Source organism: Alkalimonas sp., assembly GCF_020831925.1.
In the GTDB taxonomy this organism is placed as follows: domain Bacteria; phylum Pseudomonadota; class Gammaproteobacteria; order Enterobacterales; family Alteromonadaceae; genus Alkalimonas.
This window is the reverse complement of the sequence record NZ_JAFIFQ010000015.1, coordinates 1-57,671: the sequence shown is the minus strand read 5'-3', so window position 1 is coordinate 57,671 and position 57,671 is coordinate 1. Positions and strand designations below refer to the sequence as shown.

Annotated in this window: 55 protein-coding genes and 1 pseudogene (1 of these 56 running past the window's edge); 22 read left to right on the top strand and 34 right to left on the bottom strand. The window is 51.3% G+C overall.

The genetic code is table 11. The features are described from left to right. The 4 genes in view from JJU14_RS06805 to wecB are tightly spaced (at most 29 nt apart) and all read right to left on the bottom strand, a layout consistent with a single transcriptional unit that may run on beyond the window. On the bottom strand, positions 1-635 hold the 5' portion of the coding sequence (locus JJU14_RS06805; protein ID WP_228611893.1) for a GNAT family N-acetyltransferase. The gene continues 541 nt to the left of window position 1, outside the view; only the first 635 of its 1,176 coding nucleotides appear in the window; the start codon lies at positions 633-635; the stop codon falls past the left edge of the window. Between the two features lie 24 nt (positions 636-659). Further along, the gene (locus tag JJU14_RS06800) at positions 660-1,667 is read right to left on the bottom strand and encodes an NAD-dependent epimerase (RefSeq protein WP_228611891.1); all 1,008 of its coding nucleotides are present in this window, start codon (positions 1,665-1,667) and stop codon (positions 660-662) included. 29 nt (positions 1,668-1,696) lie between these two features. Further along, complete coding sequence (locus tag JJU14_RS06795; RefSeq protein ID WP_228611889.1) at positions 1,697-2,998, bottom strand: hypothetical protein; 1,302 nt, start codon at positions 2,996-2,998, stop codon at positions 1,697-1,699. A gap of 5 nt (positions 2,999-3,003) precedes the next feature. After that, a complete protein-coding gene (wecB, locus tag JJU14_RS06790) occupies positions 3,004-4,140 on the bottom strand; it encodes a UDP-N-acetylglucosamine 2-epimerase (non-hydrolyzing) (protein ID WP_228611886.1) in 1,137 nt (378 codons plus the stop codon). Positions 4,141-4,525: 385 nt separating this feature from the next. On the opposite strand from wecB, the gene wecC reads away from it, so the two are divergent. Beyond that, the gene (wecC, locus tag JJU14_RS06785) at positions 4,526-5,770 is read left to right on the top strand and encodes a UDP-N-acetyl-D-mannosamine dehydrogenase (protein WP_228611884.1); all 1,245 of its coding nucleotides are present in this window, start codon (positions 4,526-4,528) and stop codon (positions 5,768-5,770) included. 32 nt (positions 5,771-5,802) lie between these two features. Next, complete coding sequence (prsT, locus tag JJU14_RS06780) at positions 5,803-8,562, top strand: XrtA/PEP-CTERM system TPR-repeat protein PrsT (protein WP_228611882.1); 2,760 nt, start codon at positions 5,803-5,805, stop codon at positions 8,560-8,562. A 91-nt stretch (positions 8,563-8,653) separates the two neighbouring features. Here prsT and JJU14_RS06775 read toward each other — a convergent pair whose 3' ends face one another. From JJU14_RS06775 to JJU14_RS06755, 5 genes are all read right to left on the bottom strand, one after another. Then, entirely contained in the window at positions 8,654-9,415 is a 762-nt protein-coding gene (locus tag JJU14_RS06775; protein ID WP_228611880.1) for a PEP-CTERM/exosortase system-associated acyltransferase, read from the bottom strand. A 310-nt stretch (positions 9,416-9,725) separates the two neighbouring features. After that, on the bottom strand, positions 9,726-10,631 hold the full coding sequence (locus tag JJU14_RS06770; RefSeq protein WP_228611878.1) for a PEP-CTERM sorting domain-containing protein: 906 nt from the start codon (positions 10,629-10,631) through the stop codon (positions 9,726-9,728). A gap of 142 nt (positions 10,632-10,773) precedes the next feature. Further along, positions 10,774-11,643, bottom strand: coding sequence for a ThiF family adenylyltransferase (locus JJU14_RS06765; RefSeq protein WP_228611876.1), 870 nt, complete (start codon positions 11,641-11,643; stop codon positions 10,774-10,776). A 49-nt stretch (positions 11,644-11,692) separates the two neighbouring features. Further along, the gene (locus JJU14_RS06760) at positions 11,693-12,568 is read right to left on the bottom strand and encodes a PEP-CTERM/exosortase system-associated acyltransferase (protein WP_228611874.1); all 876 of its coding nucleotides are present in this window, start codon (positions 12,566-12,568) and stop codon (positions 11,693-11,695) included. A gap of 55 nt (positions 12,569-12,623) precedes the next feature. Further along, a complete protein-coding gene (locus tag JJU14_RS06755; protein WP_091342252.1) occupies positions 12,624-13,466 on the bottom strand; it encodes a patatin-like phospholipase family protein in 843 nt (280 codons plus the stop codon). 112 nt (positions 13,467-13,578) lie between these two features. Here JJU14_RS06755 and JJU14_RS06750 point away from each other — a divergent pair, with 112 nt between their 5' ends. The 3 genes from JJU14_RS06750 to prsR are packed head-to-tail and all read left to right on the top strand — an operon-like array spanning position 13,579 to position 17,746. After that, positions 13,579-14,319 (top strand): serine protease, encoded by a 741-nt coding sequence (locus JJU14_RS06750; protein ID WP_228611872.1) that lies wholly within the window; start codon positions 13,579-13,581, stop codon positions 14,317-14,319. Positions 14,320-14,333: 14 nt separating this feature from the next. Further along, the gene (prsK, locus tag JJU14_RS06745; protein ID WP_228611870.1) at positions 14,334-16,358 is read left to right on the top strand and encodes an XrtA/PEP-CTERM system histidine kinase PrsK; all 2,025 of its coding nucleotides are present in this window, start codon (positions 14,334-14,336) and stop codon (positions 16,356-16,358) included. 26 nt (positions 16,359-16,384) lie between these two features. Then, positions 16,385-17,746: a PEP-CTERM-box response regulator transcription factor gene (gene prsR, locus JJU14_RS06740; protein ID WP_228611868.1), complete on the top strand. Its 1,362-nt coding sequence runs from the start codon at positions 16,385-16,387 to the stop codon at positions 17,744-17,746. Positions 17,747-17,769: 23 nt separating this feature from the next. On the opposite strand, the gene JJU14_RS06735 is transcribed toward prsR, so the two are convergent. The 15 genes from JJU14_RS06735 to JJU14_RS06665 all read right to left on the bottom strand — a co-directional run bounded on the left by JJU14_RS06735 (position 17,770) and on the right by JJU14_RS06665 (position 31,855). Continuing rightward, on the bottom strand, positions 17,770-18,876 hold the full coding sequence (locus JJU14_RS06735) for a nucleotidyltransferase family protein (RefSeq protein WP_228611866.1): 1,107 nt from the start codon (positions 18,874-18,876) through the stop codon (positions 17,770-17,772). Beyond that, positions 18,863-19,732 carry an HprK-related kinase A gene (locus JJU14_RS06730; protein ID WP_228611864.1) on the bottom strand — a complete coding sequence of 290 codons (870 nt, stop codon included), beginning with the start codon at positions 19,730-19,732 and terminating at the stop codon, positions 18,863-18,865. Before JJU14_RS06730 ends, JJU14_RS06735 begins: the two co-directional genes overlap by 14 nt. Then, positions 19,725-19,961: a hypothetical protein gene (locus JJU14_RS06725; protein WP_228611862.1), complete on the bottom strand. Its 237-nt coding sequence runs from the start codon at positions 19,959-19,961 to the stop codon at positions 19,725-19,727. Before JJU14_RS06725 ends, JJU14_RS06730 begins: the two co-directional genes overlap by 8 nt. A gap of 30 nt (positions 19,962-19,991) precedes the next feature. Then, complete coding sequence (locus JJU14_RS06720; protein WP_228611860.1) at positions 19,992-20,597, bottom strand: hypothetical protein; 606 nt, start codon at positions 20,595-20,597, stop codon at positions 19,992-19,994. 275 nt (positions 20,598-20,872) lie between these two features. Then, positions 20,873-22,144, bottom strand: coding sequence for a tetratricopeptide repeat protein (locus tag JJU14_RS06715; RefSeq protein ID WP_228611858.1), 1,272 nt, complete (start codon positions 22,142-22,144; stop codon positions 20,873-20,875). 2 nt (positions 22,145-22,146) lie between these two features. Then, positions 22,147-22,767: an energy transducer TonB gene (locus JJU14_RS06710; protein WP_228611856.1), complete on the bottom strand. Its 621-nt coding sequence runs from the start codon at positions 22,765-22,767 to the stop codon at positions 22,147-22,149. 4 nt (positions 22,768-22,771) lie between these two features. Then, positions 22,772-23,170 carry a biopolymer transporter ExbD gene (locus tag JJU14_RS06705; protein ID WP_228611854.1) on the bottom strand — a complete coding sequence of 133 codons (399 nt, stop codon included), beginning with the start codon at positions 23,168-23,170 and terminating at the stop codon, positions 22,772-22,774. Between the two features lie 12 nt (positions 23,171-23,182). Beyond that, positions 23,183-23,707, bottom strand: coding sequence for a MotA/TolQ/ExbB proton channel family protein (locus JJU14_RS06700; protein ID WP_091342575.1), 525 nt, complete (start codon positions 23,705-23,707; stop codon positions 23,183-23,185). 2 nt (positions 23,708-23,709) lie between these two features. Continuing rightward, the gene (locus tag JJU14_RS06695; protein WP_228611852.1) at positions 23,710-25,077 is read right to left on the bottom strand and encodes a MotA/TolQ/ExbB proton channel family protein; all 1,368 of its coding nucleotides are present in this window, start codon (positions 25,075-25,077) and stop codon (positions 23,710-23,712) included. A gap of 7 nt (positions 25,078-25,084) precedes the next feature. Then, entirely contained in the window at positions 25,085-25,843 is a 759-nt protein-coding gene (locus JJU14_RS06690) for a DUF3450 domain-containing protein (RefSeq protein WP_228611850.1), read from the bottom strand. A 327-nt stretch (positions 25,844-26,170) separates the two neighbouring features. Further along, entirely contained in the window at positions 26,171-27,208 is a 1,038-nt protein-coding gene (fba, locus tag JJU14_RS06685) for a class II fructose-bisphosphate aldolase (protein ID WP_228611849.1), read from the bottom strand. 64 nt (positions 27,209-27,272) lie between these two features. Then, positions 27,273-28,457, bottom strand: a complete 1,185-nt coding sequence (locus JJU14_RS06680) for a phosphoglycerate kinase (RefSeq protein WP_228611847.1) — start codon at positions 28,455-28,457, stop codon at positions 27,273-27,275. Positions 28,458-28,481: 24 nt separating this feature from the next. Continuing rightward, on the bottom strand, positions 28,482-29,492 hold the full coding sequence (gene epd / locus JJU14_RS06675) for an erythrose-4-phosphate dehydrogenase (protein ID WP_228611903.1): 1,011 nt from the start codon (positions 29,490-29,492) through the stop codon (positions 28,482-28,484). 68 nt (positions 29,493-29,560) lie between these two features. Further along, positions 29,561-31,558: a transketolase gene (gene tkt, locus JJU14_RS06670; protein ID WP_228611845.1), complete on the bottom strand. Its 1,998-nt coding sequence runs from the start codon at positions 31,556-31,558 to the stop codon at positions 29,561-29,563. Between the two features lie 36 nt (positions 31,559-31,594). Further along, complete coding sequence (locus JJU14_RS06665) at positions 31,595-31,855, bottom strand: hypothetical protein (RefSeq protein ID WP_228611843.1); 261 nt, start codon at positions 31,853-31,855, stop codon at positions 31,595-31,597. A gap of 58 nt (positions 31,856-31,913) precedes the next feature. Between JJU14_RS06665 and metK the strand changes: the two genes are divergently transcribed. The 8 genes from metK (at position 31,914) to JJU14_RS06625 (ending at position 39,300) form a co-directional block, all read left to right on the top strand. Continuing rightward, positions 31,914-33,062 carry a methionine adenosyltransferase gene (gene metK / locus JJU14_RS06660; RefSeq protein ID WP_228611841.1) on the top strand — a complete coding sequence of 383 codons (1,149 nt, stop codon included), beginning with the start codon at positions 31,914-31,916 and terminating at the stop codon, positions 33,060-33,062. A 213-nt stretch (positions 33,063-33,275) separates the two neighbouring features. Then, positions 33,276-34,847, top strand: a complete 1,572-nt coding sequence (locus JJU14_RS06655) for an AbgT family transporter (RefSeq protein ID WP_228611839.1) — start codon at positions 33,276-33,278, stop codon at positions 34,845-34,847. A gap of 99 nt (positions 34,848-34,946) precedes the next feature. Beyond that, positions 34,947-35,672: a 16S rRNA (uracil(1498)-N(3))-methyltransferase gene (gene rsmE / locus JJU14_RS06650; RefSeq protein WP_228611837.1), complete on the top strand. Its 726-nt coding sequence runs from the start codon at positions 34,947-34,949 to the stop codon at positions 35,670-35,672. A 7-nt stretch (positions 35,673-35,679) separates the two neighbouring features. After that, a complete protein-coding gene (gene gshB / locus JJU14_RS06645) occupies positions 35,680-36,633 on the top strand; it encodes a glutathione synthase (protein ID WP_228611835.1) in 954 nt (317 codons plus the stop codon). Positions 36,634-36,694: 61 nt separating this feature from the next. Continuing rightward, positions 36,695-37,252, top strand: a complete 558-nt coding sequence (locus tag JJU14_RS06640; RefSeq protein WP_228611833.1) for a YqgE/AlgH family protein — start codon at positions 36,695-36,697, stop codon at positions 37,250-37,252. Next, the gene (gene ruvX / locus JJU14_RS06635) at positions 37,252-37,680 is read left to right on the top strand and encodes a Holliday junction resolvase RuvX (protein WP_228611831.1); all 429 of its coding nucleotides are present in this window, start codon (positions 37,252-37,254) and stop codon (positions 37,678-37,680) included. The genes JJU14_RS06640 and ruvX overlap by 1 nt, the downstream gene beginning before the upstream one ends. Continuing rightward, positions 37,664-37,909, top strand: a complete 246-nt coding sequence (locus tag JJU14_RS06630; RefSeq protein ID WP_228611829.1) for a DUF1653 domain-containing protein — start codon at positions 37,664-37,666, stop codon at positions 37,907-37,909. The genes ruvX and JJU14_RS06630 overlap by 17 nt, the downstream gene beginning before the upstream one ends. A gap of 164 nt (positions 37,910-38,073) precedes the next feature. After that, the gene (locus tag JJU14_RS06625) at positions 38,074-39,300 is read left to right on the top strand and encodes a sugar phosphate nucleotidyltransferase (RefSeq protein WP_228611827.1); all 1,227 of its coding nucleotides are present in this window, start codon (positions 38,074-38,076) and stop codon (positions 39,298-39,300) included. Positions 39,301-39,320: 20 nt separating this feature from the next. On the opposite strand, the gene JJU14_RS06620 is transcribed toward JJU14_RS06625, so the two are convergent. Beyond that, on the bottom strand, positions 39,321-40,214 hold the full coding sequence (locus JJU14_RS06620; protein ID WP_228611825.1) for a tRNA/rRNA methyltransferase: 894 nt from the start codon (positions 40,212-40,214) through the stop codon (positions 39,321-39,323). A gap of 103 nt (positions 40,215-40,317) precedes the next feature. On the opposite strand from JJU14_RS06620, the gene rlmJ reads away from it, so the two are divergent. Further along, positions 40,318-41,169 carry a 23S rRNA (adenine(2030)-N(6))-methyltransferase RlmJ gene (gene rlmJ / locus JJU14_RS06615; protein ID WP_228611901.1) on the top strand — a complete coding sequence of 284 codons (852 nt, stop codon included), beginning with the start codon at positions 40,318-40,320 and terminating at the stop codon, positions 41,167-41,169. A 4-nt stretch (positions 41,170-41,173) separates the two neighbouring features. Continuing rightward, positions 41,174-41,968, top strand: coding sequence for a S1/P1 nuclease (locus JJU14_RS06610; RefSeq protein WP_228611823.1), 795 nt, complete (start codon positions 41,174-41,176; stop codon positions 41,966-41,968). Here JJU14_RS06610 and JJU14_RS06605 read toward each other — a convergent pair. The 5 genes from JJU14_RS06605 to JJU14_RS06585 form a co-directional block, all read right to left on the bottom strand. Next, positions 41,965-42,624: a hypothetical protein gene (locus tag JJU14_RS06605; RefSeq protein ID WP_228611821.1), complete on the bottom strand. Its 660-nt coding sequence runs from the start codon at positions 42,622-42,624 to the stop codon at positions 41,965-41,967. The two genes, JJU14_RS06610 and JJU14_RS06605, sit on opposite strands and share 4 nt — an antisense overlap. Next, complete coding sequence (locus JJU14_RS06600) at positions 42,617-43,177, bottom strand: sigma-70 family RNA polymerase sigma factor (RefSeq protein ID WP_228611819.1); 561 nt, start codon at positions 43,175-43,177, stop codon at positions 42,617-42,619. The genes JJU14_RS06605 and JJU14_RS06600 overlap by 8 nt, the downstream gene beginning before the upstream one ends. A gap of 34 nt (positions 43,178-43,211) precedes the next feature. Beyond that, the gene (locus JJU14_RS06595) at positions 43,212-43,856 is read right to left on the bottom strand and encodes an energy transducer TonB (protein ID WP_228611817.1); all 645 of its coding nucleotides are present in this window, start codon (positions 43,854-43,856) and stop codon (positions 43,212-43,214) included. Positions 43,857-43,926: 70 nt separating this feature from the next. Then, on the bottom strand, positions 43,927-44,472 hold the full coding sequence (locus JJU14_RS06590) for a hydrolase (RefSeq protein ID WP_228611815.1): 546 nt from the start codon (positions 44,470-44,472) through the stop codon (positions 43,927-43,929). Between the two features lie 80 nt (positions 44,473-44,552). Then, positions 44,553-44,879, bottom strand: coding sequence for a DUF440 family protein (locus JJU14_RS06585; protein WP_228611813.1), 327 nt, complete (start codon positions 44,877-44,879; stop codon positions 44,553-44,555). Between the two features lie 100 nt (positions 44,880-44,979). On the opposite strand from JJU14_RS06585, the gene JJU14_RS06580 reads away from it, so the two are divergent. After that, positions 44,980-45,852, top strand: a complete 873-nt coding sequence (locus tag JJU14_RS06580; protein ID WP_228611811.1) for a putative RNA methyltransferase — start codon at positions 44,980-44,982, stop codon at positions 45,850-45,852. 50 nt (positions 45,853-45,902) lie between these two features. Further along, complete coding sequence (locus JJU14_RS06575; RefSeq protein ID WP_228611809.1) at positions 45,903-46,319, top strand: DUF3429 family protein; 417 nt, start codon at positions 45,903-45,905, stop codon at positions 46,317-46,319. Positions 46,320-46,339: 20 nt separating this feature from the next. On the opposite strand, the gene JJU14_RS06570 is transcribed toward JJU14_RS06575, so the two are convergent. From JJU14_RS06570 to JJU14_RS06555, 4 genes are read right to left on the bottom strand one after another with little or no spacing between them, the layout of a single operon-like run. After that, positions 46,340-47,518 (bottom strand): serine hydrolase domain-containing protein, encoded by a 1,179-nt coding sequence (locus JJU14_RS06570; RefSeq protein WP_228611807.1) that lies wholly within the window; start codon positions 47,516-47,518, stop codon positions 46,340-46,342. A gap of 6 nt (positions 47,519-47,524) precedes the next feature. Continuing rightward, positions 47,525-48,013 carry a hypothetical protein gene (locus JJU14_RS06565; RefSeq protein ID WP_228611805.1) on the bottom strand — a complete coding sequence of 163 codons (489 nt, stop codon included), beginning with the start codon at positions 48,011-48,013 and terminating at the stop codon, positions 47,525-47,527. Between the two features lie 31 nt (positions 48,014-48,044). Next, entirely contained in the window at positions 48,045-49,736 is a 1,692-nt protein-coding gene (locus tag JJU14_RS06560; protein WP_228611803.1) for an NAD-dependent malic enzyme, read from the bottom strand. Positions 49,737-49,765: 29 nt separating this feature from the next. Next, on the bottom strand, positions 49,766-52,381 hold the full coding sequence (locus JJU14_RS06555; RefSeq protein WP_228611801.1) for a S8 family serine peptidase: 2,616 nt from the start codon (positions 52,379-52,381) through the stop codon (positions 49,766-49,768). Between the two features lie 178 nt (positions 52,382-52,559). On the opposite strand from JJU14_RS06555, the gene JJU14_RS06550 reads away from it, so the two are divergent. The 5 genes and pseudogenes from JJU14_RS06550 to JJU14_RS06530 form a co-directional block, all read left to right on the top strand. Beyond that, positions 52,560-53,999 (top strand): efflux RND transporter periplasmic adaptor subunit, encoded by a 1,440-nt coding sequence (locus JJU14_RS06550; RefSeq protein WP_228611799.1) that lies wholly within the window; start codon positions 52,560-52,562, stop codon positions 53,997-53,999. After that, complete coding sequence (locus JJU14_RS06545) at positions 53,996-54,745, top strand: ABC transporter ATP-binding protein (protein WP_228611797.1); 750 nt, start codon at positions 53,996-53,998, stop codon at positions 54,743-54,745. The genes JJU14_RS06550 and JJU14_RS06545 overlap by 4 nt, the downstream gene beginning before the upstream one ends. Next, positions 54,742-55,971: an ABC transporter permease gene (locus JJU14_RS06540; protein WP_228611795.1), complete on the top strand. Its 1,230-nt coding sequence runs from the start codon at positions 54,742-54,744 to the stop codon at positions 55,969-55,971. The genes JJU14_RS06545 and JJU14_RS06540 overlap by 4 nt, the downstream gene beginning before the upstream one ends. Before the next feature lie 84 nt (positions 55,972-56,055). Next, the gene (locus tag JJU14_RS06535; RefSeq protein WP_228611793.1) at positions 56,056-56,934 is read left to right on the top strand and encodes a sugar phosphate isomerase/epimerase; all 879 of its coding nucleotides are present in this window, start codon (positions 56,056-56,058) and stop codon (positions 56,932-56,934) included. Positions 56,935-57,139: 205 nt separating this feature from the next. Then, positions 57,140-57,671: pseudogene (locus JJU14_RS06530) on the top strand (amidohydrolase); the annotation flags it as partial.

Here is a 57,671-nt window from a genome sequence, read left to right as displayed (position 1 = left end):
GCTTGTTCCAAGCGCAGCTCGCCAACCTGTTGATAGCGCCGCTTACTGCGATTAATTTGATAACGGCAATTCGCCGATAAGCTGGCCAGATAACTTTGACCAGAGTCACGTATCGCTTGTAAATCCACGCCAAAGCATGGTTGCTGCCAATCGATTTGTCGATGCAGTGGAGCTTGCTGCCATTGTTTGGCCTGGTGCGCATCCACACCTGCCAGCACCAATTCATCCCATTGCTGCCACTGCAGCAGGCCGTTTAACACAGCTTGATCAACCTGCCTGGTCATTCCTCGTCTGGCCAGCACTGTATTGTATTCAATCCAGATTTGGTCCTGGCTGGCTACACCCGTTTGATGCAACCGCAGCACGCGGGAGCCGATCAACCGATGGCGACGCTCGAAGCTGCAGCTGAATAAAGCCAGGCCAACCAATTCATTGGCTGCGTATACCCGCATCACCATCAGATCGGGTTGGTAGCTTTGCAACCAGACGCGAACCCATAGCCAGGACACAAAAAAGCTGCCGTCGGCGTCTGCTTCCAGTTGCTGCCAATCCGTCGCAATCTCAGCGAGATCCTGCAGCGGCTGCCAGCTGGTACGTAACGCTTGTCCGCTTATCACCGTGCACACCAACGCCATGCAAGATTCAACCACTCCATCCGCTTAGCTCCGGATCCGGTAGTAATCCTGGTACCAGTCGACAAAACGCTGCACTCCGATAGCAACAGGAGTCGCCGGTTTAAAGCCAACTGCCTTGCTTAAATCATCGATATCGGCGTAGGTGGCTGGCACATCACCCGCTTGCATCGGTAAAAACTCTTTGATGGCCTCTTTGCCCATGGCGGTTTCAATGTGCTGAATAAACTGCATCAGTTCAACCGGCTGATTGTTGCCGATATTAAATACTTTGTAGGGAGCTCTGCTTTCTGACGCTATGGTTGGGTCCCAGTTCGGGTTTGCTTTGGGTATGCAGTCCTGCACCCGCACCACACCTTCCACAATGTCATCGATGTAGGTAAAGTCGCGCTGCATCTTGCCCTGATTAAACACCTTGATAGGTTTATGGTTGGCAATGGCATCGGCAAACAGAAACATCGCCATATCCGGCCGGCCCCAGGGGCCATAGACGGTGAAAAAGCGCAACCCTGTGGTTGGGATCTGATACAAATGGCTGTAGCTGTGCGCCATCAGTTCATTGGCTTTTTTGGTTGCCGCGTACAGGGAGACCGGGTGATCGACTCTGTCTTGCACGGAAAAAGGCATCACCGGGTTCATGCCATAGACCGAGCTAGACGAGGCATAGACCAGGTGCTCTACCTGCTGGCTTCGGCAGCCTTCCAGCACATGCAGCATGCCCATCAGATTGCTCTCACCATACACCAGCGGGTTTTCGATCGAGTAGCGCACCCCGGCCTGAGCAGCCAGATGGATGACCCGCTGAAATTGATGGGTGCTAAATAGCTCTGCCATGCCAGCGCGGTTGGCGATATCCAACGGTAGAAAGGTAAAGTCGGCATGAGGCAGCAGTTGAGCGAGGCGATCTTGCTTTAACTGGACGGCATAGTAATCGTTCAGATTGTCGATGCCAACCACAGCGTGGCCAAGCTCCAGCAGACGCTGACAGACATAAAATCCGATAAAACCTGCAGCGCCCGTGACTAAAAACTTCATGCTTCATCCTTGGTTTGAATGGTTAGTGGCTAATCCTTGCCACTATAGAGCGGCATTGCCAGTAATTTTTGTTGGATCAACGCCAGTTGCTGTTGGTAAGCAACAGAATCCAGGTCGACATAATAGCTTAGAAACTGCTCGTATTGAATACCTTCGTGCAAGGATTCAAACACTGGCAACAGGTCACCGTCATCGCGTGGCTGCAAAAAAAATGCCTGCAAATTTCTGGCTGATGCTTCAGATTGCAGAGCGAGCTCCGCAAAACGCAAGCCAGCTTTATCCGCCAGTAAGTCGACAAAGCTAAAGCCACTGCGTCCGGGGTTGGTATCCAGCAGTTCTTTCATCTCCCCGGCCAGCAACCCAAGCTCGCGGTTGGTGAGCGCTTTGATCACGGCCGAATAAACAAAGTGTTGCTGTAAGTCGAAGCGCCCGGCCAGCTGCACTTCTCCGGGAGCTGGCCGGCTGAGCGGATAGCTACGGCCATCGCCCAGCAACCAATCAAAGTGTGCCGGACCAAAAAATGCCCCCAAGGCCAACAAAGCGGCTTGGTTTTCCAGCACAGCACTGACATCTGCTTGCTCGCTTTGAACATAGGCGGACTGAAACACCACATCCAGATAGCTGCTTAGCTGCTGCGGCTTATGCTGTTGGTAGTGTGATTGCAGCTGCTGCAAATAGACCTCAAACCGCTCCGGCTCACTGAGTAATAAGCGCTGCAGCGGCAAACCAGAGCGCAACCCGCCTTTAAAGTTATCGGGAATCGCAAAACGAAAGCGCACGATATCGGACTCTAGCTGCACTTGTTCCACCGCGTAGATCAAGTGGGCTACTTCATCTGAACCCAGCATGCGGCTGGCTTGCCAACTGAGCACCCGCAGCACCCAGGAGCCAGGTATTGATAAAGAGCCAAGCTGCACCCGCTCCAGCCAATCGCCCTGCTCATCCGGCACTAGGCTTGCTTGCACATTCAAATGAAGCGCTCCAGCCAGCACCGGATAGGACAATGCCAGCGTAGCTCTGTCGGCTGTGATGCTTACTTCGGCCTGCACTTTGGGAAAAGCACGTTGGCCGATGGCAATGAGCGCCTGGCTCTCTTGCAATGTGATGTACAGATGTTGCTGCTGCAAGGCCCTGCCTTTAAGGCGGCTGCCAAAGGTTTCTGCCAACAAAGCCGTATCCGGTGTCACCGGGTAGTTGTTATGTACCGAGGGCTTAAAATCAAACAGCAAAAAAATCAGTACAGCAAGCAGCAACAAGCACCCAAGCAGAATGCGGGCCAGCAGTTTAGTGAGCGAAAAGCCCACCATTGAGAATGTATGCATTGTAGCCAAGCAGACTAACCCTTACTGACAGCCGGATAGTGCAATAAGCGCTCGGCAATCTGCTGGCAAGCGCTACCATCGCCATAAGGATTATGCGCTACACTCATTTGCTGATACCAGGCAGCATCATCCATCAGCCGCGAGACCTCCCGCACAATGCTGTCCTTGTTTGTGCCTACCAGCAAGACAGTGCCAGCAGCAACAGCCTCTGGCCGCTCAGTGGTATCACGCATCACCAGGACTGGCTTGCCCAGCGAAGGCGCTTCTTCCTGAATGCCGCCAGAGTCAGTCAGCACCAAATAGGACTGGCGCATCAAAAAGACAAAGGGTAAATAGTCCTGCGGTTCAATCAGGTGAATATTGGACTGCTCACCCAGCAAGCGGAACACGGGCTCGCGTACATTCGGGTTCAGATGCACCGGGTAGACAAAGTCGCATTCGGGGTAGGTATCGGCCAACTGTTTTAACGCCGCGCAAATGTTGTCAAAACCTGCACCAAAGCTTTCCCGACGATGTCCGGTAATCAGTACCATGCGCCGCTGTTGGCCCCAGGGCAGTTGCTCAGATAGCTCTTGCAGCAAGGCCGGTGTTTGTTCGATTTTAGCAACTACAGCAAGCAAGGCATCAATGACGGTATTGCCCGTAACGGTTATCAGCTCTGACGCCACCCCTTCGCTCAGCAAATTCTGCCGCGCTGTCTCGGTGGGAGCAAAATGCAGCTGCGTTAACACCCCGGTTAATTTGCGATTGGCCTCTTCCGGCCAGGGACTAAACAGGTTGCCGGTGCGCAACCCTGCCTCGACATGGCCAATGGCTATTTTTTCATAGTAGCAGGCTAAGGCGGTAGCAAAGGTGGTGCTGGTATCGCCATGCACCAGCACCAGATCCGGTTGGTAGCTGCGAAGCACGGCTTTTAACCGCTCCAAAATGGTGATGGTGACATCAAATAAATCCTGCCCTGGCTTCATGATGTCTAAATCGAAATCCGGTGTGATGTCAAACAAGCCGAGTACCTGATCGAGCATTTGCCGATGCTGAGCCGTCACGCAGACTTTGTTTTCTATGCCTGGCGTTTGTTGCAATGTATTCACCAAAGGCGCCATTTTGATGGCTTCCGGGCGGGTTCCAAACACGATCAGTGTTTTTAGCATAACGATAACCTTATCTGTTGCTGAAGTGTCCATACACGAACGGTAAGAATAAGATGACGATGGTAGCAAAATTTCCACCTCTGATGGTAAGAATTTCAGCAGTAAGGCCTGAGAAATCCTCGCTTTGCATAGGGCGAGCTATTGCGCTTTATAGGGCTATCGTTTAGTCTTTGTTCTAGTTAAATGACAGGCATGTCGAACAGCAGCAATGGAGTGCGAGAGTCTGCTAAAGTGGAAAGACCATGCGGATGGAACATCCACTTTTCACCACGCAACTTGCTGGCTCCATTCGACACGCCACCACAATTCCGACCGTCTTTCATCACGGCCTGTATCATACAGTGATAGCCGCGGTGAATGCAGTTAGGTGAGCAAGGGTACGAGCATGCACGATTTTAGCAAAATTTCAGTCATCGGTCTGGGTTACATTGGCCTGCCAACCGCAGCGGTGATTGCTTCCCGGGGAGTTCAAGTCCATGGAGTGGACATCTCAGAGCATGCCGTCGACACGATAAACCAGGGTAAGATCCATATTGTCGAACCAGACTTGGATATGTTGGTTCAGGCAGCCGTTTCAACCGGTAAGCTCAAAGCCTCGACCGAAGCAGAAGCTGCCGATGTTTTTATGATCGCAGTGCCTACTCCGTTTCAGGGCGATAAAAAGCCCGATCTTAGCTTCATTGAGGCAGCCATCAACACCATTGCCCCGCACGTGAGCAAAGGCAATTTAATTATTCTGGAATCGACCTCGCCGGTTGGCACCACCGAGAAAATAGCACAGTGGCTGGCAGAGCTACGACCGGACTTGCGGATGCCTCATGCCAATACCGATCAATCCGATGTTTTTATAGCGCACTGCCCTGAGCGTGTGCTGCCTGGCCGCGTGTTGCAGGAGTTGGTGAGTAACGATCGCATTATTGGTGGCATTAGTCCCCGCTGTGCCCAGAAAGCCATGGAGCTGTATCAACTCTTTGTTCGGGGTGAGTGTCTGTTAACCGATGCCCGGACTGCAGAGATGGCAAAGCTGACCGAAAACTCCTTCCGTGATGTGAATATTGCCTTTGCCAATGAGCTATCGATGGTATGTGACCATTTGAAGATTAATGTCTGGGAACTGATTCAACTGGCAAACCGCCACCCCAGGGTCAATATTTTAAGCCCCGGGCCTGGTGTTGGCGGCCACTGCATTGCGGTCGACCCCTGGTTCATTGTGGACTCAGCCCCAGAGCAAGCCAAAATGATACGGTTGGCCCGTGAAGTCAATGATGCGAAGCCTCATTACGTGATGGATCGGGTGAAAAAAGCAGCCGATGAATTCAAAAAGCCGGTGATTGCCTGCCTTGGCCTGGCATTTAAAGCCGATATTGATGATCTTCGCGAAAGCCCGGCACTGGATATAGCCAAAGCCCTGACCGAGCAACGCATTGGTGAAGTGCTGTGGGTAGAGCCGAATATTCGTTCGCTGCCGAAAGCATACCAAGCCTTCACCCCTCAGTTAGTTACCTTACATGAGGCACTGGAACGCGCGCATATTTTAGTGGTGCTGGTAGACCACAAACAATTTAAATCGTTAAAGCCTGGCGATGTGGCTGCCAAAGTTGTGATTGACACCCGCGGTCTGTTTGGTTAATTGCCTGCTCAACCTGCTCAAGGAGAGGAAAGATGAAAAAAACAACAAGGTTACTATCTGGTATAGCCCTCTTGGCTGCCCTGACCGCTTGCAGTAAAAAAGACAGCGAAGCACATTATCTAGCAGCACAAGACTATCTTGCGACTCAACAGTACAATGCAGCCGTGATCGAACTGCGTTCGGCTGTGCAACAATCGCCGGATGATTATCGTTTTCGGCTGGCGTTAGGGAAAGCCTTGCTGGGTATTGGCGATACTGGCAGCGCAGAGCGAGAATTTGAGCGGGCTATGCGTTACGGTGCCCCAGAAGAAGACATCGCTTTGCCCTTGATGCAAGCCTATTACCTCGGCAACAATTACCAGGCCGCGATTTCTGCCTTTGAGAACAGCGAAAGCCTGACGGAGCGCGATCAGGCGCTGGTGGACACCTATCGTGCGTTATCGGAGATTGAGCTGGGTGACACGCCCTCTGCCATTGTGCATTTTGAACGACTGAGCCAATCGGACTATGCGGATGTTGCTGCCATGGCCCAGGCGCATTTGCATTTGAGTGCACGTGAGGCTGAAGCTGCCATCGAGCGTTTAGACTCCGTTGCAGCAGACAGTGAACTCTTTGCAGAGACACGCTATTTAAAAGGTAAGATCTGGCTGGCACAGGAAGAGATGCCAGAGGCCATTGAGAACCTGAAAGAATACGTTGCTTTGGCACCAAGCAAACTGTTAGCCAGGCTGTTATTGGCACAAGCCTATGTCCGAAATGGTGAGTTTGATAACAGTGAGCCCCATTTAAACCTGTTGCTGCGTTTATTCCCAGAGCAGCCAATGGCCAATTATTTACAAAGCCTGGTGAGCTTCCAGCGCGATGATTTTGAAGCAGCTAAAGCACACAGTGAGCGCGCAATCCGTCATGGTCTGGTGGGCACAAGAGCACGCGTAATCGCAGCAATCTCTTCAACGCGTCTAGGGCTGGAAGAGCAAGCATTGCGTCATCTGGAACCGATTCGTGATCAACTGCATCAAATACCCGATGCTCAGCGCTTGTTCGCATTATTGCAGCTAAGAGCCGGTGAAACAGAAGATGCCGGCAAGATACTTGCGAGTATGCCGGAGCATGAACAGAACCTGCAATTGATCGCCAGTACCGCTTTCGAGCTGGTGCGCAAAGGCTCGCCAGATTCTGCGCAAAGCCTTCTAAGCCAATATCAGAGCCGTGATGACTTGGATGCGGCAGGACTAACCACTATTGGTACCGTCAAACTGGGTATCGAAGGACAGCGGGATGCTGGTATCCGTGATCTGGAGCAGGCGCTGCAGCTGGATCCTTCCATTACCCAAACACGTTTAGTTTTGGCGATGACCTACCTGCAACAGGGTGACTTTGATAAAGCTTCCGCGCTGGCTGAAGAGTGGATTAAAGATCCTGAACTGCAGGTCGCTGGCTACAACCTGCAAGCCTATGCAAATTTTTTACAACAACGTTTTGATCAAGCAATGCAACTGAGTAACCAAGCATTGCAAATCAAGCCTTTGAATCCCTTTTCTTCATTGTTGCAAGCGATGATCAAGGTACAACAGCAAGATCTGACGGCAGCCAATCAGCAACTGAAAACCATGCTGGACCAACATCCTCAGTACCTTGCCGGCCTAGAGCAATACTATGCTGTCGGCAAGGCGCGACAGGACACAGCGGATGCTACCAAGCGGATCGATCAATTGTTCCGTCAGAATGAGCAGATTTATCCGGCACGCTTGCTGCGGGCCCGGGTTGCGCATGACCAGCAGGATTTTCAAAAAGTTATTGATCTGCTCAACGATATCAATCCTCAGGAACAGCCTCTCCCAGTTAGCCACCACTTGCTGTTGGTCGAGTCGCATCAGCAGTTAGGACGTCATGCCCCTGCGGTTCGGCTGGCGGAGCGCTGGTACCGGCAGAGCCCGGCCAATATTCAGGCCGGTTACACCTATGCTAATGCTCTGGCGCTGAATAATGAACGTGAAAAAGCACTAGATACTATCAATGGGTTGCTGAAAAATAATCCTGGCCACGAGCGCTTGCTGGTAGCACAAATTACCTTGTTAGCACAACTGCAGCGGCTTGATCAGGCGATTGCCGTTATTAGTAATTTGCCATCCGGTATGGCCACTAGTTCACAGATGCAGTTTATCAAGGGGCGGCTTGAATTGATGCGTGGGGACAATGCAGCTGCTAAGCGCGCCTTCCAGGCAAGTTATCAAGAGCTACCAACGCATGAGACCGCCTTGTTTATTGGTGTTAGTCTGGCCGCCCTTGAGTCTGAAGCAAGCGCAAAAACTTTTATTGAGCGGCATATCGCGCAGCATGGCTCCAATCAAGGCTTGGATACTTATCATGCCACCCTGTTGTTGAAGACCGATTCGGCTCAGTCTAAAAAAATGTACCAAAGCCTGCTGGAGAGAGAGCCGAATAATGTGATTGCGCTGAACAACTACGCTTGGTTACTGACAGACAATGATCAAGCAGCCCAAGCCAAACCCTATGCCGAGCGAGCTATGGAGTTGGTACCTAATCACCCTGATATCATTGATACCTATGGCAAGATATTGCTGCGATTGAATCAGCCCGCGGAAGCTTTAAAGCACTTTGAGCAATCGCTGAGCTTACGGCCCGATCATGCCGAGGTAATGCTGAATTACGCTGAGGCGCTCGGCAAAACGAATCAGCAGGAAAAAGCACGTGAAGTGTTGTCCCAGGTTCGTAGTGATGATCCAAGCATTTTAGAGCGTTTGGCAAGGCTACAAAGCCAGCTGCGCTAAAGCACAGATACAGCGCTTCTTTGGAGCAACAAAAAAGGGCTTTGATGAAAGCCCTTTTTTATGCGCGGTAACCTGGTTTCCAAGACAAGAGTCAGGCAATATCAAGTGCCAACTGATTTTCCTCGATCAATTCGTCTGTAACCAATTGACACACCGAATCAAAAAATGGTCGGAACAACGGTTTAATATCGCTCACCAGACTATCTTTGTACAGAATAAAGGGCTGGCGAACGCCGTGATAATCTATCAGCTGCCCTGCGGGTTGGAAGTGAATGCCAGGTCGATTCAGATGCTTCATCAATCTGGGTTCCATTATAGCAATCATGGCGTGAATATTCTGATTCTGCTGATAGTAAGCTGCCAGGGCAAAATACAAACAGATTGCAATGTGTGAAAAGCTCTGCAGCTCGTCCGAAGTAAACTGGTACCCCTGGTGGTCAAGATACACCTGGTGATCCAGTGTAATACGACGCCGGAACTCAGCTCGAATCGCAACACGGGACACTTCTGCATAGTCGCCACGTCTTAGCCCCAGGTTGGTGATGATGCTGCTATCGAGTGCTGGCTGGCAAAAGTGTTCTGAAGGCAAGGATTGCTTATGGCCAAACTCATCAAAAGGCAAAACACAACGAGCGGTGCCCGCTGCCAGCCCCGTGCGCCTATGACGGATCAGAAAGTGAAGTGAATGCCCATCGAAGCGGTCACGCTCCAGAGGCTGCTTAAACTGGCTTTTATCTTCATAGCCAAGTTCATCGCAATACACTTGATAGCGGATGTGATACACATCGCGTTTTTGAGCAGGTGTTGTAGCTAACACCAACTCAAAATAATCAAAGAAATTATTAATAACCATTCCCTCAAAGAATAAACCGCTTGCAGCTCTTATTTAACATTTATTGCTGCAGCTATGTCGCCCTTACACCCTGGTAAGTTCATTCGAACACATGCGAAGTCATCCGTGAGGTTGGTGCACTATGTCACCCTTCCCTAAAGCTTTATACCACTATATCCCAAGCTTGGTAAAAGAAGAATCACTGATTTGGGAAAACACCATTGCTTTTTAGATTAATTAGAATTGCATGAACGAAGACTGAACCTAAATTTAAATCATAAAAAAGCCAGTCAATGACTGGCTTTTTTTAAATCGCTTGAAATTGTGTTGATTAGGCTGCTTTGTTGCTGCGACGGCGACGAGCGGCGAAGCCCATGCCAAGCAAGCCAGCACCTAAGATGGCGATTGAAGTTGGCTCAGGTACTGAAAATACACCACTGATATTCAGGTCAGTAGTACGTACCAGTTCAAGACAGGCCGCATCCGCACAAACAGGGATGTAGTTAGGGTCTACGTTGAAATCAGCACGGAAATTAATAGTGGTGCCATTGCCTTGAGTGTACAAATCAAAGAATGAGTTACCAGAGTTTACATCCATGAAGAAGTTCTCAACAAAGGCGTTGCCACCGGCATACCAGCTGTAATCAACGGCAGCGTTAAACACTACGTTTGGATTAAAAGCTGAAGCACTTGCTGATAACAAATTCAGACCTAATACCTGAGTACTGGTATTTGTATTCAAATCTTCATAGAAGAAGCTAAACACGCCAGAGGTGAAGGTAGGAGCAATACCATCAAAGGCACCGAAAACTTCCTGACCATTGAAAGTACCACCGACTAAGTTACCATCCGCACAAGCACCTGCTGGGGCTGGAGGGCAGAAACCTGGAGGTAGGATACCATCGATGAACTCGGCAGTACCTGACACCTGATAAGAGAAGCTAAGCTTCCAATCATTGCCGTAACCAGCTGTTGCAGAAGCACCCAGCAGAGGGAACAACTGGCCAATGTCACCAGAGCCAACATCACTGAAACCCAACAGCTGGCCAATCAAATCATTAGCATGGGTTACAGCACCAGCTCCCAAACCATGAGTGTAGGTAGAAGTTACAGGCAAATTAGTGGCACCTAAACCACTGAATTGGGCTGTAGTACCATATCCACTGTTGATTTGGATGGGTGACGCAACTGCTGCAGAACCGAAGAGGGCCAGAGCAACTAATCCTAAATTTTTCATAGCTATTTCCTTAAGCGAACATCAAAGTCTGTTGCCTAAGTAAATGCACATCTTGTGCCAACTCTATGTTATTTTTTTTAACCTTAAAAAACAGGCGCTTACCGTGGCATGCATTGACATCAAAAGCAGAGGTGTAAAAAATTCAGACAGTTCCAGCATCAGCTCGGGTAACCGTTCGTTTGGCAATGGCAAACATCAGACGTGGCAACAAACCTTTATTACCAAAGGGGCGCCAGGTTCTTTTTAATTTGTTGCGGTAGGCATCAAAGTGCAGGCCGTAAGGAGCTGCGACTATATTCCCCCGTTGCAGCAGGATTTTTAACGCATAGGTAGCCGCCATGCCTGCGCAGAGTTGCACCCCCATAATGGTGGAAGGACCTTTACGGGCTTTAAAATCAACCCGGCTTTTATCGACCAGATACGGGAGCTGTAGCATGGAGGGTGACAAACCAATCAAAAATTGGATGTATTGATCCAATTCAGAGCGCCCCTCAAAACAAAAATACTGCTCGAAGGTCATCTTTCCGGGCATAAAGCACAACAAAGCACTGCCCATGCCCAGAGGGGCTGCCGTGACAATGGGTATACCTTTGGCAGTACAAGCTGCAAACACCAGCTTGCGAGCTTCCAGCGCAAAGAAGTCCAGGCTATCAACGTACAAATCCACGCCATCAAGAAAAGCATCCACATTGCTGGCGTCTATGCCCTGCGGGTAGCTGTCGATAACCAACTCTGGATTAATATCACGCGCCAGGCGTTCCATCACTTCAACCTTGTCCTGGTCGATGGTCGATAACATGGCACCCGCCTGGCGATTGAAGTTATGAATTTCAAACTGATCAAAGTCTGAAATACTGAAGTGGCTGATTCCAAGCCGGGTTAAAGTCAGTAGATGAGCACTTCCAACACCACCAGCACCGGCAATGGCAACTTTGCACTGCCGGAGCCTGCTTTGTTCCTGTTCAGTAACCCAGCCTATATTACGGGAAAATGCCTGGTGATAATCAAACATGAATGCCTCATCGAATCAGCTGAAAGCCTTGCGAAACCTTTGTATCCAGTTAAGAAGGAGAAGAGAGAGGGTTCAACGAAAACCCCTGCCCCCGGGCGTGCTCTGCAGCCGGCTTTAGGCCACCGGATTGAATCAGATCACGCTCGACTGACTCCAACAACCGCAGATAACCTGGGCTTAAATTGCTGCGCAAGTCACGTGCATCAATGTAAAAAGGGGCTCGTTTGCCATGGAACTCGATCAGCTTGCCAATTTGTTGAAACTGAATACCAACAAAAGTTAAGCTTCGCGCCAGCCGGGGCTCCATCATCACAAATCCATGATACCGCTTAGTCTGCATCGCCATGGCGGTCGCTGCCAGATACAAACAGATGGCTATATAGGGAAAGCAGCGGAGTTCAGTTTCAGAGAAAACCTGCTCGTTAATCGCACCAGTGGCAGCCCCTTTGAATTTATCAATCGCCCGCTTGCGAAAGTTTTCCGGCACAGCTAACCGGGATATCTCGCAAATGGACTCACGTGGAAAATTCATCGGCGACAACTCAGGGTGCTCAATGGCATGCCCACAAAACTGCTCTATAGGCAATAATTCGTCCGCGGCATTGGAACCGATAAGCCGCACCGTTCCTGCCAGCGCTTTCGAGCCAAGGTGACGCACAAAGCAGTGAATTGCACGCGCATCAAACTCATCACACTCTTCGTAACTTTCTTTAATATCTTCAAAATGCAATTCTTCGCAGTAGACCTGATGCCGCAAATGATACACTTCATGCTTAAGCTCTTCGGTCGTGGCTATTTGCGGCCGCAGATACTGGGAGAAGTGACGTGAAATCACTTTGGCATCATTGCTAGCCAAGGAGGTCATAGCTTTTTTAACCACCCCACCAATGATGGGCTTCTCAGCAAGGGTTCTAAGTTTTTTCATCGTCCGTCATTGCTGCTTAGCATTCAGTTGTAGTTCATCTTAGTATGGCTTTAGTTTATTGCCGAAGCCAGTTTAATTTTAACGGAATCACATCGATGGTCGTCTGATAACCAAGCCTAAGCAAATGCAGTTTGGTTTCAAGGGATAAACTAAAATCCACCGATGACACATCCCCGGTATTAATCAGTACCGTGTTATGCCAATACTCAGCATGCACGTACTCTCGCGATACCGCATTCATAAAGGTTTGGATCAACATATTAATGTATGAAATCAGCGGAAAGAAACGATTTTTCAGCACCGGCTTTTCTTCTGCATCGCTTTTCAAGCGAAAACAAACTGCGGGCACATGGCGACCAGACCAGTCTTTATGTAGCGCATCTTCGGATAAGATCACCCCATCGGCCATGACATGATTTTGAAAGTCTTTGAAAGAAAACAGCAGTGGAATCGACATGGAATAGCGAATGGACTGTGACACCTTCAGCCTAGGCGTCAATGCTTTATTAAACACTACCGGGCCGCCGCCATTGATATCCGTTGCCAGCACGTGCAAATCCAGCTCTAAATCAGCGAAAGTGCGCCCGCCCAGCTTTTCATCCAGCCACTCTTCAAAACGGTTACCATCCGATAAACCGCCCGTGCGAAGCAAAGACCAAAATGAAATCTCTCTAAATTGCTTAAAATCGGTATCCATAGCCAGTACTTTGATGTCATCCAGCTTCCAGCCAGCTGCATACAAGGCCGCTACGATGCTCCCCCCTGAAACACCGACCAAATGATTAAAGTGCAATCGCATTTCTTTTAAAGCCATCAGAATGCCAATGTAACAACACAAGCGGGTACCCCCTCCAGAGAAGATAGGCACAATTTCACGCTCTAACGGCTTTACCAGCATGGCAATATCCTTGAGATGGTCGATCATTTTTGCAAAAGCGACACAATACGATACACTCAGATGTGATGAACTGCACAGGTTCAGATCAGAGTTTAGACCAAGGATGATAAAAATGCGTTTGCTACTCGGTTGGATTTTTTTGTTTTGCTGTTCAGTTCAGGCTTCGACTCTGGTCGAGCTGATTCCCCAAATTAAACCTTCGGTGGTTGGCATTGCTATCCACAACCCATCCGCCTCGCCCAGAATCAACTTTGTTGGTACAGGCTTTGTCGTAGGCGATGGCAAGCAGGTGGTGACCAATTACCATGTAATCGGCCGAATTCTGGATGAGTCCCGACGCGAGGAGTATGTGGTGATTTCTGGCTCAGCCCGCGACATCACTATGCATCGCATTGTGAAGCGGCGCAATGCACCAGAGTACGACCTGGCCATTGTTGAGATCGAACAAGCATTGCCGGCCTTAACACTCGCCAAGGATGCGTTGCAACCGGAGGGAAGCCGGATTGCTTTCACCGGATTTCCCATTTCGAATGTTTTGGGTCTATACCCGGCAACACACCAAGGCATTATCTCTGCTGTGACGCCCATCGCAATCCCGGCAGACAACTCCCGTGACTTACATATTCAGGCACTGCGCCGATTGCGTGAACCTTACTTAATCTATCAGCTGGATGCTACCGCCTACCCGGGCAACAGTGGAAGCCCACTCGTGCATCAAGACAGCGGAGAGGTGATTGGTGTCATCAATATGGTGCATGTAAAGACAACCCGCGAAGCGGTTTTAAGTGACCCAAGCGGCATCAGTTACGCCATTCCGGTACGTTACGTCCGGCAGCTGCTGCAACAGCCTTAAAACGCGGGGGCTTTATGCAGGAGTTCTGGGGCCAGCTTGCGCTGGATAAAATTGGTTTTGCGCTGGCCGCGACCGGCTATCTGTTCTTCTTCGCATTGCTACTAACCGTCAAAGCACGAAACGTACCACGAACTTTGCTGCTTGGTTATGCCCTGTCTACTGTCTGTTGGGCACTGGTGTACGCACTAACCACGCAGCCACCTTACCAATCCACTGGCTCCATCTGGTTGGAGAACAGCCGCATACTGCTGCTGATACTTTTCCTCTATGCGGCGCTGCATGATTATCAGACGCAGATTTCTGCGTTTTTGCAACGGAAGATTGTCTGGTTAAGCTGTGTACTGCTGCTCAGTTGGACGATCCTGGCTCAGCTCGAGCTGGTCCCCCTATCCCTACTGCTAACCGGCCAATTGCTGCTGTGCATCTTTGTGCTAGCCTTACTCGAAGCCTTATATCGCCGTGCTGGCGATGCTCGCTGGCAATTTAAACCCCTTATTTTCGCGCTCAGTGTCTCAGTATTGTTTGATTTTGTGCTGCTGGCTGAGGGCAGCTTGTTCCAACGGGTGGATGCTCAATTATGGTCGGCGCGAAGTTATGTGCAGTTGCTTATGCTGCCGATGTTGGTCATTGCGGTGCGACGCATCAAAGCATGGAATATTCGGGTCTATATTTCACGTGATATTGTGATGCAAAGCTCACTGGTCCTGGCTGCCGGCGTTTACCTCTGCTTATTGGCATTGGCAGGCTTTTATATTCGCTACAGCGGCGGTGCCTGGTCAGAGCTGCTGCAAGCCACCTTTGTAGTGCTTGGCTTTGCGCTTCTTGCTGCTTTGGTATTGTCTGATAACATTCGGCGCAAACTAAAAGTTTTTATTGAAAAGCATTTTTTTGAGAATACCTTTGATTACCGGGCTAAATGGCTGGAACTGACCCACCGCTTGCGCCAGATTGATGTCAATAAAGACAATGTGCATCAGGAAACCTTGGCGAGTTGGTTGCAAGCTATTGGCTATACCCGGGGAGCCTTACTTCGCTACCAACAGCAGCCTAAAGTATTAGCCCGGATTAACCGGCCGGAACTGACTACTGAAGAGCATGAAATCCTGGAGCGATACATACAGGATTACCAACACAACAGCTGGATCATTGATTTAAAGCTAAGCAAAGATCCTTTTGTCGCTAGCCTGCCATCCAGGACAACGACCATCTACACTCAACTTATCATACCCATTCATGCCAAGGATGGATTGTGGGGGCTGTGTTTGCTGGATGCTGAGCCCCATCTGCAATTAAAGTTGAACTGGGAGCTGAAAGACTATTTGATCGCAGTTACCGAACAGATAGCCAGTTATTTATTTTTACTGGAAGCCAATAACAAACTAATGGAAAACGCTCAGTTTGCGGCTTTTAGTCGGATGTCTGCTTTTGTGGTGCATGATGTAAAAAACATCACAGCCCAGCTTGGCTTGCTGCTGAAGAACGCCGAGCGGCACAAAGATAACCCAGAGTTTATCGAAGATGCCTTTGACACCATAGCTTCCAGTAAGCGACGCATGGACAAAATGCTGGCGCAACTGATGAATAAAGAACGCAGCGAGGATAATCAATCGCGCTTTGAAGTATCGGAACTGATCGAGCAGCTGATTGAAAGCCGTTGCCAGGGCCAATTGCCATTGCCTGTTCTGCGACGCCATGAGCCGGTGATGCTGTCACTGGATAAAGAACGCTTTAGCAACGTGCTGTTTCATCTTATTGATAACGCACAATATGCGACGCCTGATGATGGCGAAGTCTGGCTGGAGCTAACCAAAGACGCAGGAATGATGCTGCTGCAAATTACCGACACGGGCAGCGGAATGAGTGCTGATTTCATTCAACAACGCTTATTTAAACCCTTTGACTCTACCAAGGGCAACGCTGGCATGGGGATTGGGGCTTACGATGCTCTGGTATTTGTCGAGCAATTAGGTGGTACCCTGACGGTAAATAGTAAACCAAATTTTGGGACTACCTTTACCATGCGACTTCCTTTAAACTAATAAAGAAGAATGACAAGGATTGTGCCATGAAGACACTGTTAATCGTCGAAGATGATTTAGGTATTCAAAAACAACTGAAATGGAGTTTGCCGGATTACGAACTGGTGTTCGCTGAAGACCGAAGCTCTGCGTTAACTCAGGTTCGTCGCTATGAACCCGCCGTAGTCACTCTGGATCTTGGCCTGCCGCCTGATCCCAGCAATGCCTCCGAAGGCTTGGCCTGCTTGACAGACATTCTGGCCATTCACCCTGAATGCAAGGTTATCATCATCACCGGCAATACCGACAAAGAGCATGCGTTAAAAGCCATCAATCTGGGGGCTTATGACTATTATCAGAAACCCATCGATCCGGATGTCCTCAGCGTAATTTTGGCCAGAGCCTTCAAGCTAAGTGCACTGGAACAGGAAAACCGCTATCTGCGTCACTCCGGTTTGCATCAGCAGGATATTATCGGCAACAGCGACTCTATTTTAAAAGCCTGCCGCATGGTAGAAAAAATAGCGCCGACAGAAATTACCACCTTGCTGCAAGGGGAAAGTGGTACCGGTAAAGAAGTCTTTGCCCGCAGCATCCACAAACAAAGCCCCCGAGCCGATAAACCCTTTGTCGCTATCAACTGTGCATCCATTCCGGAAAACCTGTTGGAAAGCGAGTTATTTGGCTACGAGAAAGGGGCTTTTACCGGGGCCAATAAAACCACCCTTGGCAAAATTGAATGCGCCAATGGAGGCACCCTGTTGCTGGATGAAATCGGCGATATGCCATTAAGTCTGCAAGCCAAGATGCTCCGATTCTTACAGGAAAGAGTCATTGAGCGCTTGGGTGGCCGACAGGTAATCGAAGTGGATGTGCGCGTGATTTGCGCCACGCACCGCAATTTAGCGGATATGGTGGCTGAGCAGACGTTTCGGGAAGACTTGTACTATCGTGTCAGCGAGATGACGCTATTTATACCACCACTGCGTGATCGTGGCCAGGATGTGGTGATTATTGCTAAAGCCTTGCTGCACAAGTTTAATCAAGAGTTCAAGACCCAGGTACACACCTTTTCTGAAGATGCCATGCAGGCCTTGCTTAGTCATCGCTGGCCTGGGAATATTCGTGAACTGCAAAATAAACTGAAGTCAGCCGTGATTCTGGCAGATAGTAAGCAGATCACAGCCGATGATCTTGGTTTGGCAGCGAGCAGTGAGCACAGTGCACCACGGACATTGCGAAAAGTACGTGAGGATGCTGAAAGCCAGGCTATTCGTGAAGCCTATGCACTGAGTAACGGCAATTTATCCAAAACAGCCGATCTGCTCGGTGTTACCCGGCCAACGCTCTATTCTTTAATTGATAAGTACCGTCTGCTTGAACTCAGAAACAATGAGCTAACGAGCTGAACGCAACTGATATAACCTGGCGCCTAGCGGCGCTCAGGTTCGAAGTAGCTTTTTCCAAGCACAGCGACCAATAACCCCCGGCTACTTTTAACGATAAGGTGCCAGAGCAAAATAGGCACTGGCATCTTTAACCAGTGACCACGTAACCAGCAAAGGGTATCGGCCAGTTTATCTTGCCAGTTATCGGTAACAGGATGGCGCGGCGCTAAAACCCGCTTAAATGCAAAATCAAGTATTGCCTGATTCTTTGTAGCCCCATGCTGTCTTTCCAACCTCTGATAAAAATCATCAGGCAATCCAGTGGCTAAAATACTACGGCAGTAACGACACGCCAGAAAAAGCTCAGTAGAAAAACCAGTTGCTGTTGCCAGCTCAAATAAAGCATCCCATTGCGCGGGCTGTTTGAATTGCAGAAACAGTAAATGCAAGTCCGTCAGATCGCGAAAGCCATTTTTAAATTCTTCATTAAACAGCAAGTGAATGATGCTGTGTAGAGTCATCGCCGGCAGGGCCAATACCTGGTACCCCTGCTCCGTCGTTACCAGATGCGTTAGAAAATGACTTATATCCGGAGCCCGGCCTGAGACCGGAGGTACCAAATTGTGGTGAATATCAATGATGGTACCTCTGCTGTGATGACGGACAGGTGGTATTTCATGGGTCCACTGCCGGTAGTAATGCTGATCGTAAGGTGTCATTGGTTCGCCAAAGTAACCATGGAGCGCCAAACGCTGCTCAACGGAGGTAATCGCTTCCTTTGGCACCAGAATATCAATATCGCTGTAGGTTCGCCCTTGTCCGATGGATGCACCAAGCGCCAAAGAGTAAGCAGCCCCTTTCAAAAATAACGGGGTTACCTTGAGCGGTGCCAGTAAAGTAACCAGTTCACTCGCTTCAAATTCAACCTGGTGAAACTGCTTGCGAGCCAGGATCTCTGCATTTTGTAAATGATGTCTGGCGTAAGCAGGCAATGCATCAAAAACTGCGACCTGCCGAAACAAATAGCTATAGCGTGCCAACAACTGCTGCTTTCGAAGCAACCGAATAATCAGCACCCAGTCTTGTTCAGGGACTGTTGCGGCGAGCTGTGGGTCCTTCATTAACGCAATTAGCCAACTAGCCCCCTGCATCAATCAACTCCTGTTGCAAAAACTCCGCCACCAAAGCCAGATCATTGTAAAAGATTTCAAATCCTGCAACCCGATCGATTAACTGGCATAAGGTGGCGAAACCATCATGACCAATCACACCGTAATTAAAGGCATTCTGAGCCAGTTGCATAAAGCTTTGAGTTTTATCAAGCTGATAAATATCCATCTCGGTATCAGACCGGTAATTTGGGAACACCACACCGACTATCTCTGCCGGCTCTTTATTGTGCTGCCAGCTACTTTCGGGCGGTGAAAGATGGATCACATCCCCTTTATGCGTATCACTTGCTACTGTCGAATAAGTAGCGTCAGGAAACCACTGCTTCGCTAAGGTGATGGAGTTATTCTTAAGGCAGATAGGACGGACAAAGGGAATAACAGTTCGGCTATGCGGTTGAATCAACGCCATTTCATCCGAAAGTAAGCGCCAACCATGGAATGCCAGCCAGGTTGTCAAGGTGCTTTTGCCCGACCCGGGCGGTGCTGGAAACAAAATGGCTTTGTTGTCTTTGGCCAGTACCGCAGCATGAATAATGACGTATTGCATTTCATGGGTTGCAATGCACCAGTTCATGCCCCATTCCAGCATGGCGTAAGCTTGCTGTTGCTGCAAAGGCTGAAAGGGCTCCTGCTGATCAGCAAAAAAACGTGCCTGCGGACGGTAAAATCGTCGTATCCCTTCGGCTTTTTGCACCGATACAAAATAATCAGGATAGGAGACCATGTCTACCAGGCGGTTGCCGTATAGTCGCTTTAAATTATCAGCAACAAGTGGAATATCGGTTCGGACTTCGAAGGTAAAAGGCGGAAGAAGTAGAAACTGCTGACTAGACATTGGCTTTCTCAAGACTCTGTGAGGGGAGCTTAAGCATGCGGGATAAAGCGTGCAGATCTTGAGCCTGCACGCTGATGTCAGTTTCACCGTTTAAAACCAGCCTTTCTAATTGCTGTGCGGTTAAAGAGACACCGAGCGTTTCACCAGTTACCTGATTGAAAAAGACAGTACCTGAGCCATCGGAAAAACTGTGAACAACAACATGCTCCAGTAAAACATCATGCAGCATCAATGGGTATTTACCCTAGGGAAGTACAACTTAGCTGCACTGAAATGAGCCGGGATGTCTATTGTTGACTAAATCCTCAAACTCTTTCGACAACACCGCCGTATTATTGTGGCTAGCCAGATTCCACAAATAATTGGCCATGTCACTCGCAGTTTGCAGCGAAGGACTGCTGCCAATCACAGGGAAATAAATACCAAATTGGCCATGGTAAACTGCGTTCATATAAACAGCGGCCATAAAACGGTTGATTTTGGTTGAGCCGATAAACTCGCCGTTTACCTGCAACACATCAGCCATTAAAATTTCATCGATTGGCTTGGACGGATTCGGTGGCAAGTCTAAAGGATGCCCAGGGAAAATATCGGTGAAGCGAGCCGCTGTCTCCGCAAACGAATTGGCTTGTGAGCCATTGCCATTATTACCAAAAAAGCCGGAAGATTTCAGATGCAGGCATTGACCGTTGGCAAAGTCTGAGCCATGGCCGGAAGCAACGATGGATTGCGCAATACCACCACTACCAGCCCAAACAGAACGGGCAGGCAAGGATGCAACCACTAGACCAACACCGGTACGCATCAGGAACTTGCGTCGGCTCTGGCTGGTTGACTTGGTTACGTTTTGATCCTTCATTTCCATCAAAAACTACTCCTTTAAACAACGTGCCTTGCTTAAACTTGCTATATCGCTAAACGATGCAAAAATCACACCACAAAATAAACTATTTATAATTCAGCAAGCTATCTATTGAACCTTGCAAAAGGTCAGTGCCTTTGTAAAATTTTCAGACAACTTGAAAGGACACTACACATCATAACTCAAAATGAAGAATCTGAACAGTTCTTCATCCATGCCCATAAAAACAAAAGGCTCAATACAGTATTGAGCCTTTTACAGTTAAAAGCAGCGAGAGCTTACAAGTTTACGCCCTTCATCTTGGCTTTATCCCGAATATAGTCTTCCCAGCTACGTGCCTGGCGCGCTAGCGCCGTGTCACGTCGTGCCTGCTGAGCTGCAGCTAAAGCCTGCGGATACTGCTCTAAATAAAAATGAGCAGCAACCATACTCATATGCACCCGGCCAGGATTCTCTACATTTAATTCCAGTGCACGATTGAAAGCGGTAATCGCATTGCGATAGCGCTGGATAGAAATTAACGCTTCACCCTGACGACGGAATGCCTCGGCATCATTGTCCAACTGACCAGCCCGACCGTAAAACTCTGCCGCTTTGGCATATTCACGAGCTGCCTGGTAGTTGCTGGCAATGGCCATAAGGATTTGCCGGTTTTCCGGAATAACCCCATCTTTCATTTTTTGCTCAAACACCGCAGCTGCTTTGAATGACATCTCATTGTTAGCAAAGGCTTGACCAAACATCTGAAAGTGAGTACGTGATTCCAGGTAGCCCAGTATATTGGCGACTCGAAGCGCCGAAAGCGATTTCTGTAACTCTTCCTGCATCTGATACGTATTGCCTAGATAGAACCACCATTGAGCACTGTCTGGAAACAAGGTAACCATTTGCTCAAGGACTTGGGTCGCTTCAGGTATACGCTGAGCACCATACAAAGCACTTAACTTGGCCTGATAGTAATTTTCACGTGGCTCATCAGACAACGCCAAAGCACGGTCAATCGGCTGCACAGCGTTATCATACTGCTCCATCTGAAGATAAGCACCGGCAATACGGAAGTAGATGTCATGCTTTTGCTCACCAGTGAAGTGCATCCAAGCACGATAGGCTTCGATAGCTTGCTGATAGCGCTCTTCCTGCATCAGCAAGTGGCCGATATTCTCAAGCGTTGCGGCTTGGTCATTGAAGCCAAGAATATCTGGCCGTACTGCGCGTTGCAGATAATCAATCGCTTTGGTGTTGTCAATGCCAACGTACAACTGACCAATCAGTCGATCCACAAAAGCACGATCAAAGTCTGAGCTGGTTCGGGTATCCAGCAAAACTTTTAATGCTTCCTGGATTTGATCTTCATTGTACAAATCAATCGCACGTGACAATGAGCGACCGGTTCGCTCAGAAACCACCTGGCTACGGCGATCTTTACGCTCCTGGATCCGTTGCTGCTGTTGAGCAGCCGTTTCAGCCAGGCTGGCCGGTACATAGAAAGAACCTGCTGTTAACGCAAAAGCGATTGCCAGTGCTGAACTGAGTTTTGTTAACTTAGTCATCATCAACCTCCGGCCATATCAAGCGTGAAGTCCAGCTGAACTTGCAGGCCATGCTGCTGTTGCGGACGACCATCAACAATTTTTGGCTGATAACGCCAGCGGCGTAACGCACGGATTGCTTCACGGTCGAACACACGACGTGGTTCTGCTTCGATGACTTCAACATTATCAACACTGCCGTCTTCCATAATGCTAAAGCTTAAACGAACCCAGCCTTGCAACCCGTCACGTGCTGCCTGAACCGGGTAACGCGGCTCAATTCGCACGATAGGTTGCGCATCACCATCACGCATTAAAGCACCTGATGGATCGCCAATACCACTTGACGCGCCGCCTAAATCCAGACCAGGCATATTAAAGCCTACCGCACCTGACACATCGGTTTGATCCGGAGGTGTCTGTGGCTGCTGTGGCGGCTGCGCTGGTGGTGGTGGTGGTGGTGGTGGCGGTGGCCGACGCACCTGCGTATCCATATCTGGCGGTGTGGTATTAATTTCTACAACAATCCGCTCTTGCTCGTTATCGCGGCGTTCCCCGGTCCCTTTGACCAGGGTCGCCATTAACAAGAACAATAGAAACGTTACCACAGCACCAAGAAATAGCGATGTAAGTAAACGTGCCATAGTATCACTGCTCCCCGGCGATAGTGATGATGTAATCACCTGCCGCTTTGATTTGATCCATGACTTCCATTACCCGACCATGCATAGCTTCTTTGTCAGCCTGAATGATAATGGTATCAGTTGGCGACTCAGCAACCAGACGTTCAATGTTAGCGGCAACCCGCTCGACATCAACCATCCGACGGTCCATCCAGATCTCACCATTTGGACGAATGGCGATAAAAATGGTGGCGCTTGGTTTTTGCTGTGCCTGAGTGGACTCAGGTTTGTTCACATCGATACCGGCTTCTTTCACGAATGAAGTTGTCACGATAAAGAAGATCAACATAATGAAAACGATATCCATCATCGGCGTAATGTCGATTTGGGCCTCGTCGTCTTCACGAATACGTTTACGTGCCATAAAAATCTCTCTTTAATGATGCGGTAAGCTATCAACCAAGCTCGCTTTTTCCCGCTTTGCTCTGATTTCTAACCGCGAGCTGAAAAAGACCCCGGAAAGTGCAGCTACCATTCCAGACATGGTCGGAATAGTGGCCATCGAGATACCAGACGCCATGGTTCTAGGGTTACCAGTACCCTGGGTAGCCATGACGTCAAAGACGGCAATCATCCCGGTTACAGTGCCCAGTAGTCCGATCAGCGGACACATAGCGACCAGTGTCTTTATCAGCAGCATATTCTGGTCAATTTTTGTTGTTGCTTCAGAAATCCAGGTATCGCGGATTTTATGAGCATACCAAGAGGTGGTGTCCTCCCGGGCATCCCAGCGGGCGATAATCGCTTTCTTTTCCTTCGGAAAAACCGCTTTCAGATACCAGTAGCGCTCTAACATGAGAAACCACATGATGAAGAGCACCAGGGCGACAATGTACAAGACATTGCCCCCGGTATGAATAAAATCCTGTACCGATTCCCACAGCTCAATCAGCTGGAGCATCATTAGGCTTTCTCCTTCTCCGCATGAGCAGCAATGATACCAGCGCTTTGCTCATCCAGTACGTGAAGCACAGATTTGGCTTTGGTCGCAACAATGCTGTGAGCGAAGATCAGTGGCAGTGCCGCGATCAGACCCAGAGCCGTAGTTACCAATGCCAGAGAAATATCACCCGCCATCAGTTTCGGGTCACCAGTACCGTACAATGTGATGGTCTGGAAGGTCATAATCATACCGATAACGGTACCCAATAGACCCATTAGAGGTGCAACAGCAGCAAAAAGTTTAATCATGCTAATGCCACGCTCCACTTTTGGCGTTTCACGCAAGATGGCTTCGTCCAGTTTCAGTTCCAGGTTTTCCACATCAGCAGATTTGTTGTTGTGGTAGACCTTCAGAATACGACCCAGCGGGTTGCCATCGGAAGGATTGGACAGATTTTTCAGCTGAGCACGGATCTTGCCACCAACCAGTGACAGCACCACGAAACGCTCAATGGCAATCAGTAAACCAATGACCAGCAACACTGTGATCAGGTAACCGACAAATTTACCCTGGTGGTAGTATTCCATCAAAGTAGCACGCTGCTGGTTCAAACGCAGAATACTGTTGCCTTTGGTTGGGTCAACAAACAGATTGGTCAAAGTACCAGGACGAGCATTGTGGAAATCCGACACTGAGTTGTGTACACGGGAAATCGGTGCACGGCCTAGTGGTTGTAATTGGTTGGTATCAGCATTGTAGTACAGATAATCACGGTCAGTGGTTACGTGGAAAGAACCAAAACGCGTGACGCGCTGGGATGAGGTACCACCATCCAGATTGACAACTTCAGCGTCAAACTTGGAGATCTTGGCAGACTCAACCATTTCTGTCAGCAAAGCAACCCACAGGTCTTCCATTTCTGGAATAGTTGGCAGTTCAGTCGCAGCCGCCAAACCACGCAGTGGCTCGTGACGACCTGGGTACTGAGCACTAACAATCGAGCTAGAAACCAAGCCGATGGCATCGCTGGCACTACCACGCACCATACCGAATAACTCACCCAGAGTACCCTGGGCAGCAATCAGCTCTTGTTCTTTTTGTGCAATCAGAATGTCGTTATCAGCAAATTCTTTTTGCAAACGCTCACCACGTGCTTCCTGGTTGGCCAGAGCGCGACGAGCTTCATTTAATAAACGTTGTTGATCCTGGCGTGCATTGATAAAAGCTTGCTCACGCTCTTGGTTGACACGTCCTTCCAGCTGACGCTCACGCTTTACTTGTTCCAGGATTTGATCCAGCCGGTTGGTGTTGGCTGAAGCATCAAATGCCATGCTGGCAGTAGCAGTCACCGCAACAGCAACGATTAAGGATTTAAATAGGGTTCTCATTTTCGTCTTACTCCGCTGCGATTAGTGGTACGCGTGCCATATCAAAGTTAATTTCACGACGGGCCATTTTGATGAAATCGCTGACGCCTGTTAAATAACTGTCCGGCAGTTGTTCCCAGCTGTTGGTTTGACGGTTCCAGTGCCAGGCATTGCTGCCATCCAGCGACATGGCCATCAGCGCCAGGCGGCCCAGATGCACGTAATCGACGGTCAGCTCGTTACCACCCAAGTTTAAAGTACCCTGGAACGCAGCCAGCTCAGAGCCATAACCAGCTTCGATGCTGTAGGCTTCCATGATTTGACGATACTGTTCAGAAAGTTGCACGTCAGAACGCGCCATGACTTCACGCAGGCGCTCAACACGCTCGATACGACGATCGGTACGCAGTGGAATATCGTTCTTCACGAACTCTTCCAATGCATCAATCATTTTAAACATCAGTGGCACAGTACCACGGCGGGTATCTTCCAGGGTGTCGATTTGACGCTGAATGGAGTTGATTTGACGCTGCTGGTCAGTCACCAGCGTTTGCAGAAAATCATTGTAAACTGTCAGGCTATCGGTTTGGTCGACTACTTGACGATATTGATTCAACAGATCCTGAGTTTGCTCGTAAATCGTGTTAATGCGCTCTTGTGAGCGGACGGCTTCACGAATGATTTGGCTATTTTCCTGATGGATTTGTTCTAAGCCGGAATTCGCCATCGCTCCGCCGGAAAAGGCGAAGACACCGGCAAAAGCCGATGCGATAAGACTTTTACTCATTTTATTGTTAAGCATAGTTCCCAACCAATAATTGCTGATTAACGTAACCTGGAGTTTAGGGCTTTTCTCAAACTACTCTCAGGTCAATGACAGTGGCACTTCAACCCAGTGCAATGACCACGAATAGAGAGCCCTGGTTAGAGGGTAAACCACCAGCATCATTACAGCTAAAAAGCCCATTGTCAATACGACAACGGGCTTTGCCACTAATTCAAATGTTGCTTATTTATGCGGTTTTAAGTCGTGTTTATGCGCTATTAAAGCGCTGCTTTTTTTCTACTTATACTTTGTTAAACTAACCGCACAAAAAACAAGCAATACAGTACTTTAGCTGTAGAAGCCTACCATAGCTTCCAAGCTTACAGGTTTTATCTTGCTAGCGTTGCCAGCACAGCCAAAGGCTTCATAGCGCGCCACACAAATTTCGGTCATGGCTTTGGTTGAAGCCTGCAGGAATTTGCGTGGATCAAACTCGGCCGGATGCTGTGCTAAAAAGCGGCGAACGGCCCCGGTGGAAGCCAAACGCAGATCAGTATCAATATTCACTTTACGCACGCCGTGCTTAATGCCTTCGAGAATTTGCTCGACCGGTACACCATAGGTTTCTGGGATCTCACCGCCAAACTCATTGATCACTTTCAACCACTCTTGCGGCACCGATGAGGAACCGTGCATCACCAGGTGCGTATTCGGGATTTTGGCATGAATGGCTTTAATCCGATCAATCGCCAGGATATCGCCTGTCGGCGGCCGGCTGAACTTGTAAGCACCATGCGAGGTACCGCAGGCAATCGCCAGCGCATCCACTCCGGTTGCTTTGACAAACTCAAAGGCTTCGTCCGGATCGGTCAGCATTTGCTCGTGGGTTAACACGCCTTCGGCACCAATGCCATCTTCCTCGCCAGCAGTACCGGTTTCCAGTGAGCCCAGGCAACCGAGCTCCCCTTCTACCGACACCCCACAGGCATGGGCAATATCGACCACACTTTTGGTGACAGCGACGTTGTAATCGTAGTCCATTGGTGTTTTGCCATCTTCACCGAGGGAGCCGTCCATCATCACCGACGAAAAACCCAGTTGGATGGAGCGCTGACAAACCGCCATCGAGGTACCATGATCCTGATGCATCACCACCGGGATATTTGGAAACTCCTCAATTGCCGCCAGAATAAGATGACGCAAAAAAGGCGCGCCCGCGTATTTGCGGGCACCAGCGGATGCCTGCACGATAACCGGGCTATCGGTTTGCTCTGCGGCCAACATGATGGCGCGCATTTGCTCCAGGTTATTGACATTAAATGCCGGTACACCGTAGCCATGCTCAGCAGCATGATCCAGCATCTGACGTAATGAAATAAGTGCCATGAGATCCTCTCTCTGTTAGGGTACAAAGTTATCAATGCTCTTTGAGCTTATGTTTTTAATTTTTTTACAGCGCCTGACGCGCCCGTTCTTCCAGTATAGCGACTGCGGGCAAAGTTTTACCTTCCAGGAATTCCAGGAAAGCACCACCGCCGGTCGAAATGTATGAAATTCTGTCCGCTATGCCGTATTTATCAATCGCTGCTAAGGTATCACCGCCACCGGCAATGGAAAACGCCGGGCTTTCTGCAATCGCCCTGGCAATTGCTTCAGTACCGGCCGCAAACTGATCAAACTCAAACACACCGACCGGACCATTCCAGACAATAGTGCCGGCACTTTTCAGCAGTTTCACCAGGGCTGCTGTGGTGACGGGGCCAATATCAAACACCATATCATCGCTGGCAATATCGTTAACCGCTTTCAGCATAGCGGGCGTATTGGCACTAAAAGCTTTGCCGGTCATTACATCGGATGGCACCGGGATGCTGGCTCCACGGGCTTCGGCCGCTGCCATCAGTCGCTTGGCCTCCGGAATCAGATCGTCTTCACACAAGGATTTTCCAACGCCATGGCCGTTAGCGGCAATAAAAGTGTTGGCAATGCCGCCACCAACAATTAACTGGTCCACCACGCCGGATAAGGACTCCAATACCGTGAGCTTGGTCGATACCTTAGAACCACCAACAATAGCAACCAGTGGACGCTTTGGATTTTTGAGTGCTTTGCCAAGTGCATCCAGTTCGTTCGCCAACAAAGGGCCAGCACACGCAATAGGGGCAAACTTGGCGACGCCATGGGTAGAAGCCTGGGCCCGATGTGCAGTCCCAAAAGCGTCCATCACAAAGATATCGCACAAAGCGGCCAGCTTTTGCGCCAGTGCATCGTCGTTTTTCTTCTCACCTGAGTTAAAACGTACGTTTTCAAACACCACCAGCTCCCCCGGCTTTACATCCACACCAGCCAGGTAATCGCGCTCTAACCGAACCGGTACCGTCAATGCCTGCTGTAACCAGGCAACCACCGGCTGCATGGAAGCCTCTTCGTTGTAGACCCCTTCTTCCGGCCGGCCAAGATGGGACATCACCATCACAGCCGCCCCTTGAGCTAATGCAAGCTCAATGGTTGGTAACGCTGCTCGTAAACGAGCATCGGAGGTCACTGCACCATCTTTCACCGGTACATTCAAATCTTCCCGAATCAGCACCCGCTTACCGGCAAGTTCCAGTTTGGTCATCTGTAAAACCGTCATGCGTTTCTCCCTATGAAATAAGTTCTATGAACAGGCCATCATGGCCCTGGCTGTATCCAGCATCCGATTGGCAAAGCCCCACTCGTTGTCACACCAGAGCAAGCATTTTACCAACCGTTTGTGACTGACCCGGGTCAGGGAACCATCGACAATGCAGGAGTGTGAATTGTGATTAAAATCCACCGACACCAAGGGCTCTTCGGTATAATCCAAAATGCCCGCCAGCTGCGCCTTGCCTGCGCGTTGCAGCACCTGATTAATCGCCGCCGGAGTTACATCCTGATGCAGCGTTAAACTCACATCCATCGCTGTGACATTGACGGTTGGCACCCGCACCGCAATGGCCTCAAAGCGCCCGGCCAACTGCGGCAAAATGCGCTCTATCCCGAGTGCCAGCTTGGTATCCACCGGAATAATGGACTGACTGGCCGCCCGGGTACGACGTAGATCGGTATGGTAAGCATCGATCACCTGTTGATCATGCATCGACGCATGGATGGTAGTAATGGTACCGCTTTCAATACCATAAGCATCATCCAGCAGTTGCAACACCGGCACCACGCAGTTGGTGGTGCAGGAGCCATTGGAGACTATCTGCATCGCAGGTGTCAGCCGCTGCTGGTTAATACCAAAAATAACGGTGGCATCGACATCGGCATCGGCCGGATGTGAGAACAACACTTTCTTGGCACCGGCTTCCAGATGCCACTTGGCATGCTGGCGTGAATGGAACACACCGGTACACTCCAGCACCACATCAATGCCAAGCTCTTGCCAGGGCAATTCAATGGGATCGGCTTCGGCATACAGCTGGATCAGCTCCCCATTTACACTTATACCCTGCTCCACTCGTTCTACCTCGGCGGCAAAACGGCCGTGCGAAGTATCGTACTTCAGTAAATGCGCCACCCCTTTGGCATCGGCCAACTCATTGATGGCAACCACCCGGATATCTTGCCGACCCGATTCGTACAACGCCCGAACAATGTTTCGGCCAATACGACCGAAGCCATTGATAGCAACACGAATAGGCACTTGCGAACTGGGCATCTGTTTCATGCTCCTAAGAAAAAAGGACAGCGCAGGCTGTCCTTGTTTTGTCACTATGCCAGCAGCTTACGAGCAGCGGCCAGCACCTTGTCGCTGGTGATGCCAAAGTGAGCAAACAATTGCTCGGCAGGCGCCGACTCACCAAAGCCGGTCATGCCAATGACGTCGCCGTTCAGGCCGACGTACTTGTACCAACCGTCCATAATACCCGCTTCCACCGCGATACGTCGACTGACTGCAGCAGGCAGTACTTGCTCCCGGTAGCTGGCATCCTGCGCATCAAACACATCGGTCGATGGCATCGAAACCACCCGCACCTTACGACCTTCTTGCTGCAGTTGCTGCGCAGCACTCATCGCCAACTGCACTTCAGAGCCGGTTGCAATCAGGATCAGCTCTGGTGTTCCTTCGCAATCCAACAGCACATAACCACCGCGGCGAATGGCTGCCAGTTGATCAGCGCTACGCTCCTGTTGTGGCAAGCCCTGACGGGTAAAGATCAAGCTGGTAGGGCCTTCCGTCCGTTCAATGGCGACTTGCCAGGCAACAGCAGACTCGACCTGATCGCATGGGCGCCAGTTCATCAGGTTGGGCGTGGCACGCAAGGCTGCCAGCTGTTCAACCGGCTGGTGGGTTGGGCCATCTTCCCCCAGACCAATGGAGTCATGCGTATAGACAAAGATTACCCGCTGCTTCATTAGCGCTGCCATCCGCACCGCATTACGCGCATATTCCATAAACATCAGGAAGGTGGCACCGTACGGCACAAAACCACCATGCAAAGCAATGCCATTCATAATGGCCGACATGCCGAACTCGCGCACACCGTAATAAATGTAGTTGCCGCTGGCATCGTTGTGCGTCAATGGTTTCGATCCAGACCAGATGGTCAGGTTAGAACCAGCCAAATCGGCCGACCCCCCCATAAACTCAGGCAACAAAGGACCATAGGCATTCAGCGCATTTTGCGATGCTTTGCGCGTAGCAACGTTCGCTGGGTTGGCTTGCAGTTTTTCAATATAGGCCGCGCTTTGCTCGGCCCAATTAGCTGGCAAGTCGCCGAGACTGCGTCGCTCAAACTCAGCGGCCAGTTCCGGGTAAGCAACACGGTAGGCAGCCAGCTTTTGCTGCCAGCTTTGCTCTGCCACTTGCCCTTTGGCTTTTGCATCCCATTCGGCGTAGATATCCGCCGGGATCTCAAAAGGTGCATGCGGCCATTGTAAAAATTCACGGCTGGCGGCAATTTCTGCATCACCAAGCGGTGCGCCATGGCAATCATGGCTGCCGCCTTTATTAGGCGCACCATAACCAATCACGGTTTTACAGCAAATCAGGGTTGGCTTGGTGCTGTCTGCCTGTGCCTGTTCAATGGCGGCTTTCACCGCCGCTGCATCATGACCATCCACCGACTCAATCACCTGCCAGCCATAGGCTTTAAAACGTGCTGGGGTATCGTCGGTAAACCAGCCTTCCACTTCGCCATCAATGGAAATACCGTTGTCGTCCCAGAAGGCAATCAGCTTACCCAGGCCTAAAGTGCCGGCCAGTGAACAGGCTTCGTGCGAGATACCTTCCATCAGGCAACCATCGCCAAGGAAAACATAAGTAAAGTGATCGACCAGTTCATGACCCGGCCGGTTAAACTGCGCCGCCAGTGACTTCTCTGCAATGGCCATGCCTACTGCATTGGTGATGCCCTGCCCAAGTGGGCCAGTGGTGGTTTCTACGCCGGGTGCATAACCATACTCAGGGTGGCCGGGCGTTTTGGAGTGCAGTTGACGAAACTGTTTCAGATCGTCAATACCAAGCTCATAGCCGGATAAATGCAACAACGAGTACAGCAACATGGAGCCATGGCCGTTCGACAGCACAAAGCGATCGCGATCTGCCCAATTCGGGTTTTGCGGATTGTGCTTTAAAAAATCACGCCATAGCACTTCAGCAATATCCGCCATGCCCATAGGGGCACCCGGATGACCTGAGTTGGCTTTTTGAACCGCATCCATGCTTAGAGCACGAATTGCGTTGGCGAGTTGTTTACGAGAAGGCATGCTAACTCCTGGGTAGTTGGTAAAAATTGGCTTGAGTCATGGCAAAACCATCACCCTGCATAGTGCTGTTATACCGTGAGTATGCGACAGGGTCTTACTGCCCTGCTTTTTGTGCTGCGTATTTTCGCCCAGCCATCGGCCAATGGCAAATTTAAATCGTGCAACAATGCATGGAAACGCACCATAAACATCATTACTGGCCCAACGATACAGCGTCAAAGACGTCTGGCCGTCAACTTTTTCTAGCCAAGACTGATCGATTTCTCTAAAATAGCCGTTATAAATCGGCACCCGCACTGGTAACTCTTTGCAGCGGGAGCTATGTATTTAACTTTTTTCAATGGATAACAGGCCCATGGCACAACATATCTTTACTTCTGAATCCGTATCCGAAGGACATCCGGATAAAATTGCCGATCAGATCTCTGATGCGGTGCTGGATGCCATTTTGGCACAAGATCCAAAAGCGCGGGTTGCCTGCGAAACCTTCGTTAAAACCGGCATGGTGCTGGTGGGTGGTGAAATCAGCACCAGCGCCTGGGTGGATATTGAAGAACTGACTCGTAAAACCGTGCGCGAAATCGGCTATGTGCATTCCGATATGGGCTTTGATGCCGACTCTTGTGCAGTATTAAATGCCATTGGCAAGCAATCACCAGATATCAATCAGGGTGTGGACCGAGCCGATCCGAAAGAACAAGGTGCCGGTGATCAGGGTCTGATGTTTGGTTATGCAAGCAATGAAACCGACGTGCTGATGCCTGCCCCGATCACCTATTCACACCGTTTGGTGCAGCGCCAGGCACAAGTACGTAAAAATGGTACCCTGCCCTGGTTGCGCCCAGACGCCAAATCTCAGCTCAGCTTCATTTACGAAGATGGCAAGCCGGTGGGTATTGATGCGGTGGTGTTATCCACCCAACATTGCGACACCATCAGCACCGAGGACTTGCGCGAAGCAGTGATGGAAGAAATCATCAAGCCAGTATTACCTGGCGAATGGCTGACCAGCAGCACCAAATTCTTTATTAACCCAACCGGCCGTTTTGTGATTGGTGGCCCTATGGGCGACTGTGGTCTGACTGGCCGCAAGATCATCGTGGATACATACGGTGGCATGGCCCGTCACGGTGGAGGTGCTTTCTCTGGTAAGGATCCATCCAAGGTAGACCGCTCGGCTGCTTACGCTGCCCGCTATGTGGCAAAAAATATTGTTGCTGCAGGCCTGGCCGATCGCTGTGAAATTCAGGTGTCTTACGCCATTGGTGTAGCTGAGCCTACCTCCATCAGTGTCGAAACCTTTGGCACCAGCAAGCTGGAAGAAAGCCAGCTGATTGGTTTGATCCGCGAGCATTTTGATCTGCGCCCCTACGGCCTGATTGATATGCTGCAACTGGAGCGTCCTATCTATCTGCCAACCGCGGCCTATGGTCATTTTGGTCGCAACGAGTTCCCGTGGGAGCAAACCGACAAAGCAGAAGCTCTGCGTCAATACGCTAAGTAAGCCTGTGGTCTGGCTGCACTCAAGGAGAGCTTAGGCTCTCCTTTTTTCTGGCCAGGCTCCAGCGTATGGCAGCCAAACAACGGTTTCACCCGGCTGTTTTTTGTGTATGATAAGGCAGCCTTGTCTGAGTATTGATGTTCAGACCGCTGTAAAAATAGAAGCTTCAGGGGAACACGGCGCACGCTCGCCCCATAAAAATTACAAGGAAAACCTATGTCCGCACAACAGGCCGCTCCAGCTGAAAAGCAGAGCATGCTCAATCGCGCCCTAAACGCTATTGAAGTAGTCGGGAACAAGCTACCCGATCCGGCTATTCTATTTGCCCTTCTGATGGTGTTTGTCTGGGTCGCCTCCTGGCTGCTGTCCGGTGTTAGCTTCAATGAAGTTGACCCGCGTACTGGCGAATCCATTCAAATTGCCAACCTGCTGGCAGGCAGTTCGCTCACTGAATTCACCTCTCGCATGGTCAATACCTTTGTTACCTTTGCGCCCTTGGGTATTGTGTTGGTAGCTATGCTGGGCTTAGGGGTTTCTGAACACACCGGTTTTATTAACGCTGGTCTGCGCTCTATTTTGAGTGTTACGCCAAAAATGCTGCTTACCCCAGTGCTGATCGCTGTAGGTATACTGAGCCACGTGGCGGTCGATGCTGGCTATGTCTTGGTTATTCCTCTTGGTGCCGTGATTTTCTATGCGGCTGGTCGTCACCCGCTGGCCGGTATCGCCGCAGCTTTTGCCGGCGTGTCTGGTGGTTTTTCCGCAACCTTCTTTATTCCGTCCAGCCTGGACCCAATGCTGGCCGCTTTTACCCAGGAAGCGGTGAATTTGTCGGCGCATCCGGCAGCCGCGGATCTAGTAATCAACCCACTGAATAATTTCTACTTCACCACCGCTTCCACCTTCTTAGTGATTTTGGTTGGCTGGTTCCTGACCGATAAGGTGATTGAGCCTCGGCTGAAAAACACCAAAGTGGATGCCGATGCGGCCGATTTACCGGTGATGGATGAACTGACCAACCGTGAGAAAAAAGGGTTGGCATGGGCCGCCTTTTCCATGGTGGCAGCTTTTGTTTTGCTGGTGATTTCTGCGCTACCAGAAGGGTCAGCCTGGCGCAGTGACGCTGGCGAACTGGCTGATGCTGCCGCGCCACTGATGCGATCCATTGTTTCGTTAATCTTTATTTTCTTTTTAATCCCTGGTGTGGTCTATGGTTATGTCGCGGGCACAGTGCGCAGCCACCGCGATGTGGTCGAAGGGATGAGCAAAGCCATGAGCGGTATGGGCTATTACATCGTGATGGCATTTTTCTGCGCTCAGTTTATCTATGCCTTTGGTCAGTCTAACCTGGGAGCATTAATGGCCATTAAAGGGGCCAACTGGTTAAAAGAAATGGCGTTCCCAATGGGCTTTACCTTAATTGGTATTGTGCTGCTGACCGGTTTTGTCAATCTGATGGTCGGCTCAGCTTCGGCCAAGTGGGCATTGATTGGTGCCATTATGGTGCCGATGCTGATGGAGCTGGGTGTCTCGCCGGATCTAACCCAGGCCGCCTACCGGGTCGGTGACTCCAGTACCAACATTATTACCCCACTGCTGCCTTACTTCCCACTGATCGTGGTGTTCTGCCAGAAGTACGTTAAAAATAGTGGTATTGGTACCCTGATATCCTTAATGCTGCCCTTTACTGTGACCTTACTGATCTGCTGGACAGCTTTCTTACTGCTGTTCTGGGGCTTTGATATCCCGCTCGGTGTCGGCGCCAGCCATAGCTTCCCGGCCGGATAAGATTTAATGCTTGCTATCAAACCCGCTTCGGCGGGTTTTTCTTTGGCAATTCACTGCAAATTGTTACCATAGCCCTATTCGCCCTAACCATAACTTCCTATGCGTATCCCCAGAATCTTTGTCGACTTACCACTAAACGCATCCTCATTGGCACTGCCAGACGAAGCGGCCGCACACATCGGCCGGGTGCTGCGGATGCAATCAGGTGATGCCTTGCAGCTTTTTAATGGCGATGGTAACAACTACGCGGCCAACATTGAGCAGGTTAGCAAGAAACAGGTATTGGTTTCGATAACTGGCTCAGAACCCAATGCAACTGAATCCAACTTAAGTTTGCATCTGGGACAAGTCATTTCCCGTGGTGATAGGATGGACTTTGCCATCCAAAAAGCGGTGGAGCTGGGCGTGAGCAGCATTACACCGCTATTCTCTGAACGTTGTGGTGTCAAACTGGATGGCGAGCGGCTGGAAAAAAAGCAGCAACAATGGCAGAAAATTGTCCACTCTGCCTGCGAGCAGTCTGGCCGTAGCCGGGTCCCCAAAATTCTGCCCGCTCTGCAACTGGCAAACTGGCTGGCCGAGCCAACAAAAGATCTTAAGTTGACCTTGCATCCATGGGCAACCGACACCATTAAGACACTAAAGCCAGCTGGTTGTATTCGCCTGATGATAGGCCCAGAAGGTGGCTTTAGTGAGCAAGAAATGACAGCTGCCCTGGCAGCAGGTTATCTGGGTATTCGACTTGGTCCCAGAGTATTGCGTACCGAAACAGCTGCACTGACGGCCATCAGTGCCCTGCAGCTGCAATTTGGCGATCTCGCCTGAGGATCTTATGACAGCACTTAGCATAGGTATTGTGATGGACCCCATTGCGGACATCACCATCAAAAAAGACACCAGTTTCGCCATGTTGCTGGAAGCACAGCGACGCGGCTACACCATTCATTACATGGAAATGGCAGACTTGTACTTGCTGGAAGGTCAGGCCCGGGCTTGCTCACGCTTGCTGATGGTGGAGGAAGACCCTGCCAACTGGTACCAGTTTGGTCAGGAGCAAGATATCGCGCTAGGCGAGCTGGATGCGGTGCTGATGCGCAAAGATCCTCCCTTTGATACCGAGTACATTTACGCTACCTACATGCTGGAACTGGCTGAGCAGCAAGGCTGTCTTATTGTCAACAAGCCGCAAAGCCTGCGCGATGCCAATGAAAAGCTCTACACCAGCTGGTTTAGCCAATACACGCCAAAAACTCTGGTCAGCCGCGACTCAGCCCGACTAAAAGCCTTCTGGCAAGAGCACCAGGATGTCATCATTAAACCGTTGGATGGCATGGGTGGCGCCTCTATTTTCCGGCTAAAAGCCGATGATCCGAATGTTGGCGTGGTGTTGGAAACCTTGACCGCGCACAACAGCCGCTATGCCATGGCTCAGCAGTTTATTCCAGCCATCAAAGAAGGCGATAAACGCATTTTAATGGTCAATGGGGAGCCAATCCCTTATGTGCTGGCACGGATACCTGCCAAGGGTGAAACCCGGGGCAATCTGGCCGCCGGCGGCCGTGGTGAGGTACGCCCACTGAGCGATAGTGACCGGGTTATCGCCGAAGCCGTTGGCCCAACATTAAAGGCGAAAGGACTTATTTTTGTAGGCTTGGATATAATTGGTGATAAACTTACAGAGATCAATGTAACCAGCCCTACCTGTGTGCGGGAAATTGAAGCCGAAGCTCCCGTCCATATTACCGGTCAGCTGTTTGATGCCATTGAACAATTGCTCGGTCATTAGAAGTACCTAGTCTGTTCCCAGCCAACAATAAGGTTGGCTGGTAGCGAATAAGGAGCGCAGCATGAATACGTTTGAGCATCACTTTTTGATTGCTATGCCATCGCTGCAAGACCCATTTTTTCAACGCAGCGTCACCTATATCTGTGAGCACAATGAAGACGGTGCCATGGGTATCGTCATCAATCACCCACTTAAAGCCACCATTGGCGATTTACTGCAACAACTGGATATCGAATTCGACCCGAAAAACCCTGTCACTGAGCGCGCCGTTTGTGCTGGCGGCCCGGTACAGGCCGATCGCGGTTTTGTGCTGCACAAGGCGCAACCAGGCTACATGAGCAGCATGCGACTGGACGATGATCTGATGATCACCACCTCGAAAGATATCCTGCAACAGCTTACCACCCAGGAAGGGCCAAACAAGTTCTTGCTGGCGCTTGGTTATGCCGGCTGGGTAGCAGGCCAACTGGAGCAGGAAATTGCCGACAACTCCTGGCTGGTGATCCCGGCCGATAGCAGCATCATTTTTGACCTGGCCCATGCTTACAAATGGCAAGCGGCTACCAAGAAAATGGGCATCGAAACCTGGCAACTGAGTAGCGTCGCAGGACATGCTTAATGAGCACGGATAAACACCGCTCGATTTTAACCTTTGATTACGGCACCAAAAGTATCGGCGTTGCCATCGGTCAGGAACTGACCGGCAGCGCCAGTGTGCTGGCAGCCCTGAAAGCCCGTGATGGCATTCCGGATTGGGACCAGATTGAGAAGCTACTTAAAGAATGGCAACCGGATCTGTTACTGGTTGGCCTGCCACTGAATATGGATGGCACTGAGCAGGACTTTACCGTGCGCACCCGCAAGTTTGCCAACCGGCTGCATGGCCGCTTTGGGCTGCCGGTCGAACTGCATGACGAACGCCTGACCACCGCCGACGCCAGGCAGCAACTCTTTGCCGAAGGCGGTTTTCGTAACCTCAGCAAAGACAAAGTCGATAGCGTTTCGGCCGTGCTTATTTTTGAGAGCTGGTATGAAAACCGAGCCTGATAATCCCCTCATTCAGCCTGGCTATTACCAGCATTACAAAGGCCCTTATTATCAGGTGGTGGATCTGGCCCGCCATAGCGAAACCGAAGAATGGCTGGTTATTTACCGGCCACTTTATGGCCAGCGCGCTCTTTGGGCCCGGCCGCTGGCCATGTTCTGTGAACAGGTGCAATACCATGGCACCCTGGTGCCACGTTTTCGTTATCTGGGCGATGCTTTGCCAGGCTAGCACCAAATTTTTCACCATATCCGGCAATTTAAGCAGTGGTTTTTAGCATTCAATAAGATCGCTGTACAAAATATCACCACTTTCTATGATGCAGCTCAAGGCAGTCTTTGCAAAGACTGCTATACCTAGTAGTCCACCATAAGCAGATTGAGCGGAGTAGCGGCATGCCAAAGCAGCATCAGCGGTTGGGTTGTATTATTCTGGCCGGTGGTCAGGGCAGTCGACTGTGGCCCCTGACCAGCCACTGCGCCAAGCCTGCCGTTGCCTTTGCCGGCCATTACCGGGTGATTGATTTTGTGCTGAGCAACTGCATCAACTCTGGCTGTGATGAACTTTGGGTGCTGGGTCAGTACCTGGTGGATGGCTTGCATCACTACTTGCACCAGCAATGGTCGAAACATCGCTGCCCGGCCGATATTCATCTGGTTAAAACCAGAGAAACCAAACTAAAAGGCACCGCCGGTGCCGTTTTTCAGCAATTGCAGCAGTTTGAACACAGCCTTGCCACGCACCTCTTGGTACTAAGCGCCGATCATGTGTACAAAATGGATTTTCGTCAGATGCTTGATTTTCATCTGGAGCGAGAAGCCGGTATGACCATTGCCGCCATGCCGGTAGCGGCCGAACTAGCACCTCAGTTTGGTGTTATCGCCATGGATAACAACCAGCGGGTCACCGGCTTTTACGAAAAGCCCAGGCCGCACCAAATCAAGCATTTGATTGACAGCAATGGCATGGTGCTGGTGTCGATGGGCAACTACCTGTTTAACCGCTACTGCCTGTTTCAATCGTTGCAGCAGGATTCGAAAAAAATGCTGTCCCGCCATGATTTTGGCCACGATATTATTCCGGCTATGTACCCGAAAGAGCCGGTCTATGTGTATGATTTTTCAAGCAACCTGGTGCCCGGTGAAAGCCAGCACTACTGGCGGGATGTCGGTACTCAGGATGCATTTTTTCAGGCACATATGGATTTACTGGGACCAAACCCGGCGGTCCGGTTGCACAATGAGCAATGGCCTGTGTTTGGCAAGGAGCCTGTAGCACCCAGTTATTTTGCTGGCTCTGATAAAAGCAGCATCCAGGACAGTCTGATTGGTTCCGGCTGTGAGCTATCGGATGCCAGCATTCGCCACTCGGTGATTGGCAGCCATTGCCGGATCCACCGTGGCGCTGAGCTGGAGGATTGTGTGCTGATGGGCCACATCGAGGTGGGTGCCAACTGCCGGCTTCGAAACGTGATCGTTGCAGAGAATTGCCGTATCGCCGAGCACAGCAGCATTGGTTTTAATGCCCGGCTCGACAGCCAGCAGTACAAGCGACTACCTTCCGGGCTGGTGGTAGTTAGCTCCGGTCAGGCCGGTATCAGCGCTTTAAATGACCTGCATTAGCAGTTGTCTCTAGATGGACACTAGCCGCCATGCTGGCGGTACCACTCACCGATAATCAAAGCCGCTGCAACGCTGACATTCAGCGACTCCACCTGGTTGCTGCCGGGAATACGCAGCAAGGTATCGGCTTTTTGCGCCACTGCTTTGGATACCCCAAACATCTCTTCCCCAAACACCATCACCGCCCGGGCCGGCAACTGGCCTTGATACAGCGACTGGCCCTGATGGCTGGAAGTGCTCATGAGCTGGTAACCGGCCTGACGGCACAGCAGCAAGGCTTCCGGTAATATTTCGCAGTGCACTGCCTGCACAAACTCGGCCCCACCGGCCGCAGTGCGCACCGAGGCGCCCGAGTACAGCAACTGGGCTTCAGGCAGCAAGATGGCTTTGACACCAAAATGGGCACAGGTGCGGGCAATGGCGCCCAAATTGTGCGGATTACTGACGCCATCCATCGCCAGGATCAAATCACTGTTGGCGTCTTTTTGCTGGCGCAAATAACGATGCAGTGGCAGCGACTCGGGCTGCTGCACCAGCATCACGATACCACCATGGTGCTGACTGGCGGCCAGTTTATCCAGCTCGGCATCCTCGACCAGATGGTAGGCTTTTTTGGCTTTGGCCAGATACTTCATCATGGCAGCGCACTTAGGGGCCTGCTCAGCATTTAAATACAGCCGGATAATGGCCTCCGGCCGCCTGGCAAACACCACCTGACAGGCTTTTTCGCCATAAATTTTCTGCTCAGCCGGACGTGGCGAAACGGCCCGCTCCGATGCGTGTTTACTTGCCCTGCCAGCCACTGGCTGAGCAGGCCCTCCGGCTTTTTTATGATTTTTTTCCGCCCAGGGTTTTGCGCTCTTTGCCCGTGACGGGCGAGCAGAAGGACGTTTGGAAGAGGGTGCGCCGGACATAAACAACCTTGTGATGCATAAAAACGGTATTGTAGCAGTTGGCATGACAAAACCACCAGAACAGAGTATGCTGTCGCCCCCTTTTTGTTACTGGTTGTTTGCCATGCTCAGCTATCGCCACAGCTTTCATGCCGGCAACTTCGCCGATGTCCTGAAACATCTGGTGCAGGTTGCCATTCTTGAGTACCTAAAGCGCAAAGACAAGCCGTTTTGCTACCACGATACCCACTCTGGTGCTGGCCTGTACAGCCTGACGGGCGAGCATGCCAGTAAGACCGGCGAGTACCAAAGCGGTATAGGGGTGCTGTTTAACCAGGCAGTACCAACCGCACTGGAAGACGGCCCGGTCGGGCGTTACCTACACCTGCTGCACCAGCTAAACCCGGACGGCGAGCTGGAGTTTTACCCAGGCTCCCCATCCATTGCTGCCCAGTTGCTGCGACCACAGGATGCTTTGCAACTGACCGAACTGCACCCGACCGATTATGGCTTGCTAAGCCAGCACCTGGGCAAACGCAAACACTGCCGGATTGAGAAAATGGATGCCTGGGCTGGTATCAAAGCCATGCTGCCACCACTGGCACGACGCGGCCTGGTGTTGATCGACCCGCCTTATGAACTCAGCCACGAATACGACGATGTGGTCAAAGGCCTGCAACTCGCCTTGCAACGTTTTGCCACCGGCTGTTACGCCATCTGGTACCCGGTGATTGACCGTGGTCATATCGAGCGCTTTGTTGCACAAGTTGCCGCGCTGCCTGTAACAGATTTACTGCGGATTGAATGGTGCCCCAAAGCCGACAGCACCGGCTTTGGTATGACTGGCAGCGGTATGCTGGTGATCAACCCCCCCTACCTGCTGGCCGGGCAATGCCGGGCAATGCTGCCCTGGCTGCAACAACAGCTGGGCAATGCCGGCCCGGCACAAGTAACACAGTTAATAGCAGAGGCTTAATTCAATGCGCATTTTATTTGTACTGTCCATTTTGTTATTTTCCGGCGCCAGCCTGGCTTTTGGTCAGATTGGTCATCGCATGATTTGTGAGCTGGCCTATGAGCAACTGTCTGTCAGCCAGCAACAACGACTGGATGCCTTGTTGGCTCATACCGATTTTGACAGTTTTCCGCCCGCCTGTGTCTGGGCTGATCAGCTGCGTGGTCAGGAACAATACGACTTCGCCCGGCCACACCATTATGTCAATATCCGCCTGGAGGATCAGGCCATTAGCATGGATCATTGCCCCGACTATGGCTGTGTGCTGTCGGCGATTAAAGAGCACTATGCGTTGCTGCAACAAGACAGCCAATCGGCCAAAGCGGCTGAGTCACTGAAATTTCTCAGTCATTTTGTCGGCGATTTGCACCAGCCCCTGCACGTTGGCTACGACTTTGACCGTGGTGGCAACGACATCGGTGTGATTTTTATGGGCGAAGTACGCAACCTGCATGGCATCTGGGATACCGGCATCCTGCTGCAACTGGGGTTTCGCGATTATCAGGCCAGCATCGACCGGTTACGCCCACGTTTGAATGAAACCAATTTGCAGCAATGGCAACAGGGCGATGTGCTGGACTGGGCTAATGAGTCCGTTGCCATCGTCAAACAGATCTATGCGGAGCATCAACCTGGCAAGCCTTTGGATGAGCGCTATGCGATGCATCACCAGGACACCATCGAAACCCGGTTGCTGCAAGCAGCAGCAAGGCTGGCCTGGCTGCTGCAACAGCTGTGGCCAGAGCCAGAGGCAAGTTAACCGGCAAAAGCCAAAGCCCGAATCGGCAGCCTGCCCGCCTTGGTTTGCGGGCAGTGCAACACCTGTTCGGTAGCTCGGATCGCCAACACCTGGCCGTTTGCCGCCAGCTCCAGCTCCACCCATTGAGCACCCCGGCCAGGCAGAATACTTTGTCCCAGTTGCAATTGGGCCACTAACTCTTTGCTGAGATTCATTTGCAACTCATTGCAAATGGTTAACTGCCAGTTGGCTTCCTGCTGCTGCAACTGAGCCATGCGGGTGTGGATGGAGCTAGTATGTTGTAATTGCTCTTGCTGACGCTGCCACAACAGCTGCAGCCGCTCCTCACGCCCAACCTGGCTACTTAACATAGTCCTGGGCTCTGCCAATCGATGGTACTGCACCTGCAGGTAATCCGCGCTGGCCGTCCGTTCAATCTGATACAGATCAGCGGTAGGCGACCACTGCATCCAACTAAGCAGCAACAACATCGCCGCACAGCCCATCACCAACTGCGATAATTGCCACCAGCTACGCCAGGCCCCCGGCTGTTTGTCCCTTGCTTCGCACTGTACTAATAACTGACGTTTTAGCGCAGTTGGCATCTTATGGGGCTGTTTCGCCCGTTGATACAATGACTGCAACTCGTCATGCTCTGAAGGTGTCGGCTTATTCATCATGTTCTCCCAAACGCGCCTGCAAAAAACGACGGGCATAGCGCAGCCGGCTTTTCACGGTTTCGTCCAATTCGTTGGTAATGCTGGCAATTTGTCCAACTGAAAACCCTTCCAGTTGCAGCATCAAAGCCTCTCGCTGCAGGAATGGTAGCAGCCGCAAAGCTTGCTCAAAGCGCTGTTGCCTTGCAACTGGCCAGGATTGGGAACATTCAACCTCTGGTTGTGCCAGCTGCTCCGGGCAGGTCGAGGATAGCCAGCGCTGCTGGCGTTTTAACTCATCCAACAAGGCATTGCGGGCCATGCTGAACAACCAGGTTTTGAAACGGCTGTCTGCCCGAAAGCTATGCCGTTTCTCCATTACTTTTAACCAGGTCTGCTGGCAAATATCCTGCGCCAGTGCCGGATCGGACTGGCGCAGTAAAAAATGGTACAGATCATCGCCACAGTGCTGAATCAAACCATCCAACCATTTCGAGGCACCCGTTTTCTGATAGTGCTGCATCAGTTGGTCCGGACACAAGGTGCCAGCCCAGCTCAGGGGTATCGACAGCATAGGCACACTCCTCTTACCAGTCTGTTTTTTCAGCTTAGTTGGCTTCCAGGGTAAAATCGAGCTGCACCTGCAGGTTGGTTTGCTTTATGGCTCTACCATCCACGACTTTGGGTTGATACTTCCAGCGCCGTAAAGCACGCATCGCTTCACGGTTAAACAGATTGGCCGGCTCTGCCGCCACCACCTCAACATCCTGCACGTTCCCTGCTTCATCAACGGAAAAGCGCAACTGCACCCAGCCACTGATGCCCTGACGCGCAGCCTCTACCGGATACCTGGGTTCTACCCGTACCAACGGATTGGCACTGCCATCTCGCATTGCCATTCCACCCCGATCTGGCGGATCTAATCGGAGGCGGTCCAATCCAGGTGTAAAACGCGTGGTCAGATCCACCACCTGATCACTGGGTTCTGAGTGAAAGGTCATGACTTCGGGTTGGATGATTTCTGGTCGCGGCGGCAGTGGTTGGCGGATCACCGTTGGCTGCTCATCCGGCGTTTGATAGACAGTAACAGAGATGCTTGGCTCAGGTGGCGGGCGCACACCAACGGGCGCCTTGACCAGGTGGTGCATCAATAAAAACAAGCCAAAAGTCACGCTGACTGCGCTGATAGAACATAACGTTAAGCGAGACAGCTTGGTGGCGGTCATCTGCTCGGGGTAGGTGCAACTTGTCATAAAAAAGCTCCTCAGAGGGGTGTTATTGCTTAGACGACTGAGGAGTCTTGGCGGGGTTAAATTTTTTTAATTAGCGTATCCAACCCTGATGAATGCGCTTGAAGGTCTCGGTTCCGGCGCATTCCAGCCATTCAAAGGCCAGCATTTCGCGGTTAATAATAATAGCGCCAGCTTGTTGCATGCGCTGCAACGCTTGCTCTTTGTGTTTTGGCTCGCGCGAGCCAAGCGCATCTTCGACCAGATAGACCTGATACCCTGCTGCTAGCAAATCCAGCGCAGTTTGCAGCACACAAACATGGGTTTCGGTGCCAAGCAGAATCAGTTGCTTGCGCTCCAGCTCATGCAGCCTTTGGCGCACCGCCGTTTCCTTGTAGGCACTAAAGTGCATCTTTTGCAGCACCGCATCATCAGGCAGTAGTTCCGCCAAGACGGGTACCGTGTGGCCTAAACCTGCCGGATACTGCTCGGTGGCCAGCACCGGCACATCCAGCTGCAGCGCAACCTGCAATACCCAGGCAGCGGCATTTTCAACCTCTCGGTTTTCCGAAATGGCTGGCGCCAGCCGCTGCTGGATATCAATCAGCAGCACCAGGCTTTGATCACGGTCTATCAACATAGCGTTCTCCTAAGCAAGTATTCGAACAGAGTGACAAAGCAAGCGACCGATTACCAGCCGACCTTGGTCGTAGCTGTGATTTAACTCTGTCCGCGCCACTGGGCGAAGCACTCCGCCTCGTCTTTGTCTTTATTCAGTAGCAGCCGGGCCAGCACTTTATCGGCCTCGCCGGCCTCGCCGGTTAAACCAATCCAGGCTTCAACATAGTCACCATCTCCCAGCGCGACCGGGTACAGATCTTCCCAGCTGTCATCCGGGGTTTTTAAGTCAACAAAACCACGGCTCAGATGCTGTTGCTGGTACTCGGTGTAATCGGCAGCACTCAGATTGTCTGAGGCCAGCTCTTCAAATATATCAAAGGCGTGATCGCACAGCTCATCCAGCGACCACTGCAAAGGTTCTGTCATGGTGATTTTCCAAAGAATTGCTCTGGCGCTATGATAGCAAGTTTCCCGCTAAGGCACAGCCTGATACTATAGCGACATTGTTGTTGCTTTGATAAACCCGATGACCAGCACTTTGCCCTACACCAGTACTTTGTACCGCTGCCCGCTTTGCAGAGAGCCACTGTTTCCCGAAGCAAGCACTCCCGAGCAGAACCTATTCAGCCAGAGTGTGTCCAAACAAACATCGTACCGCTGTATCAACCGGCACCACTTTGATGTCGCCAAAGAGGGCTACCTCAACCTGTTGCCGGTGCAGCATAAGAACTCGAAGCAACCAGGCGATAGCAAGGCCATGCTGCAACAGCGGCGGCAGTTTTTAGAGTCCGGTGCCTATCAACCTCTGGTCAGCGCTTTGGCGGAACAGCTGCAGCATTTGGCACCCGCCCGAATGCTGGACTCCGGTTGCGGTGAAGGCTATTACAGTGCACAGTTAAAAGCAGCACTGCCAGCGACTGAGTTTGCTGGTATGGATATCTCCAAAAGTGCTATTCAGCTGGCTGCAAAGCGCTACCCGGATATTGCCTTTTGTGTTGCCAGTGCTAAAACCTTGCCTTATGGTGATCAGCAGTTTGATGGCATGCTGGTACTGTGCGCTCCCTTTGAGCTGGCGGAAGTGAAGCGCTGCCTGCGCCCCGGTGGTTTTTTAATGCTGGTTACTGCAGCGCCGGAGCACTTATTGCAGTTTAAACAAACGATTTATAAAGAGGTACGGCTGCACAGTGATGCTGTTCAAGCCTTGGCTGGCTTTCAGCACGTGAGGCGCCAACACTGTCGTTTTATGCTTGAGCAGTTGGGTGCAGACGCTTATCTAAGCTTGCTGGATATGACTCCGCTTGGCTGGAAACTGCCACAGCAACAGAAGCAGCAACTTTGCCAAAGCTTGACGCAGCTGCAGGCCGATTTCTATATTGATAGCTACCAGTACGGATCCTAATGGCAATTTGAGCCGTATGGAAGCAAGAATGATTTGAACAGGAGCACGCTGTGACTTACCCCCGCATCCTTGGATTTGCCGGCATCGTACCATTTTATCTGAGCCTGATAGCTGTGCTGTTATGGCCGCAAAGCCAGTTGGCGCTGGTCGCACTGATTGGCTATGGTGCCGTCATCCTAAGCTTTTTGGGTGCGGTGCACTGGGGCATGGCGATGCAGTTACCCGATCAGGTTCAGGCCAGACGCAGTTATGTGTTTAGCGTGGTACCGGCTTTACTTGGCTGGCTGGCACTGATATCACCTTATCAACCTGCGTTGATTGTGCTGGCAGCCGGTTTTGGCTGGGTCTGGCTGCGTGAGTACCAGAACCCTCCGGCGACGATGCCGGCCTGGTACCGGCAATTGCGCGGTGTACTGACTGCCTCGATACTGCCAGCCTTGATTTTAGGCGCCATTTTTAGTGGCTAAGCAACAAACCCAAACACGCCCTAATCATCTTCGGTGGTGAGCAGCTCACTCAGTTGCTCTGCTTCGGCCAAATGAATGGCATCAAACACCCTTGACCAGAAATAAGTGCTGAGCTCACTGACAATATTGCTTTCCGCATTGAGCAAGATAACCAGACCTACCTGGCGATCACGCGAGTAGGCCACATCGGCCCGAAAACCACGTACCCAGCCGCCATGATAGACCAGCTCTTCATCACCAAACTGGTAAACCCGCCAGCCCAAGGCATAATGCGCATCACGAATAAACTGCCGCCAGTGTCCTCGGCGTAAATCCCGCACCGTACGAACCCGTTTATCGGTGATGGTGGCCAGCAGATGCTCTGGCATCACATCCGGATAATGACCCAGCTGCGCCATCACCCAGTGGCTCAAATCCATCGCGCTGGCATTGACCCCAGCCGCAGGGGCAAAGCGGTAGTAGCTTGGCACGACGGTACTTTGATACCAGCCGCCCCGCGCCCGGACATGCGGCATGGCTTTGTTTTCAGTGGCCATAAATGGATCCATCCCCACCGATGCTGTCGGCATTTGTAAAGGGTCAAAAATCAGCTCCTGCATCAGGGTGGCATAATCTTTTTGGGTGGTTTGCTGCACGATGGGCTCAATCAGGCTAAACAGCACATTCTGATAGCCATAGCACTCGCCAGGCGTGCACATTGGATCCAATTGCCTGAAATGAGGCAGAATACGCTCTGGCAACACATTGGCTTCAATCATGTTGTCATAAGCATTGGGAATGACCCCGGTGGTCTGTGCCAGTAAGTGCTCTACCTGTAAGGCTTTATTGTAACGAGCCGAGCGAAACGAGAAGTCCGGCACGTAATTCACCACAGGATCATCCCAGTTGAAGTAGCCCTGCTCAGCCAGCACCGCCGCCAAACCTGCAGCAAAGGTTTTGGAAACCGAAGCAATACGAAATACTGTGAAAGGATCGACCGGATCGGTAGAGCCCCGAGCGCGCACACCAAAACCACGCACCCGCACAATTTGATTGCCTTCAATCACCGCATAGACACCACCAGGGATTTGATGCTCGGCCAGTTGCTGCTCAAAATGACGATCAAAATACTCCGCCACATCGGCAACCGGCGCAGCCAGCAGAGCCATACTAAACAAAGCACTGCAACATCCACCCAGTACACTCAAGGACCTTAGCATAGCGGTCTACTTAAACTCAGCTGTAGCACGAAACAGCGGCTGATTATTCATGAATGGAACCTGCTCTGCTGCATGACAAGCCATACAAGCAGCTCTGGCCTGCAAAAAGCTGGCCTGGATTGTTTTTTTATCGTCTGTCGCCAATGCCTGCCCTAACTCTGGCCAGCTGCTCTGCAAAAACATCGTTTTGGCATTTGCTGCCCGGCCAGGGCGGCGCAGGTAGCCAAGTTCGATGGCTGCACCTAACTTATCCCAATGATAGCTGGCGAGCGGATAGTTCTCATCGACTATCGCATCATACGTATGCTGGTAACGATCACCAACCTCAGCCATAGCGCCGGAGAACCCGGCAAACATTTTCTCAATACGTGCAAAGCGCTCTTCATCGGAAGCCGCATCCAGCAGCCAGTGATTGCTGGCAGGTTTCTGAGCTGCTTGCAGTGGTACCATGCCAAGTATCATGGCTGCCACTAAGCTGATCATCAATTTGTTCATGCTGTCCTCCAAGAAGTCTGTAAACAGGCGCTTAAAAACTCACGCGCTTGTATTGGCGGTACTCTGGCCGCCAGAAGTTGGCTTCGATGCTATCCTGCAGCTGATTGTCACTTATTTCAAGTGCCAACCCTTGTTGCTGAGCAACTTTACCCACAGCAAAAGCAATGCGCTTACTCAGCTCCGCCAAAGCAGTCAGCGATGGCAGCAACTCCCCTTCTCCGGTATTGGCCAGTGGCGAGGCAGCAGCCAGTGTTTCACTGGCTGCCATCAGCATCTCATCGCTAATCCGCTTAGCTTTGACTGCAATCACCCCCAGACCAATGCCCGGGAAAATATAACTGTTATTGCACTGCGCAATCGGATAGCTTTTACCCTGATACTGCACCGGCTTAAAAGGACTACCAGTGGCGATAATCACATCGCCATCGGTCCAGGCAATCACTTGCTCTGGCTGCGCTTCCACCTGACGTGATGGATTACTCAGCGGGAAAATAATCGGCGTTTTGCAGCCTTTGTGCATGGCGCGCACCACCTGCTCACTAAAAAGCCCAGGCTGACCAGACACACCAATCAGCACCGTTGGCTCGGCGCAGTGCATTACATCCAGCAAGGAAGCATAATCGCCACTGAAACTCCAGTCCGCCAGATCAGCTTTGGAGTGCACCAGCTTTTGCTGGAAATCACGCAAATCAGCCATGCCTTCGGTCAACAAGCCAAAACGATCCACCATGTAAATACGGCGACGCGCTTCGGCATCGGTTAAGCCTTCTGCCATCATTTGGGTAATGACTTGCTCCGCGATACCACAGCCAGCAGAGCCTGCACCCACGAAGACTACTTTTTGCTCAGATAGCTTTTGCCCCTTCGCCCGGCTGGCTGCCAGCAAAGAGCCTACCGTCACTGCAGCCGTGCCCTGGATATCATCATTAAAGCAACAGTAACGATCCCGATAGCGCTGCAAAATCGGCATCGCATTGGGCTGGGCAAAATCCTCGAATTGCACCATCACATCAGGCCAGCGTTTATAGACCGCCCGCATAAACTGCTCGACAAAAACATCGTACTCAGCCTGGCCGATGCGTTTGTGTCGTGCCCCCATGTACATTGGGTCATTCAATAACTTTTCATTATTGGTGCCCACATCCAGCACCACCGGCAGCGTGTAAGCCGGGCTAATGCCACCACAGGCGGTATACAGGGATAACTTTCCTATGGAAATGCCCATACCACCTATGCCCTGATCGCCAAGGCCAAGTACCCGCTCGCCATCGGTTACCACAATGACCTTTACTTTGGATTTGGTGGCGTTGCGTAAAATAGCATCTAATTGGTCACGCTCTTCATAGGAGACAAACAAACCACGCTTACTGCGGTAAATATCGGAGAATTTTTCACAGGCATCACCGACCGTTGGGGTATAGATGATGGGTAACATTTCTGGCAAATGCTGTTGCACCAACCGGAAAAACAGCGTTTCGTTTTTATCCTGGATCGCTCGTAGGTAAATGTGTTTGTTGATGGTATTTTCGAAACTGGAGTACTGCATGTAAGCACGTTTTACTTGCTCTTCAATGCTCTCATAACGCGGAGGCAATAAGCCGGTCAAATTAAATGATTCGCGCTCTTTTTTACTAAAAGCGCTGCCTTTATTCAATAGCGGTGTTTCCAGCAAAGCCGGGCCGGCATAGGGAATATAGAGCGGACCTTGTTGCCTGGTCGTCATAACTGCGGTTCCTTATCCTGAAAAACTGTTCATAAGCTGGCGGCGGAGTATACCCGATTGCGCCAGCAGCGGCCAATCATCAGCAAAGCCAAAGCTGGCAGTAGCCAAAACAAGGCACCACCTGATGTACTCGTTGAGCCCGAGCCTCCAGCTTGAGGCTGCACCGTTATGCTAACCTCGGCACTACTGCTACTCCGTAAATCGTTGGCGGTGAGTCGAAACCGCAGAGTTTGTGTCTGGCTAGATACAGGACTGGTAAAGCTGGTTTGTAAACCAGTTGAATTGCTAAGCTGCACCGTTGGGCCTGCTATTTGCAGCCAGCTATAGTGCAAAATTTCGCCATCTGCATCGCTGGCACTGCCTTGCAACTGCACCTGACTACCAGCGCTGACCGAACGATTCTCGCCAGCAGACACTACAGGCACCTGATTCGGACAGTCTTGATTCACTTCAAGGAAGCTAATAGCCTGCAGCCACTGGTAATAAGCGCTGTTGCGCGGCTCACACAAACGTGTGTCCAGATAGCTAAAGCCTTGCAACTGGCTAAGCTGGGTCAGGCTTGATGGCAAAGTGCCCTGCAGATTATTGTCGGACAGATCCAGCCAATTCAATGCAGTTAAATTGCCGACAGTCGATGGCACACCGCCACCGAAGAAATTATCCGCCAATACCAGCTGTTGCAACGCACCCAGTTGCCCCAAGGTCGCTGGCAAAGCACCGCTGAAACCATTTTTACTCAAATCAAGCTGCTGCAACCGGCTGGCGGCTTCAATACTGGCAGGAAGCGTCCCAGTCAGGCTGTTAGCAGCCAGGTCCAATACGGTTAGCATCGGCAAGGCACTAAAATCAAGCTGCAAAGTGCCACTAAGGTTGTTCTGCGCCAATTCCAGCGCTGCGATGTCACCCTCCTGGCAACGTACCCCATACCAGCTGCAAATGGCATTGTGCTGCATCCAGCCACTGCGCTCAAACCAACCTGGGCCCTCGGTCTGATAAAAGAAAGCCACCAGAGCATCGCAGCTTGCCTGCGGCACTTGCGTTACATTTTTCTCGGCGCAGAAATTCAATTGTTGTGTTTCTACCCGAACCTCGCCATCCGGGAATTGCAGGGTGGCCGCTGTGCCGTCAAACCACCAGCGGCCGCTATGAATACCATCACCGGTGAAACGGTCCTGACTGTTGCCATCATCGCGCAGCTCAATGCGATCATCACCAGGCATCACCACAATATCTGCCACTGGTTCGGAGCCTAAGCAATTGATGCCAAGCAACTCAATATCCAGCCAGCTGTCCGGTGTTAAATACACAATATCAGTACTGGGTTTGAGCCGTCGAAACAGCTGCTGTGAGGTGCAGTTAAAAGCACCTTCATTGCCATCTGCCGCCAATGCCATCTGGCCGGTCATGGTGTAACGCTCAATGCGGCTGTCGCTGGCAGGGGCACTGCCTACCAGTAAGTGATATTTCAATCCCTGGGTATCCAACTCGGGCCGGGCCGACTTGAGTAAGGCAGCCAACCCCGTTACCACAGGAGCTGCCATCGAGGTACCGGATGAGGTGGCATAACCGTTGTTCAGATAGGTGCTGAGCATTTGCACACCCGGCGCTGACAAACTGACGTGGCCACGGCCAAAGTTACTGAAATCGGCTAACTGACCGTCTCTATCGTGTGCCGCCACACTGATCACATTCGGCAAGTCAAAAGCCGCCGGGTAAAATGGCAAACTGCTGGCGTTATTACCGGCACTGGCGACAAACAAAATACCGGCGTCATGATGCTTTTGCACCGCCTGATACAAGGCAGAAGAAAAACTGGGTGAGCCCCAGGAATTGTTGGTAGCGACAATCGGAATACCATGATTTACTTTTAAATCCAGGATGTAATCCAGGCACTCAATGGCATCGCTGGTAAAGCCTTCACCCAAATCATCCAAAAATTTGCACGGCAGGATTTGCAGCTGCCAGTTCACCCCAGCAATCCCCCTGCTGTTGTTGCCAGCTGCCGCGATAATACCTGCAATTAAAGTACCATGCCCATCATCATCCATCGGATCCGAGGTATCGTTGGCGGTATCAATGCCGCGAATATCATCAATGTACCCATTGCCACTATCATCCTGGCCATTGGCTTGTTCGCGTGGGTTTTGCCAGATATTGGCTGCTAAATCCGGATGATTGTAATCAACACCGGTATCAATCACTGCTACCACCAACTGCTGACTACCGGTGGTTTCGGACCAGGCCTGTTCTGCCTGAATACCTGGTAATGCTTGTAAATACCATTGCTGAGAATAGCGGGGGTCATTGGGCTGCTGGGTTTTGCGTACTTTGTAATCCAGCTCGACCGAGCGAACACCAGGTAATGCCTGCAGCTCTACTTTGGCCTGTTGCAGGCTTAAACCAGTAGGACGACCAACCACAGCTTGATCAGGAAATTGGGCAAATCGTCTGGCTTGGTGAAGCTTTTGCTGCAGTGGCCCAGCTAACTTGGCTTGCATCGACTGCGTTTGCAAGCGTTCCGTGCCAGCATCAAAAGTTACGATCAGCCGCTCGGGATGATAATCGGAAACTCTTGGTTCAGCTTGAGCCGATGCTAAGCTTAACCCCAAAACCAATCCACTAAACAGCCATGCTGTTTTATTCATCGTTAACCTCTGTAAAACGACTTCAGTCTAAGCATAGTACCTTAGCATGCGACAAAGCGATCATTTTTCAGGGTAAAGCACACAGCTTTACACAACCTTTACGCTGTATGGTATTGGCGGCGAAAGCAAAGCTTTCTATAGTCTGAATATTACCAAGCCCAATCATCAGGAGAAGTCTGTGCGCTATTGGATCAGTGCGGCTGTCGTAGTCGCTGTTGTCGTTTTTTTGTGGTGGCCTTCGTCATCCAGCGAGCGCTTAGTCTATCAAACTCAGGCCCTGAGCCGGGGTGATATTGAAAGTGTGGTCAATACTGCAGGGACCACCCGTGCCGTAGTCACGGTGGAGGTTGGTTCGGAAGTCTCCGGCCTGATTACCGCTATTTACGTCGATTTCAATGCCGATGTGGAGCAAGGCCAGCTCATCGCTCAACTGGATGATCGCAGCTTTCAAGCCAGGGTGCGTCAGGCTGAAGCGGATATTTTGATGAGCGAAGCCAATGTGGCGCAACAAGCCGCCAATGTCACCAAAGCGGAGGCTGAGCTGTCGCGGCTGGAGCGCGCTTATCAGCGCCAATTGCAATTGATGCAGCAAAACCTGACCAATCAAACCGAAGTGGATAATGCACTGGCCAATTTTGAAGTGGCCAAGGCGCACATTCTGGTCAGCCAGGCACAGCTGCAAAGCGCCAAAGCGCAGCTCACCCAGCGTCAGGCACAGCTAGAGCAGCATCAGTTGGATCTGGCCCGCACTCAGATCCGCTCACCGGTCAATGGCACCGTCATTGACCGCCAGGTGGATGTCGGCCAAACGGTAGCAGCTAGCTTATCGGCCCCCACCTTATTTACCATTGCGCAGGATTTGTCGCAGATGCAAATCGAAGCCGATGTCGATGAAGCCGATATTGGTAAAATTGAAGCCGGCCAACAGGTACGTTTTCAGGTAGATGCACACCCAGACAGGCAATTCCAGGGTGTGGTGTCGCAGGTGCGAAAAGCCGCTACCAATGTTGCCAATGTGGTGACTTACAAGGTGATTATTGATGCGCCAAACCGACAGCAACTGCTGCTGCCGGGGATGACGGCCAATCTGAACTTTATTATTGGCCAGCAACAAGATGTACAGCGCATCCCGAATGCCGCCCTGCGTTTTCGCCCAACCGGAGCCCAGCAAAGCGGCCAGCAGCCGGCCGATCGCACTGCCGAGCTGTTGCGCCAGCTCGATTTACCGGCCGATAAAGAGCGTCAGGTACGGCGCATGCTGCAAGAGTTTAATCAGAACCTGCAGCAACTGCGCAACCAGCAAAGCAACAACCCAATGAGCAATCCCCGCCAGGCTTTTCAACAAGCCCGCCAGGCGCTGACCAATGAACTGCGGCTGGTGCTTAGTGAGGAAGAGTTCAGCCGTTACCAGAGCCTGATGGCCGATCAGCGCCAACAAGCGCAGGGCCGCGGTGAGCAAGGCCGGATGGCAGAAGTCTGGGTATTGAATGCCCGACAAGAACCCGAACTGCGCCGGGTACGGGTAGGTCTTGCCAATGATGAGTTTACCGAACTGATGTCCGGCGAGCTTGGTGAACAAGAGCAAGTCATCGTGCGGGCGGTGAGGACAGAGCGATGAGCCAGCCGGTCATTGAAAGTCTGGGGCTGACCAAAACCTACCGCATGGGCTCACAGCAAGTGCAGGCGCTGGCTGGCGTGGATGTACAGATTAAGCAAGGCGAGTTTATCGCAGTGATGGGCCCTTCCGGCTCGGGTAAATCAACCTTTATGAATATGCTGGGCTGTCTGGACTCGCCAAGTTCGGGGGAAATCCGTATTCAGGGTGAAAATGTCACGCACTTATCAGCAGCAGAACTGGCCCGCATCCGTAACCGCTACATCGGTTTTGTCTTTCAGCAATTTAACCTGCTGCCCCGCACCACAGCCTTGGATAATGTGCTGTTGCCGCTGTTGTACCGCAAGGATCACGATGGCACTGAGGATTTTGCCAGCGAGTGCCTGCATCGGGTCGGTCTTGCCGAGCGGATGGATCACCACCCATCCCAGCTCTCCGGTGGTCAGCAACAACGGGTGGCCATCGCCCGGGCTTTGGTCAATCAACCGGCGGTGGTGCTGGCCGATGAGCCGACCGGCGCTCTGGATACCGAGACCGGCCTTGAAATTATGCAGCTGTTTCAACAACTCAATCAGGAAGGAAAAACCATTGTGCTGGTGACCCACGAGCCGGAAGTAGCCGCTTTTGCCAGCCGGCAACTTATCTTCCGTGATGGTCGTTTGCAAAGTGACAAACAGGTGCAGGCCGAATCGGCCAGTGAGCATTTAGCCCGCTACCGGGCCCAGAAACAACAGGAGGGGCTGGCATGAAATGGTGGATGCTTTGCAAAGTGGCCTGGGTGGCACTGCAGGTCAACCTGATGCGCAGCATTTTAACCATGCTGGGGATTATTATCGGCGTGGCTGCGGTCATTATCATGCTGGCACTGGGCGCTGGTGCTCAGCACGAAGTCGATCAGCAAATTAAAAACCTGGGGGGCAATGTGTTTGTGGTGTTCGCCCGCGGTCGTGCCAGCTCGGGTGCCCGTGGCGCCAGCGGCTCGGTGCAAACCTTAACCGAGATGGATGCCGAAGCCATTGAGCAGCAAATTCCCCAGGTCAGTGTGGCAGCACCCACCATCTGGGCCAATGCCCAGGTGATTTACGGCAATATGAACTGGGCGCCAAGCGTACGCGGCGTCGACAATCGTATTTTCCCGGCACAGAACTGGCAGCTGGCGCAAGGGCGCGAGTTTTCCGCGGCAGAACTTAATAGCGCCGGCCGGGTTGCCATTATCGGCGCGACGGTTCAGCGCGAGCTGTTCGGTGCCTCCGATCCGATTGGCCAGACCATTCGGGTGGATCGCACGCCGGTTACCGTGATTGGGGTGCTGGATGCCAAGGGCCAGAATACCCAGGGCAACGATCAGGACGATTTAATTTTTATGCCACTCGATACGGTGCGTAAACGCATTGCCGGCATGACCCTGGCCAGCCCGCGCGCAGTGCGCTCCTTGATTGTGCAAGTGGCCGATGAACGCGATATGGCGCTGGTAGAGCAAGAAATGGAAGCCCTGCTGCGCCAGCGGATGCGTACTACCGGCACCGATGCGCCCTTTCAGATCCGCAATTTATCGGAAATGGTCGAAACCCGCGCCCGCACCATGCAAATCTTTAACGGCCTGCTGGCCGCCGTGGCGTCAGTGTCCTTGCTGGTGGGCGGTATTGGCATTATGAACATTATGCTGGTATCGGTCACCGAGCGCACCCGTGAAATCGGCCTGCGCATGGCGGTTGGCGCCGAGCCGGGTGATATTATGCGGCAGTTTTTAATAGAAGCCATGCTGCTGTGCAGCTTAGGCGGCCTGCTTGGGCTGAGCATCGCGGTCCTGGTCACCCGCAGCTTAGAGAGATTCGCCGGTTTGACCGCCATTATTCAACCGGAAGTGGTACTGCTAAGCATCGGCTTCTCGGCGCTTATAGGCATTTTCTTTGGCTACTACCCGGCCCGCAAAGCCTCGAAGCTGCAACCCATCGATGCACTGCGGCATGAATAATGAAAAAAACCAGAAAGCGCTGTGCCTTGTTCGCTGTGTGTAAGCCATCTAGACTTAACTGCTTTTTCAAGTAAGGAAAGATAGATGCTTGCTCACCATGAAAACCGAATGAACAGCACAGCGCAAGATAGAGAGCGTCGCCGCTTTGTTAAAATCCTGGCAGGTGCCGGTCTGGTGCTGGGCACAGGTATCGCAAGCCCCCTATCTTATGCTACCAGCGGCCCTCAGCCGGGTCTTCAACTGTTTACGGTACGAGACTTAATGCAGCAAGACCTGGGTGCTACTTTAAAGTTAGTAGCCAACTTAGGTTATAAAGAGCTGGAATTTGCCGGTTTATTTGGACAGCCTGCCACTGTGGTGGCGACATGGCTGGCAGAGTTTGGTTTGTCGGCCCCTGCTGGTCATGTGTTACTAAAACCCATGTTGGAAGATACCAACCGGGTGTTGGATGATGCACAGGCTTTAGGACATCGCTATGTGGTCATGCCGTTTTTATTTGAACATGAGCGAGATGATGGCTTATGCAGTTACCAGAAACTTGCTGAGCAATTAAACCAATTAGGTGAAAGGTTCCAGGCTGCAGGCATACAGTTGGCTTATCATAATCACGACTTTGAGTTTGCCACTATCGACAACAAGACGCCCTACGAAGTTTTACTGACGCAAACAGATGCAACTTTAGTGAAAATGGAAATGGATTTGTATTGGGCTGCCAAAATGAAGGTAGATGTTCCGGCATTATTCAAACGTTACCCCGGGCGCTTCCCGCTATGGCATATGAAAGATATGGCGACTGATGGTAACTTTGCAGATCTGGGCAAGGGAACCATCGATTTTGGCCCTGTAGTAGCAGCGGCAGCTATTGCTGGCTTACAGCATGCTTTTGTTGAGCGGGATAGCACCGATGATGTAAATGCCACCCTTAAGCAGGGTATTGCTGGCTTTCAGCAAATCTTTGCCTAACCAAAAGCTCTGACGGATTTCGTTTTGATGCCATAGAAAGCCTATGGCTGACTTCAGCATCCTCATCATTCAAGGTATCGCTGAGAATAATCGCAGCTTCTCCCGCATTAGTCCCATTTCAGCTGACAGCTGCTTAACCTACTGCTGATTTTATGGCATGGTTGGCTGGATAAATAAAATAGAAAAACCAACTCAGGAACCTTGTATGACTACCTCCAAAACTCTGCTGGCGCTGGCCGTCAGTGCGCTGCTCGGTAGCGCCTCGCTGCAGGCTGAAGAAGCAAAAAATGCAGCAAACGATGCCCAAGAGACCAAAGGCTGGCAAGTCAATCAGCCACAGGGCGAATTTAAAACCGTGACCATTTCCACCAGCCAGGGGACCTGGATGAATGTGGATGTCAGCCCGGATGGCAAAACCCTGGTGTTTGATTTGCTCGGCGATATTTACACCATGCCCATGAGCGGCGGTACAGCCACAGCCCTGACCAATGACATTGCCTGGAATATGCAACCGCGCTTTAGCCCGGATGGCAAGCAGATCGCTTTTACCAGCGATCAGGGCGGTGGGGATAACCTCTGGATCATGGATCTGGATGGCAGCAATGCCCAACAGGTCACCAACGAAAGCTTCCGCTTACTAAATAGCCCTGCCTGGAGCCCGGATGGTGAGTTTCTGGTGGGTCGTAAACACTTTACCGGCACCCGCTCCTTAGGTGCCGGCGAAATCTGGCTGTACC

What these genes read in the sequence shown, in the direction of transcription:
- JJU14_RS06800 (WP_228611891.1), bottom strand. Translation starts at nt 1,667, where the DNA reads ATGAAGTTTTTAGTCACGGGCGCTGCAGGTTTTATCGGATTTTATGTC.
- wecB (WP_228611886.1), bottom strand. Translation starts at nt 4,140, where the DNA reads ATGCTAAAAACACTGATCGTGTTTGGAACCCGCCCGGAAGCCATCAAA.
- wecC (WP_228611884.1), top strand. Translation starts at nt 4,526, where the DNA reads ATGCACGATTTTAGCAAAATTTCAGTCATCGGTCTGGGTTACATTGGC.
- prsT (WP_228611882.1), top strand. Translation starts at nt 5,803, where the DNA reads ATGAAAAAAACAACAAGGTTACTATCTGGTATAGCCCTCTTGGCTGCC.
- JJU14_RS06775 (WP_228611880.1), bottom strand. Translation starts at nt 9,415, where the DNA reads ATGGTTATTAATAATTTCTTTGATTATTTTGAGTTGGTGTTAGCTACA.
- JJU14_RS06770 (WP_228611878.1), bottom strand. Translation starts at nt 10,631, where the DNA reads ATGAAAAATTTAGGATTAGTTGCTCTGGCCCTCTTCGGTTCTGCAGCA.
- JJU14_RS06765 (WP_228611876.1), bottom strand. Translation starts at nt 11,643, where the DNA reads ATGTTTGATTATCACCAGGCATTTTCCCGTAATATAGGCTGGGTTACT.
- JJU14_RS06760 (WP_228611874.1), bottom strand. Translation starts at nt 12,568, where the DNA reads ATGAAAAAACTTAGAACCCTTGCTGAGAAGCCCATCATTGGTGGGGTG.
- JJU14_RS06755 (WP_091342252.1), bottom strand. Translation starts at nt 13,466, where the DNA reads ATGCTGGTAAAGCCGTTAGAGCGTGAAATTGTGCCTATCTTCTCTGGA.
- JJU14_RS06750 (WP_228611872.1), top strand. Translation starts at nt 13,579, where the DNA reads ATGCGTTTGCTACTCGGTTGGATTTTTTTGTTTTGCTGTTCAGTTCAG.
- prsK (WP_228611870.1), top strand. Translation starts at nt 14,334, where the DNA reads ATGCAGGAGTTCTGGGGCCAGCTTGCGCTGGATAAAATTGGTTTTGCG.
- prsR (WP_228611868.1), top strand. Translation starts at nt 16,385, where the DNA reads ATGAAGACACTGTTAATCGTCGAAGATGATTTAGGTATTCAAAAACAA.
- JJU14_RS06735 (WP_228611866.1), bottom strand. Translation starts at nt 18,876, where the DNA reads ATGCAGGGGGCTAGTTGGCTAATTGCGTTAATGAAGGACCCACAGCTC.
- JJU14_RS06730 (WP_228611864.1), bottom strand. Translation starts at nt 19,732, where the DNA reads ATGTCTAGTCAGCAGTTTCTACTTCTTCCGCCTTTTACCTTCGAAGTC.
- JJU14_RS06725 (WP_228611862.1), bottom strand. Translation starts at nt 19,961, where the DNA reads ATGCTGCATGATGTTTTACTGGAGCATGTTGTTGTTCACAGTTTTTCC.
- JJU14_RS06720 (WP_228611860.1), bottom strand. Translation starts at nt 20,597, where the DNA reads ATGGAAATGAAGGATCAAAACGTAACCAAGTCAACCAGCCAGAGCCGA.
- JJU14_RS06715 (WP_228611858.1), bottom strand. Translation starts at nt 22,144, where the DNA reads ATGACTAAGTTAACAAAACTCAGTTCAGCACTGGCAATCGCTTTTGCG.
- JJU14_RS06710 (WP_228611856.1), bottom strand. Translation starts at nt 22,767, where the DNA reads ATGGCACGTTTACTTACATCGCTATTTCTTGGTGCTGTGGTAACGTTT.
- JJU14_RS06705 (WP_228611854.1), bottom strand. Translation starts at nt 23,170, where the DNA reads ATGGCACGTAAACGTATTCGTGAAGACGACGAGGCCCAAATCGACATT.
- JJU14_RS06700 (WP_091342575.1), bottom strand. Translation starts at nt 23,707, where the DNA reads ATGCTCCAGCTGATTGAGCTGTGGGAATCGGTACAGGATTTTATTCAT.
- JJU14_RS06695 (WP_228611852.1), bottom strand. Translation starts at nt 25,077, where the DNA reads ATGAGAACCCTATTTAAATCCTTAATCGTTGCTGTTGCGGTGACTGCT.
- JJU14_RS06690 (WP_228611850.1), bottom strand. Translation starts at nt 25,843, where the DNA reads ATGAGTAAAAGTCTTATCGCATCGGCTTTTGCCGGTGTCTTCGCCTTT.
- fba (WP_228611849.1), bottom strand. Translation starts at nt 27,208, where the DNA reads ATGGCACTTATTTCATTACGTCAGATGCTGGATCATGCTGCTGAGCAT.
- JJU14_RS06680 (WP_228611847.1), bottom strand. Translation starts at nt 28,457, where the DNA reads ATGACGGTTTTACAGATGACCAAACTGGAACTTGCCGGTAAGCGGGTG.
- tkt (WP_228611845.1), bottom strand. Translation starts at nt 31,558, where the DNA reads ATGCCTTCTCGTAAACAACTCGCCAACGCAATTCGTGCTCTAAGCATG.
- metK (WP_228611841.1), top strand. Translation starts at nt 31,914, where the DNA reads ATGGCACAACATATCTTTACTTCTGAATCCGTATCCGAAGGACATCCG.
- JJU14_RS06655 (WP_228611839.1), top strand. Translation starts at nt 33,276, where the DNA reads ATGTCCGCACAACAGGCCGCTCCAGCTGAAAAGCAGAGCATGCTCAAT.
- rsmE (WP_228611837.1), top strand. Translation starts at nt 34,947, where the DNA reads ATGCGTATCCCCAGAATCTTTGTCGACTTACCACTAAACGCATCCTCA.
- gshB (WP_228611835.1), top strand. Translation starts at nt 35,680, where the DNA reads ATGACAGCACTTAGCATAGGTATTGTGATGGACCCCATTGCGGACATC.
- JJU14_RS06640 (WP_228611833.1), top strand. Translation starts at nt 36,695, where the DNA reads ATGAATACGTTTGAGCATCACTTTTTGATTGCTATGCCATCGCTGCAA.
- ruvX (WP_228611831.1), top strand. Translation starts at nt 37,252, where the DNA reads ATGAGCACGGATAAACACCGCTCGATTTTAACCTTTGATTACGGCACC.
- JJU14_RS06630 (WP_228611829.1), top strand. Translation starts at nt 37,664, where the DNA reads ATGAAAACCGAGCCTGATAATCCCCTCATTCAGCCTGGCTATTACCAG.
- JJU14_RS06625 (WP_228611827.1), top strand. Translation starts at nt 38,074, where the DNA reads ATGCCAAAGCAGCATCAGCGGTTGGGTTGTATTATTCTGGCCGGTGGT.
- JJU14_RS06620 (WP_228611825.1), bottom strand. Translation starts at nt 40,214, where the DNA reads ATGTCCGGCGCACCCTCTTCCAAACGTCCTTCTGCTCGCCCGTCACGG.
- rlmJ (WP_228611901.1), top strand. Translation starts at nt 40,318, where the DNA reads ATGCTCAGCTATCGCCACAGCTTTCATGCCGGCAACTTCGCCGATGTC.
- JJU14_RS06610 (WP_228611823.1), top strand. Translation starts at nt 41,174, where the DNA reads ATGCGCATTTTATTTGTACTGTCCATTTTGTTATTTTCCGGCGCCAGC.
- JJU14_RS06605 (WP_228611821.1), bottom strand. Translation starts at nt 42,624, where the DNA reads ATGAATAAGCCGACACCTTCAGAGCATGACGAGTTGCAGTCATTGTAT.
- JJU14_RS06600 (WP_228611819.1), bottom strand. Translation starts at nt 43,177, where the DNA reads ATGCTGTCGATACCCCTGAGCTGGGCTGGCACCTTGTGTCCGGACCAA.
- JJU14_RS06595 (WP_228611817.1), bottom strand. Translation starts at nt 43,856, where the DNA reads ATGACAAGTTGCACCTACCCCGAGCAGATGACCGCCACCAAGCTGTCT.
- JJU14_RS06590 (WP_228611815.1), bottom strand. Translation starts at nt 44,472, where the DNA reads ATGTTGATAGACCGTGATCAAAGCCTGGTGCTGCTGATTGATATCCAG.
- JJU14_RS06585 (WP_228611813.1), bottom strand. Translation starts at nt 44,879, where the DNA reads ATGACAGAACCTTTGCAGTGGTCGCTGGATGAGCTGTGCGATCACGCC.
- JJU14_RS06580 (WP_228611811.1), top strand. Translation starts at nt 44,980, where the DNA reads ATGACCAGCACTTTGCCCTACACCAGTACTTTGTACCGCTGCCCGCTT.
- JJU14_RS06570 (WP_228611807.1), bottom strand. Translation starts at nt 47,518, where the DNA reads ATGCTAAGGTCCTTGAGTGTACTGGGTGGATGTTGCAGTGCTTTGTTT.
- JJU14_RS06565 (WP_228611805.1), bottom strand. Translation starts at nt 48,013, where the DNA reads ATGAACAAATTGATGATCAGCTTAGTGGCAGCCATGATACTTGGCATG.
- JJU14_RS06560 (WP_228611803.1), bottom strand. Translation starts at nt 49,736, where the DNA reads ATGACGACCAGGCAACAAGGTCCGCTCTATATTCCCTATGCCGGCCCG.
- JJU14_RS06555 (WP_228611801.1), bottom strand. Translation starts at nt 52,381, where the DNA reads ATGAATAAAACAGCATGGCTGTTTAGTGGATTGGTTTTGGGGTTAAGC.
- JJU14_RS06545 (WP_228611797.1), top strand. Translation starts at nt 53,996, where the DNA reads ATGAGCCAGCCGGTCATTGAAAGTCTGGGGCTGACCAAAACCTACCGC.
- JJU14_RS06540 (WP_228611795.1), top strand. Translation starts at nt 54,742, where the DNA reads ATGAAATGGTGGATGCTTTGCAAAGTGGCCTGGGTGGCACTGCAGGTC.
- JJU14_RS06535 (WP_228611793.1), top strand. Translation starts at nt 56,056, where the DNA reads ATGCTTGCTCACCATGAAAACCGAATGAACAGCACAGCGCAAGATAGA.